The organism is Erwinia wuhanensis, from assembly GCF_030484085.1.
GTDB lineage: Bacteria > Pseudomonadota > Gammaproteobacteria > Enterobacterales > Enterobacteriaceae > Erwinia > Erwinia aeris.
In genome coordinates this window covers 1-56,584 of the sequence record NZ_JAUJUH010000011.1, presented here as the reverse complement: position 1 = coordinate 56,584, position 56,584 = coordinate 1, and the positions used below count along the sequence as shown (strand labels likewise).

Annotated in this window: 51 protein-coding genes, 7 tRNA genes, 1 rRNA gene and 1 other RNA gene (1 of these 60 cut by a window edge); 16 read left to right on the top strand and 44 right to left on the bottom strand. The window is 57.4% G+C overall.

Annotated elements, in window-relative coordinates; all coding sequences use genetic code 11:
* Together recQ and pldA are read right to left on the bottom strand one after the other, a co-directional pair.
* On the bottom strand, positions 1-255 hold the start of the coding sequence (gene recQ, locus QZH36_RS20790) for an ATP-dependent DNA helicase RecQ (protein WP_301731025.1). It extends 1,572 nt beyond the left edge of the window; only the first 255 of its 1,827 coding nucleotides appear in the window; the start codon lies at positions 253-255; its stop codon lies beyond the left edge, outside the window.
* A gap of 50 nt (positions 256-305) precedes the next feature.
* The gene (gene pldA / locus QZH36_RS20785) at positions 306-1,184 is read right to left on the bottom strand and encodes a phospholipase A (RefSeq protein WP_253457259.1); all 879 of its coding nucleotides are present in this window, start codon (positions 1,182-1,184) and stop codon (positions 306-308) included.
* 161 nt (positions 1,185-1,345) lie between these two features.
* Between pldA and QZH36_RS20780 the strand changes: the two genes are divergently transcribed.
* The 4 genes from QZH36_RS20780 (at position 1,346) to mdtI (ending at position 3,786) form a co-directional block, all read left to right on the top strand.
* Entirely contained in the window at positions 1,346-1,819 is a 474-nt protein-coding gene (locus tag QZH36_RS20780; RefSeq protein WP_125290702.1) for a thioesterase family protein, read from the top strand.
* A 28-nt stretch (positions 1,820-1,847) separates the two neighbouring features.
* A complete protein-coding gene (gene rarD / locus QZH36_RS20775) occupies positions 1,848-2,747 on the top strand; it encodes an EamA family transporter RarD (RefSeq protein ID WP_253457257.1) in 900 nt (299 codons plus the stop codon).
* A 372-nt stretch (positions 2,748-3,119) separates the two neighbouring features.
* Positions 3,120-3,470, top strand: a complete 351-nt coding sequence (gene mdtJ, locus QZH36_RS20770) for a multidrug/spermidine efflux SMR transporter subunit MdtJ (protein ID WP_253457255.1) — start codon at positions 3,120-3,122, stop codon at positions 3,468-3,470.
* Positions 3,457-3,786, top strand: a complete 330-nt coding sequence (gene mdtI / locus QZH36_RS20765) for a multidrug/spermidine efflux SMR transporter subunit MdtI (protein ID WP_301731022.1) — start codon at positions 3,457-3,459, stop codon at positions 3,784-3,786. The genes mdtJ and mdtI overlap by 14 nt, the downstream gene beginning before the upstream one ends.
* 37 nt (positions 3,787-3,823) lie before the next feature.
* Here mdtI and corA read toward each other — a convergent pair whose 3' ends face one another.
* From corA to QZH36_RS20725, 9 genes are all read right to left on the bottom strand, one after another.
* Positions 3,824-4,777 (bottom strand): magnesium/cobalt transporter CorA, encoded by a 954-nt coding sequence (gene corA, locus QZH36_RS20760; RefSeq protein ID WP_253457251.1) that lies wholly within the window; start codon positions 4,775-4,777, stop codon positions 3,824-3,826.
* A 119-nt stretch (positions 4,778-4,896) separates the two neighbouring features.
* Positions 4,897-4,953 carry a YsgD/CorL family protein gene (gene ysgD, locus QZH36_RS21440; protein WP_367317867.1) on the bottom strand — a complete coding sequence of 19 codons (57 nt, stop codon included), beginning with the start codon at positions 4,951-4,953 and terminating at the stop codon, positions 4,897-4,899.
* A gap of 194 nt (positions 4,954-5,147) precedes the next feature.
* Positions 5,148-7,310, bottom strand: coding sequence for a DNA helicase II (gene uvrD / locus QZH36_RS20755; RefSeq protein WP_253457248.1), 2,163 nt, complete (start codon positions 7,308-7,310; stop codon positions 5,148-5,150).
* A 54-nt stretch (positions 7,311-7,364) separates the two neighbouring features.
* A complete protein-coding gene (gene yigB / locus QZH36_RS20750) occupies positions 7,365-8,081 on the bottom strand; it encodes a 5-amino-6-(5-phospho-D-ribitylamino)uracil phosphatase YigB (protein ID WP_301731021.1) in 717 nt (238 codons plus the stop codon).
* The gene (xerC, locus tag QZH36_RS20745; protein ID WP_253457242.1) at positions 8,081-8,986 is read right to left on the bottom strand and encodes a tyrosine recombinase XerC; all 906 of its coding nucleotides are present in this window, start codon (positions 8,984-8,986) and stop codon (positions 8,081-8,083) included. Before xerC ends, yigB begins: the two co-directional genes overlap by 1 nt.
* On the bottom strand, positions 8,983-9,684 hold the full coding sequence (locus QZH36_RS20740) for a DUF484 domain-containing protein (protein WP_253457239.1): 702 nt from the start codon (positions 9,682-9,684) through the stop codon (positions 8,983-8,985). Before QZH36_RS20740 ends, xerC begins: the two co-directional genes overlap by 4 nt.
* Positions 9,681-10,505, bottom strand: a complete 825-nt coding sequence (gene dapF / locus QZH36_RS20735) for a diaminopimelate epimerase (RefSeq protein ID WP_253457236.1) — start codon at positions 10,503-10,505, stop codon at positions 9,681-9,683. Before dapF ends, QZH36_RS20740 begins: the two co-directional genes overlap by 4 nt.
* Positions 10,506-10,532: 27 nt before the next feature.
* The gene (gene lptM, locus QZH36_RS20730; protein ID WP_253461191.1) at positions 10,533-10,742 is read right to left on the bottom strand and encodes an LPS translocon maturation chaperone LptM; all 210 of its coding nucleotides are present in this window, start codon (positions 10,740-10,742) and stop codon (positions 10,533-10,535) included.
* 156 nt (positions 10,743-10,898) lie between these two features.
* Entirely contained in the window at positions 10,899-11,219 is a 321-nt protein-coding gene (locus QZH36_RS20725) for a cupin domain-containing protein (RefSeq protein ID WP_301253042.1), read from the bottom strand.
* Positions 11,220-11,483: 264 nt separating this feature from the next.
* On the opposite strand from QZH36_RS20725, the gene QZH36_RS20720 reads away from it, so the two are divergent.
* On the top strand, positions 11,484-12,296 hold the full coding sequence (locus tag QZH36_RS20720) for a helix-turn-helix domain-containing protein (protein ID WP_253457230.1): 813 nt from the start codon (positions 11,484-11,486) through the stop codon (positions 12,294-12,296).
* An 11-nt stretch (positions 12,297-12,307) separates the two neighbouring features.
* On the opposite strand, the gene QZH36_RS20715 is transcribed toward QZH36_RS20720, so the two are convergent.
* The 3 genes from QZH36_RS20715 to QZH36_RS20705 all read right to left on the bottom strand — a co-directional run bounded on the left by QZH36_RS20715 (position 12,308) and on the right by QZH36_RS20705 (position 17,590).
* On the bottom strand, positions 12,308-13,606 hold the full coding sequence (locus QZH36_RS20715) for a BNR repeat-containing protein (RefSeq protein WP_301731019.1): 1,299 nt from the start codon (positions 13,604-13,606) through the stop codon (positions 12,308-12,310).
* A gap of 3 nt (positions 13,607-13,609) precedes the next feature.
* The gene (locus tag QZH36_RS20710; protein WP_253457226.1) at positions 13,610-14,872 is read right to left on the bottom strand and encodes an MFS transporter; all 1,263 of its coding nucleotides are present in this window, start codon (positions 14,870-14,872) and stop codon (positions 13,610-13,612) included.
* 168 nt (positions 14,873-15,040) lie between these two features.
* Complete coding sequence (locus QZH36_RS20705; RefSeq protein WP_301731017.1) at positions 15,041-17,590, bottom strand: class I adenylate cyclase; 2,550 nt, start codon at positions 17,588-17,590, stop codon at positions 15,041-15,043.
* A gap of 287 nt (positions 17,591-17,877) precedes the next feature.
* Here QZH36_RS20705 and hemC point away from each other — a divergent pair, with 287 nt between their 5' ends.
* The 4 genes from hemC to hemY are packed head-to-tail and all read left to right on the top strand — an operon-like array spanning position 17,878 to position 21,900.
* The gene (gene hemC / locus QZH36_RS20700) at positions 17,878-18,819 is read left to right on the top strand and encodes a hydroxymethylbilane synthase (protein ID WP_125290718.1); all 942 of its coding nucleotides are present in this window, start codon (positions 17,878-17,880) and stop codon (positions 18,817-18,819) included.
* On the top strand, positions 18,816-19,556 hold the full coding sequence (gene hemD / locus QZH36_RS20695) for a uroporphyrinogen-III synthase (RefSeq protein WP_253457220.1): 741 nt from the start codon (positions 18,816-18,818) through the stop codon (positions 19,554-19,556). The genes hemC and hemD overlap by 4 nt, the downstream gene beginning before the upstream one ends.
* A 23-nt stretch (positions 19,557-19,579) precedes the next feature.
* Entirely contained in the window at positions 19,580-20,707 is a 1,128-nt protein-coding gene (hemX, locus tag QZH36_RS20690; RefSeq protein WP_253457216.1) for a uroporphyrinogen-III C-methyltransferase, read from the top strand.
* A 2-nt stretch (positions 20,708-20,709) separates the two neighbouring features.
* Positions 20,710-21,900, top strand: a complete 1,191-nt coding sequence (gene hemY / locus QZH36_RS20685) for a protoheme IX biogenesis protein HemY (protein WP_253457214.1) — start codon at positions 20,710-20,712, stop codon at positions 21,898-21,900.
* Between the two features lie 919 nt (positions 21,901-22,819).
* Here the strand turns inward: hemY and QZH36_RS20680 are convergent.
* The 18 genes from QZH36_RS20680 to trxA form a co-directional block, all read right to left on the bottom strand.
* A non-coding RNA gene (locus QZH36_RS20680) (RtT sRNA) lies at positions 22,820-22,933 on the bottom strand.
* A gap of 35 nt (positions 22,934-22,968) precedes the next feature.
* Positions 22,969-23,045: transfer RNA gene (locus QZH36_RS20675), tRNA-Pro, on the bottom strand.
* Between the two features lie 68 nt (positions 23,046-23,113).
* Positions 23,114-23,190: transfer RNA gene (locus tag QZH36_RS20670), tRNA-Pro, on the bottom strand.
* 26 nt (positions 23,191-23,216) lie between these two features.
* Positions 23,217-23,303, bottom strand: a tRNA-Leu gene (locus QZH36_RS20665).
* A gap of 10 nt (positions 23,304-23,313) precedes the next feature.
* A tRNA-His gene (locus QZH36_RS20660) sits at positions 23,314-23,389 on the bottom strand.
* Positions 23,390-23,463: 74 nt separating this feature from the next.
* Positions 23,464-23,540: transfer RNA gene (locus QZH36_RS20655), tRNA-Arg, on the bottom strand.
* A 168-nt stretch (positions 23,541-23,708) separates the two neighbouring features.
* A complete protein-coding gene (wecG, locus tag QZH36_RS20650) occupies positions 23,709-24,449 on the bottom strand; it encodes a lipopolysaccharide N-acetylmannosaminouronosyltransferase (protein ID WP_253457211.1) in 741 nt (246 codons plus the stop codon).
* Between the two features lie 15 nt (positions 24,450-24,464).
* Positions 24,465-25,823, bottom strand: coding sequence for an ECA oligosaccharide polymerase (gene wzyE / locus QZH36_RS20645; protein ID WP_301731016.1), 1,359 nt, complete (start codon positions 25,821-25,823; stop codon positions 24,465-24,467).
* Positions 25,820-26,884: a TDP-N-acetylfucosamine:lipid II N-acetylfucosaminyltransferase gene (locus QZH36_RS20640; protein ID WP_301731015.1), complete on the bottom strand. Its 1,065-nt coding sequence runs from the start codon at positions 26,882-26,884 to the stop codon at positions 25,820-25,822. Before QZH36_RS20640 ends, wzyE begins: the two co-directional genes overlap by 4 nt.
* Positions 26,881-28,131: a lipid III flippase WzxE gene (wzxE, locus tag QZH36_RS20635; RefSeq protein WP_301253410.1), complete on the bottom strand. Its 1,251-nt coding sequence runs from the start codon at positions 28,129-28,131 to the stop codon at positions 26,881-26,883. Before wzxE ends, QZH36_RS20640 begins: the two co-directional genes overlap by 4 nt.
* Before the next feature lies 1 nt (position 28,132).
* Complete coding sequence (gene rffA / locus QZH36_RS20630; protein ID WP_301731013.1) at positions 28,133-29,260, bottom strand: dTDP-4-amino-4,6-dideoxygalactose transaminase; 1,128 nt, start codon at positions 29,258-29,260, stop codon at positions 28,133-28,135.
* A gap of 4 nt (positions 29,261-29,264) precedes the next feature.
* On the bottom strand, positions 29,265-29,969 hold the full coding sequence (gene rffC, locus QZH36_RS20625; RefSeq protein ID WP_301731012.1) for a dTDP-4-amino-4,6-dideoxy-D-galactose acyltransferase: 705 nt from the start codon (positions 29,967-29,969) through the stop codon (positions 29,265-29,267).
* The gene (gene wecC / locus QZH36_RS20620) at positions 29,966-31,228 is read right to left on the bottom strand and encodes a UDP-N-acetyl-D-mannosamine dehydrogenase (protein ID WP_253461189.1); all 1,263 of its coding nucleotides are present in this window, start codon (positions 31,226-31,228) and stop codon (positions 29,966-29,968) included. The genes rffC and wecC overlap by 4 nt, the downstream gene beginning before the upstream one ends.
* On the bottom strand, positions 31,225-32,355 hold the full coding sequence (gene wecB / locus QZH36_RS20615) for a non-hydrolyzing UDP-N-acetylglucosamine 2-epimerase (protein ID WP_301731011.1): 1,131 nt from the start codon (positions 32,353-32,355) through the stop codon (positions 31,225-31,227). The genes wecC and wecB overlap by 4 nt, the downstream gene beginning before the upstream one ends.
* A 45-nt stretch (positions 32,356-32,400) precedes the next feature.
* Positions 32,401-33,429, bottom strand: coding sequence for an ECA polysaccharide chain length modulation protein (gene wzzE / locus QZH36_RS20610; protein ID WP_253457192.1), 1,029 nt, complete (start codon positions 33,427-33,429; stop codon positions 32,401-32,403).
* A 41-nt stretch (positions 33,430-33,470) separates the two neighbouring features.
* A complete protein-coding gene (wecA, locus tag QZH36_RS20605) occupies positions 33,471-34,550 on the bottom strand; it encodes a UDP-N-acetylglucosamine--undecaprenyl-phosphate N-acetylglucosaminephosphotransferase (protein ID WP_253457189.1) in 1,080 nt (359 codons plus the stop codon).
* Between the two features lie 312 nt (positions 34,551-34,862).
* Complete coding sequence (gene rho, locus QZH36_RS20600; RefSeq protein ID WP_125290732.1) at positions 34,863-36,122, bottom strand: transcription termination factor Rho; 1,260 nt, start codon at positions 36,120-36,122, stop codon at positions 34,863-34,865.
* 410 nt (positions 36,123-36,532) lie between these two features.
* Positions 36,533-36,865 (bottom strand): thioredoxin TrxA, encoded by a 333-nt coding sequence (trxA, locus tag QZH36_RS20595; RefSeq protein ID WP_125290733.1) that lies wholly within the window; start codon positions 36,863-36,865, stop codon positions 36,533-36,535.
* A gap of 117 nt (positions 36,866-36,982) precedes the next feature.
* On the opposite strand from trxA, the gene rhlB reads away from it, so the two are divergent.
* Together rhlB and gppA are read left to right on the top strand one after the other, a co-directional pair.
* The gene (rhlB, locus tag QZH36_RS20590; protein ID WP_253457186.1) at positions 36,983-38,272 is read left to right on the top strand and encodes an ATP-dependent RNA helicase RhlB; all 1,290 of its coding nucleotides are present in this window, start codon (positions 36,983-36,985) and stop codon (positions 38,270-38,272) included.
* A gap of 4 nt (positions 38,273-38,276) precedes the next feature.
* On the top strand, positions 38,277-39,761 hold the full coding sequence (gppA, locus tag QZH36_RS20585; RefSeq protein WP_301731010.1) for a guanosine-5'-triphosphate,3'-diphosphate diphosphatase: 1,485 nt from the start codon (positions 38,277-38,279) through the stop codon (positions 39,759-39,761).
* 46 nt (positions 39,762-39,807) lie between these two features.
* On the opposite strand, the gene rep is transcribed toward gppA, so the two are convergent.
* Positions 39,808-41,832, bottom strand: a complete 2,025-nt coding sequence (rep, locus tag QZH36_RS20580) for a DNA helicase Rep (protein ID WP_253457181.1) — start codon at positions 41,830-41,832, stop codon at positions 39,808-39,810.
* Between the two features lie 87 nt (positions 41,833-41,919).
* Here rep and ppiC point away from each other — a divergent pair, with 87 nt between their 5' ends.
* A complete protein-coding gene (gene ppiC / locus QZH36_RS20575; RefSeq protein ID WP_125290737.1) occupies positions 41,920-42,201 on the top strand; it encodes a peptidylprolyl isomerase PpiC in 282 nt (93 codons plus the stop codon).
* A gap of 212 nt (positions 42,202-42,413) precedes the next feature.
* Positions 42,414-43,574, top strand: coding sequence for a M20 aminoacylase family protein (locus QZH36_RS20570; protein WP_301731008.1), 1,161 nt, complete (start codon positions 42,414-42,416; stop codon positions 43,572-43,574).
* Between the two features lie 91 nt (positions 43,575-43,665).
* Here QZH36_RS20570 and ilvC read toward each other — a convergent pair whose 3' ends face one another.
* Positions 43,666-45,144 carry a ketol-acid reductoisomerase gene (gene ilvC, locus QZH36_RS20565; RefSeq protein WP_253457175.1) on the bottom strand — a complete coding sequence of 493 codons (1,479 nt, stop codon included), beginning with the start codon at positions 45,142-45,144 and terminating at the stop codon, positions 43,666-43,668.
* Between the two features lie 155 nt (positions 45,145-45,299).
* On the opposite strand from ilvC, the gene ilvY reads away from it, so the two are divergent.
* A complete protein-coding gene (ilvY, locus tag QZH36_RS20560) occupies positions 45,300-46,181 on the top strand; it encodes an HTH-type transcriptional activator IlvY (RefSeq protein WP_125290740.1) in 882 nt (293 codons plus the stop codon).
* Here the strand turns inward: ilvY and ilvA are convergent.
* The 6 genes from ilvA to QZH36_RS20530 form a co-directional block, all read right to left on the bottom strand.
* Positions 46,178-47,722 (bottom strand): threonine ammonia-lyase, biosynthetic, encoded by a 1,545-nt coding sequence (ilvA, locus tag QZH36_RS20555; RefSeq protein ID WP_253457172.1) that lies wholly within the window; start codon positions 47,720-47,722, stop codon positions 46,178-46,180. The two genes, ilvY and ilvA, sit on opposite strands and share 4 nt — an antisense overlap.
* A gap of 3 nt (positions 47,723-47,725) precedes the next feature.
* Positions 47,726-49,576: a dihydroxy-acid dehydratase gene (gene ilvD, locus QZH36_RS20550; RefSeq protein ID WP_253457170.1), complete on the bottom strand. Its 1,851-nt coding sequence runs from the start codon at positions 49,574-49,576 to the stop codon at positions 47,726-47,728.
* A gap of 54 nt (positions 49,577-49,630) precedes the next feature.
* Positions 49,631-50,563: a branched-chain amino acid transaminase gene (locus tag QZH36_RS20545; protein WP_253457167.1), complete on the bottom strand. Its 933-nt coding sequence runs from the start codon at positions 50,561-50,563 to the stop codon at positions 49,631-49,633.
* A gap of 19 nt (positions 50,564-50,582) precedes the next feature.
* Positions 50,583-50,840, bottom strand: coding sequence for an acetolactate synthase 2 small subunit (gene ilvM / locus QZH36_RS20540; protein WP_125290744.1), 258 nt, complete (start codon positions 50,838-50,840; stop codon positions 50,583-50,585).
* Positions 50,837-52,483, bottom strand: coding sequence for an acetolactate synthase 2 catalytic subunit (gene ilvG / locus QZH36_RS20535; RefSeq protein WP_301731006.1), 1,647 nt, complete (start codon positions 52,481-52,483; stop codon positions 50,837-50,839). The genes ilvM and ilvG overlap by 4 nt, the downstream gene beginning before the upstream one ends.
* Before the next feature lie 149 nt (positions 52,484-52,632).
* The gene (locus QZH36_RS20530; protein WP_125290746.1) at positions 52,633-52,731 is read right to left on the bottom strand and encodes an IlvGEDA operon leader peptide; all 99 of its coding nucleotides are present in this window, start codon (positions 52,729-52,731) and stop codon (positions 52,633-52,635) included.
* Positions 52,732-53,056: 325 nt separating this feature from the next.
* Here QZH36_RS20530 and QZH36_RS20525 point away from each other — a divergent pair, with 325 nt between their 5' ends.
* On the top strand, positions 53,057-54,574 hold the full coding sequence (locus tag QZH36_RS20525) for a YifB family Mg chelatase-like AAA ATPase (protein WP_301731005.1): 1,518 nt from the start codon (positions 53,057-53,059) through the stop codon (positions 54,572-54,574).
* Positions 54,575-54,635: 61 nt separating this feature from the next.
* Here QZH36_RS20525 and QZH36_RS20520 read toward each other — a convergent pair whose 3' ends face one another.
* Complete coding sequence (locus tag QZH36_RS20520) at positions 54,636-54,974, bottom strand: MaoP family protein (protein ID WP_125290748.1); 339 nt, start codon at positions 54,972-54,974, stop codon at positions 54,636-54,638.
* 121 nt (positions 54,975-55,095) lie between these two features.
* Here QZH36_RS20520 and hdfR point away from each other — a divergent pair, with 121 nt between their 5' ends.
* A complete protein-coding gene (hdfR, locus tag QZH36_RS20515; RefSeq protein ID WP_253457158.1) occupies positions 55,096-55,920 on the top strand; it encodes an HTH-type transcriptional regulator HdfR in 825 nt (274 codons plus the stop codon).
* 285 nt (positions 55,921-56,205) lie between these two features.
* On the opposite strand, the gene QZH36_RS20510 is transcribed toward hdfR, so the two are convergent.
* The 3 genes from QZH36_RS20510 to rrf form a co-directional block, all read right to left on the bottom strand.
* Positions 56,206-56,281 (bottom strand) — tRNA-Trp (locus QZH36_RS20510).
* Between the two features lie 7 nt (positions 56,282-56,288).
* Positions 56,289-56,365: transfer RNA gene (locus QZH36_RS20505), tRNA-Asp, on the bottom strand.
* A gap of 100 nt (positions 56,366-56,465) precedes the next feature.
* A 5S ribosomal RNA gene (gene rrf / locus QZH36_RS20500) occupies positions 56,466-56,581 on the bottom strand.
* Positions 56,582-56,584: the final 3 nt, after the last annotated feature.

Sequence of the window (56,584 nt, the reverse complement as noted above, 5' to 3'; positions counted from 1 at the left end):
CAGCTGGTCGACCTGATCCTTCATCAACGAGATCAGCGGCGACACCACCAGCGTCAGCCCTTCGCGCACCAGCGCTGGGATCTGATAGCAAAGCGATTTGCCGCCGCCGGTCGGCATGACCACCAGACAGTCGCGCCCTTTCAGCGACGCCTGAATAATAGTTTGCTGCCCCGGACGAAATTGCTGATAGCCGAAGGTTTCCTGCAAAACCTGTTGCGTCAGCATCTCCTGATTGATCACTGCAGCCGTAGACACGTGTACTCCAACTTGATGGCGGGCGACGCGTGATGGCCGCCCGGAAAGCATTAAAACAGGTCGTTCAGAATGACGCCGACGCCGACCCTGGTCTGACGATGGTTATAGTCAATCAATGATTCACCATAGCCGCTAAAGACTTGCGTATAGAAACGGACATGTTCGGTAATCGGGTAGCTCCAGCCTGCCTGCGCGCCGCCGAAACCGCTGTTCCAGTTGTAGTTGCCCTGGAGGCTGAAGACGCTTTCGCCCAGCTGATAGCCGACCGTCATGCGATAATACCCCATGTACTTAGTGATATCAGGGTTATCGTCATCATTTTCACCTTCCGGAAGGCGATACCAGGGTTTGGCTTCCACCATCCAGTTGCCGTTCTGCGCCATCAGGCGAGCGTAAACGCGGTTCCAGCTGCGGGAGGTCGGCTCCGAGCGGCCGTTGGACTGGTGGTTCAGGCCCAGCTCCACATCGCGCAACGTCCAGCCGGCGAAGCTGTAGTCGGTGGCCCAGCCCAGGAAAATCTGCGGCTGATAATCCGTTTCACGGAACGGCGACGAGGCGCCACGGTTAGAGAGCTGCCACCAGGAGGACTGAGTATAAGAGGCGGCAAGCACCGAGTTGTCACCTAAAATGCCCCGCCAGAGAGGAAAGGCCAGGCTCAGCTGGAATTTTACCTCATCGTGCTTCGCCTTATTCGACCAGTTATAGGAATCAATCGCCTCTTTGTTGATGTTGCTGGTATCGGTGTACAGCAGATAGTTGCTTTCATAAGGAAAAAGCACAAAAGGGTTGTCATGCTTTTCCAGAAGATTAGCAATAATACTGCCACGCACCGCGGGCTGGTCATGCACCTCTGTGACCTGAGCCTCTTGCGCCAGGGTCAGACAGGGAAAAAGGAGCGCTGCAGCCAGCGGGCCTTTCAGCATCGACATAAGATTCTCCAGAACTGATAAGGGTGATGGATAAAAAGCACGCCATTCTACACAGAATTGCTGGTCGGCATTAGTGCTGTTTTTGTAAAGTAAACGACCCGTTAACAACGGATAAAAATAGTCAATCTGATAAGCGACTTACGTTGTAAAGGAATTTTGCTATGACTTCATCTGCGCCGCTCGATCGGCAGGCCGCTCGCCGCCTGATTGGCGACATCTTTGTTTATGATATGCCGTTTAACCGCACGCTTGGCCTCACGCTGGATCGGCTGGAGCCGGATTATGCGGAGCTGAGCTTCGCAAACCAGCCGCAGCTGGTGGGCAACATCGCACAAAAGATTCTGCACGGCGGCGTGATTGCGGCCGTACTGGACGTGGCGGCCGGTCTGGTCTGCGTCAGCAGCTCGCTGACCCGCCAGGAAACCATTACGGAAGAAGAGCTGCGGCAGCGCCTGTCGCGCATGGGCACTATCGATCTGCGGGTCGACTACCTGCGGCCCGGCCGGGGCGAACGCTTTATCGCGACCAGTAGCCTGCTGCGCGGCGGCAATAAGGTCGCGGTGGCACGGGTTGAGCTGCATAATGACGCTGGTCTTTATATTGCCAGCACTACGGCAACCTATCTTGTAGGTTGATTTCCCAACATTAACGGAGTGATGTTACATGGATGCGCAGCAAACTCGTCAGGGCATTTTTTATGCCCTCGGCGCTTATTTTATCTGGGGCATAGCACCTGCCTATTTCAAGCTTCTTCAGCAGGTCGCACCGGGCGAAATCATCACCCATCGGGTGATCTGGTCGTTCTTTTTTATGCTGCTGTTGCTGAGCGTCAGCCGCAGCTGGGGCAACGTAAAAGCGATTTTTAAAACGCCGAAGAAGGTGCTGCTGCTGGCGGTTTCCGCCACGCTGGTGTGCAGCAACTGGCTGATCTTTATCTGGGCGGTGAATAACCAGCATATTCTCGAAGCCAGCCTGGGCTATTTTATCAACCCGCTGTTAAACGTGCTGGTAGGGATGCTGTTTCTGGGCGAACGCTTCCGGCGTCTGCAATGGCTGGCGGTGGCGCTGGCCGTCTGCGGCGTGATTATCCAACTCTGGAAATTTGGGTCGGTGCCGGTCATTGCGCTGGGTCTGGCGGTGACCTTTTCGCTGTACGGCCTGATGCGCAAAAAAATCGCCGTCGACGCGCAGACCGGTATGATGATTGAAACCAGCTGGCTGTTGCCCTTCGCCGCTATTTATCTTTTCGGCATTGCGGACAGCAGCACCAGCCATCTGACGCAGAATCCCTCGTCGTTAAACCTGCTGCTGATCGCTGCTGGCGTGATAACCACCGTGCCGCTGATGCTGTTTACCGCCGCCTGCACGCGCCTGCGCCTCTCTACCGTTGGGTTTTTCCAGTATCTTGGCCCAACGCTGATGTTCCTGCTGGCGGTGATCTTTTACGGTGAGAAAATGACGCCGGATAAAGTGGTGACGTTCAGCTTTATCTGGGCGGCGCTGGCCTTATTTATTTTCGATGCGCTTATAACGTTAAAACGCAGGCGGCCCGCCGAGGTCTGACCGTTAATTGCTTTCCCCGGTTTGCCTGGCCGGGGAAAGTAACACTTAAGTAAAAACTTTATAACCTGACGTACCCATCGTAAATCAGTGCAAATATTTTGGCACAGTACGTCAGGATAATGCCAGAATAGACGCGTGTTTAACTACTGAGGACAATATTCACTCCACCAGGATGAGAAGCAATAGCGTGGATGAGTTGTAAATCTATGGACAGTTTGTTCATTTCCCTGATACTTCCTGCATTTTCCCCCCTCCGGCTTGCCTGCCGTCCCGTCGCTGACCAGCACTGGCGTTTCGCGCTGTAGCGCACTCTCTACGGATTTTCTGCCGCGCATCGATTGCGCTAATTATTTCTGTTTCCGGAGAGAGAAAATGTTTTATTGGTTATTATTGGCGCTTGCCATCGTTTTTGAAATTGTTGGCACGCTGGCCATGAAATGGGCCAGCCTTAACGGCCACGCTGCCGGTTATTTTTTTATGCTGGCAATGATCGCCCTTTCTTATATTACTTTGTGTTTCGCCGTTAAAAAAATTGCGCTGGGCGTGGCCTATGCTATTTGGGAAGGCGTCGGCGTGCTGTGTATTACGCTGTTCAGCGTCATGCTGTTTGACGAGGCGCTGCCCCTGATGAAAGTGGCCGGACTGGCGACGCTGGTGACCGGTATTGCCCTGGTGAAGTCGGGGACGATAAGCCGCAAGGAGGCCAGCCATGCTGCCGCTTAACGGGACGCATATTGCCTGGCTGGCGCTCGCCGTGGTGCTGGAAATTTTAGCCAATATTTTTCTTAAATATTCGAACGGCTTTCGCCGCCCGCTGTATGGCCTGTCGTCGATTGTTGCCGTACTGGCGGCCTTTAGCGCGCTGGCGCAGGCGGTTAAAGGTATCGATCTGTCGGTAGCCTATGCGCTGTGGGGAGGCTTCGGCATCGTCGCCACGGCGACGGCGGGCTGGATACTGTTCGGTCAGCGTCTGAACCGTCGCGGCTGGTTCGGCCTGCTCGTACTGCTGGTCGGCATGGTGTTGATCAAGCTTGCCTGAGAGTGGAGAGCGTCCTCGAACGCTCTCTTATCGTCTGCTACAGCCAGTTTTTACGCTTGAAATAGGCGTAAGGCGCCAGGCCCGCCAGGATCATCAGGCAGATAGCGCCCGGATAGCCGAAGCTCCACTTCAGCTCCGGCATAAACTCAAAGTTCATGCCGTAGCTGGAAGCCACCAGCGTTGGCGGCAGAAACACGACCGATACCACCGAGAAGATTTTGATAATGCGGTTCTGCTCGATATTGATAAAGCCCATCGCCGCCTGCATCAGGAAGTTGACCTTCTGGAACAGCGATTCGTTATGCGGCAGCAGCGATTCGATATCGCGCAGGATCTCGCGCGCCTGCTCCAGCTGATTGCCCGGCAGACGCGCCTTGCGCACCAGGAAGTTTAACGCGCGCTGGGTATCCATCAGGCACAGGCGCACCTTCCAGCCAATATCTTCCAGCTCGGCCAGCGTGGAGAGCGCGGCATCGAACTCATCGCCCTGCTGGCCTTCCATAATCACGCGGCTGAGCTTTTCCAGATCGCTGTAAATGTTTTCGATTTCGTCCGCCAGCTGTTCGATTTTGGTTTCAAACAGATCCAGCAGCAGCTCATACGCGTTGCCGTCGGTCAGAACCTGGTTACGCGCGCGCATACGGTAAAGACGGAACGCGGGCAGTTCGCGCTCGCGCAGCGTATAGAGGCGGCCGTCGCGGATGGTAAAGGCTACGGTGGAGTTGCCCGCGTGATCTTCTGCATCTTCGTAGAAGAAAAAGGAGTGGATATGCAGACCGTCTTCATCTTCAAAAAAGCGTGCGGAGGCCTCGATATCTTCCAGCTCGGGACGGGTCGCCAGGCTTTGGCCCAGCTCGTTCTGCACGCGATCGCGCTCATTTTCTTCTGGTTCGATCAGATCGACCCAGACCGAACTGGACAGTTCGTCCGTGGTTTCTTCCAGCTCCAGGCGGGCAAGGCGGCTTTGATCAAGTTTAAATGCGCTCAGCATAGCTGTACTCCCAATTCGTCATAGCGTGGGACGCGCCTGAACACGGGGAATCTGACTCAGAGCGAAGCGGGATGCGGGTCGCCAACAACCACGAAGGCTATCGGCAGAGGAGGATAGCCTTAGGAGTTGTACCTGTTTTCCAGGTCAATGAGCCAGTATCTACTGGGTGTGTCCAAGGCGAATGTCCTCTGAGGGTGATAGTGCGCGCATGTTACGCTGTGCTGAAAATGGCGTCAACAGCCAGCCGGGAGAAACGAAGCGGCAGGCACGGGCATCCCCGCCGACTGCCTGAGAAAGCGCGCGGGCGACGTTGAAGCAGTGAAGGGGAAAACCGTAAAGGCGGCGCGGGGTTAGGCGCGCCGCAGCGGGATCAAACCGTTTCTAACTTCGCGTAGGCGGCCACCAGCCATTTGATGCCCTGGCCCTGGAAAGCAACCTGTAACCGGCTGTGATCGCCGCTGCCTTCCAGATTGACGATGGTCCCCTCGCCGAATTTAGCGTGGCGCACGCGCTGGCCGAGCGCAAAGCCGCTGTCGTTTTGCGTAACTGGCGTGCCCATTCGCTGATGGTTGACCGGACGGCTGACGCTGGCGCGCAGGCGCACTTCCTCCACGCACTCTTCCGGCAGCTCGCCGACAAAACGCGATGGCCGGTGATACACCTCTTTGCCATACAGCCGACGCGTTTCCGCATAGGTCAGCGTCAGCTTCTGCATGGCGCGCGTAACGCCCACATAGGCCAGGCGACGCTCTTCCTCCAGCCTGCCGCCCTCTTCCAGCGACATCTGGCTTGGGAACATGCCTTCTTCCATCCCCACGATAAAGACCTGACGGAACTCCAGGCCTTTGGCCGCGTGCATGGTCATCAGCTGCACCGCATCCTGCCATTTATCCGCCTGACCTTCGCCCGCTTCCAGCGCCGCGTGGGAAAGAAACGCTTGTAGCGGCATCAGGTCTTCGTCTTCATCCTGATAGCTGTACTGCCGCGTGGCGTTGACCAGTTCCTCAAGGTTTTCGATACGCGCCTGGCCCTTTTCGCCTTTTTCCTGCTCGTACATCAGCCACAGGCCGGAATCTTTGATCACCCGGTCGGTCTGCACGTGCAGCGGCATTTCGCTGGTTTCCTGCGCCAGCGAGTCCACCAGTTCGGTAAAGCGTTGCAGCGCCGAAGCGGCACGACCGGCCAGCGCTTTCTCCTGAAGCAGAACGCGGGCGGTCTGCCACAGCGTCAGCTGGCGCTCACGCGCCGTTTGCCGCACCACGTCCAGCGTGCGGTCGCCAATGCCGCGAGTCGGCGTATTGACCACGCGCTCGAAAGCGGCGTCGTCGTTACGGTTGGCGATCAGCCGTAGATAGGCCAGCGAGTCTTTGATTTCCTGACGCTCGAAGAAGCGCATTCCGCCGTAGATGCGGTAAGGCATACTGGTTTGCAGCAGCGCTTCTTCCAGCACGCGCGACTGGGCGTTGCTGCGATAGAGAATGGCGCAGTCGTTCAGCGCGCCGCCGTTTTCCATCCACACCTTGATGCGGTTCACCACGAAGCGGGCTTCATCCAGCTCGTTGAACGCACAGTAAATAGAGATCGGCTCGCCGTCGCTGCCGTCCGTCCACAGCTCTTTCCCCAGACGACCGTTATTGTTGGCGATCAGGGCGTTGGCCGCCTTCAGAATATTGTTGGTGGAGCGGTAGTTCTGCTCCAGACGGATGGTCTGCGCGCCGTGAAAATCGTTAAGGAAGCGCTGGATGTTCTCAACCTGCGCGCCGCGCCAGCCGTAAATCGACTGATCGTCGTCGCCTACGATGATCACTTTTCCGCTGTCGCCCGCCAGCATCCGGATCCAGGCATACTGGATATTGTTGGTATCCTGAAATTCGTCCACCAGGATATTGGTGAAGCGCTCGCGATAGTGGTTAAGGATATGCGGCTTGTTCAGCCACAGCTCGTGCGCGCGCAGCAGCAGCTCGGCGAAATCCACCAGCCCGGCGCGATCGCAGGCTTCCTGGTAGGCCTGATAGATGCGCAGCCACGTCTGCTCAACGGGATTGCCGTAGCTCTCAATATGCTTTGGCCGCAGCCCTTCATCTTTTTTGCCGTTGATGTACCACATGGCCTGGCGGGCGGGCCACTGCTTCTCATCCAGATTCATCGCTTTGATCAGGCGTTTTAATAAGCGCATCTGATCTTCGCTGTCGAGGATTTGAAAATCCTGCGGCAGGTTGGCGTCCAGGTGGTGCGCGCGCAGCAGGCGGTGCGCCAGGCCGTGGAAGGTGCCGATCCACATGCCGCCCTGGCTGGTGCCGATCAGCTGCTCAATGCGGTGGCGCATCTCGGCGGCGGCCTTGTTGGTAAAGGTCACGGCCATGATGGAGTAAGGCGAACAGTTTTCAACCCCCAGCAGCCAGGCGATGCGGTGAACCAGCACGCGAGTCTTGCCGCTGCCCGCCCCCGCAAGCACCAGCAAATTGCTGCGCGGCGCGGCTACGGCCTCGCGTTGTTTGTCATTCAAGCCGTCGAGAAGGTCAGAAACGTCCATAAGCACCGTCAGGTTAGGGGAAGCTGTTGCTCCACTGGATATTTAACCAGCGTATTATAACAACGCGGTCAGGGATGCCAACTGCGAAATTTCCAGCGTGGGCAGCAGGCGGCTGTCGCTGGCCTGCATCAGGTTATGATGATGCAGGTTGATCCAGCACGCCTGCATCCCGCAGCGCACCGCGCCAGCCACGTCCGTCGTGAGATCGTCGCCCACGTGCAGAATGCTGTGTAAAGGCAGGTTAAGCTTTTCTGCCGCCAGGTGATACATATCGTGATAAGGCTTGGCGCGGCCGTGCGGCCCGGCTCGCAGAATAAATTTAAAGTATTTATCCAGCCCGAACAGGTGCGGCTCGGCGTTGCCGTTGGTGATCGCCACCAGCGGGATTTTCGCCGCCAGTGCGGCCAGCGTGCTGTGCGTTTCGGCCGGCACCTCGATCTGGCTGCGCCAGTGGGCGAAATGCGCCATCACCGCGCGCGAGCCTTTTTCCGCTTCCGACGCGCTAAGGCCGCTATTCAGCATTGCCAGCTCCACCGCGCGGCGACGCCATTCGCTGACGTCGTGATAAATGTCCGGCTCCTGCTCAAGCAGGCTGTCGCGCAGCTGCTGATACTGTAAGGGGCTGAACTCGTTCAGCGCCGGATGATAGGCCTGCAAAAACGCGTGGGTTTCTTTAGCGGTGCGGCTGATTACCGGCCGATTGTCGTACAGCGTATCGTCCAGATCGAAGGTCATGGCCGCGATCGGCCGCAGCGAACGGTAAAAATGCATCAGGTTTTTCCTCGTTTGGCACGGGGATGCGCGGCATCGTAAACCGAGGCCAGATGTTGAAAATCAAGGTGGGTATAGATTTGGGTCGTGGTGAGATTGGCGTGGCCCAGCAGCTCCTGTACCGCGCGCAAATCGCCGCTCGACTCCAGCATATGCGTCGCAAAGGAGTGACGCAGCTTGTGCGGATGAATATGGCTGGACAGCCCCTGCTTCACGCCCCACTCCGCAAAACGCTTTTGCACATTGCGGGTGGAAATGCGCTTGCCCTGTTTTGACAGAAACAGCGCGTTATCGGATGGCGCGAACAGCTCGCGCAGCGCCAGCCAGCGCTCCGTCCATTCCACCGCCATGCGGCCAATCGGCAGACGGCGCTCTTTGCTGCCCTTGCCGGAAACCCATACTTCGCCGGAAGCCAGATCGAGATGGGAAATATCGATGCCGACCAGTTCAGAAAGGCGCAGCCCGGCGCCGTACATGACTTCCAGCATGGCACGATCGCGCACCGCCAGCGGATCGTTCAGATCGATATCCAGCAGGCGGTTAACCTCGTCCACATCGATATTTTTCGGCAGATGCCGGGAAGCGCGCGGCGTGGCGACGCCCTTGGCCGGGTTGGCTTTCAGCTTGCCCTGGCTGATTTGCCAGTCCAGAAAGCTGCGCAGCGCGGAAAGGCGTAGCGCCAGGCTCGCGGGCTTAAGGCCGCCACGGCGGCTGCGTGCGGCCAGCGCGCGTACCTGGGCGGCGTCCAGCTTCTCCCAGGCGGCAAGCTTCATCTCATCCAGCAGGATAATACAGGCGCTCAGCTGCCGCTCGTAGCTAATCTGCGTGAGCGGGCTGAGCTGGCGCTCGACTTTCAGGTAGCGCAGGAAGCCCTCTACGGCTGGCTGTAGAGGAGACGCGTTCATGCCCTTTCCACCCAGCGCTGCAGCAGTTCCGGCAGCATATGCGAGAGGTGCTGCAACAGCACCGTGCCCATGCCGGACTGATAGTGCTGGCTGTCGCGGCTGCTGAAGATCAGCACGCCCAGCTCGCCGCGCTCGCCCAGCAGCGACATCGCCACCGAGCCGACCGCTTTGGCCTGCGGCAGCAGCAGCAGCAGTTCCGGGCCGTTAAGGCTGCCCAGATAGTGCTGCTGCTTGCCCAGACGCTGAATGCGTACCGGCTCGAACGCCTGCCGCGACAGCGCCAGCTGCGTGAAGTCGGACGGTGCGCCAATCCGCCACTTTTCGCTGAACAGCCGCACGTTGGCGCCCGCCAGCCCCAGCTCGCGCGCCCAGCGATGCAGGCGGTTCAGCATCTCGTGCAGGCTGTCGGCCGCCGCCAGCCGCGTCTGCAAGGTCAGCAGCTGTTCGAACAGCCGATGATTGGCGCTGGCCTGCTCCATCAGCAGCGTTATTTCCTCTTCCAGCTGCGCAATCTGGTGACGCTGGCGGCTGAGCTGCCACTCCACCAGCGAAACCGTGCCGCGTACCGGATGCGGCACAATCATTTGCTCGACCTGGCGAGCGTTGCGGATAAAGAAATCCGGGTTTTGCAGCAGGTAATCGCTCACCGCGCGATCGTCCAACAGGATATCGCTGGCGGCCTCGCTGACATGTTTCATAGATGAATAAATCCGTCGTAAACGTGAGTGGCCGGGCCGGTCATATAGAGCGGATGTCCCGGCCCTTTCCAGGCGATATGCAGGCTGCCGCCGGGCAGATCGACGCGAACCTTTTCCGCCAGCAGGGTTTGCTGAATGCCGACCGCTACCGCCGCACAGGCGCCGCTGCCGCACGCCTGCGTTTCGCCCGCGCCGCGCTCGTAGACGCGCAGGCGGATATGCTCGCGGCTGACCACTTCCATAAAGCCGACGTTAACGCGTTCGGGAAAACGCTCGTGGCTTTCCAGCACCGGCCCTAAGCTTTCCACTCGCGCCGTTTTTACGCTGTCAACCTGTAATACGCAATGCGGATTGCCCATCGATACCACGCCGCACATCACCGTTTGCTCCGCCGCGCGCATCAGATAGAGGCTTTCCGCCTTGTTAGCGCGAAAAGGCACCTGCTGCGGCTCAAAATTGGGCTCGCCCATGTTAACGCACACCAGCTCATCCGGCGTGACGCTCAGCACCATGCGCCCGGTCTGCGTGCTGACGCGGATCTCGCTTTTATTGGTCAGCCCTTTCAGACGCACAAAGCGGGCGAAACAGCGCGCGCCGTTGCCGCACTGTGCCACTTCGCTGCCGTCGGCGTTGAAAATGCGGTAGTGAAAATCCAGGTCGGGATCGTAAGGCGGTTCCACGATCAGCAGCTGATCGAAGCCGATCCCCAGATGCCGATCCGCCAGTCGCCGGATCAGTTCAGGAGAAAAATAGACGTTTTGCGTCACGGCATCGACCACCATAAAGTCATTGCCCAGACCGTGCATTTTGGAGAACTGCATGTTTGGCTCCAGCGAGTGCGTCATGAGTTACTGAGCCGATTGCTGTTCCGCATCGGTAGTCGTTGACTGCTGCTGCGCGCCGGACGCCGTACCGCTGGCGGTTTTTGGCGGTGTCGTCGCACCGGCGTTTTTTGGCGGCTGCTCCTGCTTTGGAAAATAGAGAGGGCCTTTCAGTCCGCATCCCGCCAGGCTGACCACGGCCAGCGCCAGCGCCATCCGGCAAATCATCTTCTTCATGCTTGTTCTGCTCATCATTGCTGCCTGTTGGTAGACTATCATCGCAGGTGAAGTGCTAAAAGCAACAGGAAAAAGGCGAAGGTTGCAGAAAGGAAAGCGGTAAAAGGCACGGCATCCTGTTTGCCGTGCCGGGCAAAAAGCAGCGGCGGCGATGGGCTACAAAAAGTCTTCGCGCTGTGGCGTAAAGAGATCGATCAGCACGCCGCTTTCCAGGCAGACGCATCCATGCGGTATATTCGGCTGCTTATATAAGCTGTCGCCCGCTCTCACCTCGCGCTGTTCCTTACCGATAGTGAACAGAAAGACGCCGGAACGCACCCAGGTTAGCTGTTCATGAGGATGGCTGTGCATCGGGCCAATCGCGCCCTGCTCAAAACTGACCTCCACGCACATCAGCTTGCCGCCGTGCGCCAGCACGCGACGGGCGACGCCTTCACCCGCTCTTTCCTGCCGTGAATCTTTATAAAAGAAAAACATGCGTGTTCTCCTTACAATAAAATTGGCCGCTATTCTGCTCCGGCAGCGGCAATTTTCCAGGCAACGCAAAACCAACTGTGACGGCTATCATGCCGATTTGTACAAAAGCGCAAACGGATGAGTTGGGATGGCGTAATAGTTATTCCCGCCGCGAGGCGGGTTAATTTTTTACCATTTTGTGATGGGCGGCAATTACAGGGCGGGCAGCCTGGCTGAAGATGACCATTTATTTGCAAACGACGCCCGCGATAAGGATATAAAGCCATGACGATTACGCTTCCACGCGAGACGCATTTCCGCCATCCCGATGAAAAAGTTATTTTTCATTTCTGGCGGCCGGAAAAGAGCCTGTGTCAGGAGCACCGGCATGAGTATTGCGAACTGTTTCTGGTGGAAAAAGGCAGCGGCATCCACGTTATTAATGAAAAACCCTACTTATTAACCGCAGGCACATTGTGTTATCTCAACCGTCACGATTATCACCTTTTCGAAGAGATGAAAAATATCAGGCAGGTGAATTTACTTTATCTGGCGCCCGATCGTTTTAACGTCCTAAAAAATATTGAGCACTTATTGATTCAGCCGGGTGAAAGCCGCGTCTGGCAGATAAATATACGGGTAATAAAGCAGATCATGGCCAGATTAATGGCGCATTCGGCCACAAAGTACGAAAACAAGCTGCTTGGCGAAAGCCATAAGGAAGCTATTTTTCTGGAAACGCTGCATACGCTGAACCAGTGGCGCTATAAAACCCAGGATTTCGCCTCCAGCGACGATCGCATCAGCCAGATTATTATCTGGCTGAATAGTCATCTGGCCGAGCCGCTGGATATGGAGCGCCTCTGCCAGACGTTTGCGATTTCCCGCCGCACGCTGCAACGGGGGTTTGTCGACTATACGGGCGTCTCGCCGCAGCAATATCTGACCACCACCAGGCTGCTCCAGGCAAGATATCACCTGCAATACAGTGATATGACCATCTCCGAAGCGGGAAAGCGGGTCGGCTTTAACGAGGTCAGCTATTTTTCCCGCCTGTTTCGCAAGCAGTTTGGCCTGTCGCCCGGCCAGTGCCGTTAAGCCCAAAGCAGTTAGCCCTGCGCTTCGACCAGTTCCAGCCTGCCCGGCGCCACCGTCGCCGGATAAGGTTCGTCGCGGCAGATCGGCAGCGCCTCCCAGCGCAGCCAGTAGCGATGCTGCGGGCTATAGTCGCTGTTTTGCGCCGCCAGCAGCTGCACCTCGGCCTGCGGATGCAGCTGCTGGCGCGGCCGCAATAGCGTTTCCGGCAGCGTTACGCGGGCGGGGAGCGTTGCCGTCACGGTTAAGGATGCTTCATCAATCAGCCAGCGCCCTGCGCCGCTCCATAGCGAACGCCACGCCACTTCCAGCTGGCCTTCGGCGGTCACGCGCGGCGGCTGCAAAACAAGATCCGGCGGAATAGAACCAGGCCCGTTGAAATCCCAGCGGAAATGCCACTGGCTGAGCTGGCTTCTCTGCCAGTTTCCCGTGCCGTCCGGCCTGGCGAGATAAGCCTGAGAACAGCCGTTCTGGCCGTAGCGGTGATAAATCAGCAGCGGCCTTCCCTGACTGTCAAAACCGATTTCCTGCACCATATTAATCAGCCCTTCGCCAACCCCGGCGCTATCAACAATTTCGCCTCGTTCCCGCGAGATGGGCAGCGTCAGGTGCTGTCCGGCAGAGGTTTCCCAGCGTTGCAGGTCGCGGCTTCGCGCATAGGATAAATTGTTGTTGGTTTCACAGTACGGGGTTTCGCGCCACATCCAGACCAGATGCCACCAGCCATCCGGCCCGGCTACCGGCGGCCGCGCGTAGCCGTTGCGTAAGCCTTCGCCGTCCAGCAGCGGCGTGTCCAACAGGCGCGACCACTGCCGCCGCGCCGTATTATATACGTTATAGATATCGTCGCCGTTGCCGCTACAGCCGTCGCGATAGCGGAACAGTAAACGTCCCTGCGCGTCTTTAAAAAACAGCGGATAAGTCGTGCGCGCTTCACGTGCGCCGGTCATCGCTCTGACCACGCGCAGCGAATAAATATCCAGCGGGCGTTCAGAGCGAAAATAGATCAGCGGATCGACATGCATATTGCCGGAAAGGTGCAGGTAGCCTTCGCTGTCTATGGCCATCGTCAGGTAGTTATGTGAATCGTAATCGGTGACGTTGGCGTCACGGTTGCGCGACGCCAGCCAGAAGCCTTCCGGCTGAAAAGTTTCCCATGTCGCTACGCCTGCACGACGGCATCCCACGGTGATGCGATGCGCGGCGTCGTACCAGGCGGCAAACAGCGTCCCCTCATGATGCAGCAGGCAATAGAGCACGTTAAAATCTGCGCAGGCCTCACCCACGGCAGAGACATGAACCTCTGTACTCATCTTTCATTCTCCTTGATTATTTTTACGGCGCAGGAAATAAACGGCCAGCACGATGGCACCGGCGGGATGAAGCATCGCGCCGATATAGATCGGTACGGCATAGCCAAAGGCATCGATAATGGTGCCGACAAAGCCGTTGAAGAGAATGGCGCTGATGCCGCCGAGCGCGCTCATGATGCCGATAGCGGTAGCGATGGCCGCGCGCGGCACCAGCCCGCCCATCATGATGGTCACCATGCTCAGCCAGGCGGTGCACATAAAATTAATCACGGTCATAATGCCTACCGCCAGCCAGATGTTTTGTACCGTGGGCAGTAAAAAAATCAGCGGCGCCAGACAGGTTACCGTCCAGATCAGATTCAGCCGCGCCCGGGTTGGCTCGACGCCGCGCGCCACCAGCCGATCGGAGATCCGGCACACCAGCAGCACGCCAAACACCGCCGCCAGCGGCGGAAACCACATCAGCTCGCCGACGCGTGCCAGGCTCAGCCCCAGCTTTTCCTGCATAAAGCCGATCTGCCAGTATTGATAAAAGAACCAGAAAGGATCGGTCAGCAGCCGCGCGATAATCAGCGTCCAGACGGGCGCGGAAGCCAGCACCAATTTATAGCGTTGCAGCGTGGAGACGCGGTCGTCCTCTTTTTCCGGCAGCGGCTCCGCCGACGTCGGCTGGCGACGGCTGGCCAGAAACCACAGCAGGCCGACCACGATGCCCGCCGCGGCCGGAATAAAGAATGCCCAGCGCCAGCCGCCCGCCAGCGTGACCCAGGCAATAAAAGGCGGCGCAACGATCAGGCCCAGCGACTGAATAATATTGGTCAGCTGAAAAGCGAAAGCGCGCTGCTCCGCTCTAAACCAGGTAAATATCGCCAGCGTCAAGGCGGGCACGACGCCGGACTCCGCTATGCCAAGAATAAAGCGGCCAATCAGCATCCCGGTCAGCGAATGCGCCAGGCCGGTGATCAGCGTGGCTATCGACATTAGCAGCATTAAAAAGGTCAGCACGCAGCGGCTGCCGAATTTATCCACCAGCGCGCCCGAGAAAAAATACATCACGATATAGGGCAGCATAAAAGCGGTAATCAGCAGCGAATACTCTTTATTGCCCACGCCCATTTCATGCATCAGCGTGGTTTTAAGAATGGAAACGATTTGCCGATCGAAAGAGAAGAAAAACAGAATGCAGCCGAGCAAGAGCAGAAGCAGAGAAATAAAAAGGCCGAACTTATTTCCTTCCCTGGTGAGTAATGCCTGTCCTTTTTCCATATATCCCTCGCGGTAATGCCTTTAAATGAGAATACGGCGCGAGTATAAAATGGATGATATCGGGCAAGAGCGCGGGATGATTTACTCTGTGAATAGCATCATGGCGATTTGTACTTCAGCGCCAGAACGGCGGAAGAAATGGCATTTGCCCGCAGATGGCGGGCAGTATCAATGCATCTGATAACGCGGCGTATAGTCGCTGGGATCGTTGTCTGAATCGGTCGCGCACAGCTGCGTCAGCGTCTGGCTGCGGAAAGGGATAACCTGAAAACGATCGTCCACCTGCACAATCTGATAGAACTGCGGCAGGTTAAAGTTGATAAAGCTGGAGCCGTAGGTAAAGCGATCGTGCGAGGAGGAGTAGAAGCGGCTGACGTCGCGTACCAGCTCCTCTTTGCTGCCCTCGCAGTGATGATAAATCTCCACCCGATTGGTCTCATCCAGGATGTAGATATTAAAGCCGCGATCGTCTTTCGTATCCTCAAAGAAAAACTGGATGATGCCTTCGCTGGCGTAGCCGTTGACTACCGACGGCAGCCGCGTCTGATCGGTTTCCACCTTAATCGACAGGCCGTGCAGCTTGTTGTTGGAGATGGCGCCATAAAACTCCACGGCGTTTTCCAGCTTTTGCACCGAGACGCTCAGCCGCTCAAAGAACAGTCCCCAGGTTTGTCCGGCCACGCGCACGGCTTTAAACCGACCGGGTTCCTGGCGCGTGCTGGAGAGGCGCAGCTCGATACACTCCGACACCAGCTGCTGCACGCGAGTGCGGATCAGGCCGCGCAGATGCTGGCTGTAACAAAAGACCTCGACGTTATCCGGCGGCGCCGCATCCTGATGCATTTTACCCAGGATGGTTTTCAGCGCCTCGATCATCGCCTGCTCGCCGTTGAAATGCAGCGTACGGACTTCATTCCACGAGTTGCGGTAAAGCAGATCGATGCTGCCGATCAGGCATTGTTGCTGCTGCCCAAAGCTGAACACGTCCAGCTTGCGGAAGTCAAAATGCACCACCTGATTGCGGAAGGCCGCCGTAGGATCGTGTTCCAGGTTAACGATGATTGCCAGATGGCGGATCTCGCACGGGCTGTAAAGCGCCTTTGCCGTCGGCGCGGGCAGCCGCAGCGGGAAATGGTGCGACACGTCCGTCACCAGCTCCTGTAACCTGGCCAGATCGCAAATCTCATTGCCTTTAATATGCAGTCGCGTTTTGCTGGTCAGCAGGCCGTTGAACCACGCCCACGCCACCAGCTTGTTCAGGTAGCGGTTATATTCCAGCGGCTGATGGCTGATGATGGACTGCATATCCGGCGACTGATTATAAAGATACCAGCCGGCGCGGTTGGCGCGGCCGTGCGGCACGTGAATAAAGGTCAGATGCGGCTCGGAAAGATCGGGCGAAATCTGTGGATTGACCAGCGTCACCTTGCCCGGCAGCGCCTCGAAAGCGGCGTAGAGTTTGCGCGTCAGCACGCCGATATCCTGCGGGCTGGCGCTGACGCTCAGATTATTGCGGCGGGCAAAGCGGATCAGGTTGCGGTAGCTCTGCATCATCGCGTCCAGCAGCTCGTTGTGCGCTTCACGTACGCGGCCGATTTTCCACTCGGCGCGGCTGTCCAGCATTGTGAGCCGCTCTTTGTCCCAGCCCCATTCACTGACCAGCTGGCTGAGAATTTCGCGCCGCCAGCCCGGATCGCTGTCGACGGAAAGTTTTTCGCGCACCTTCAGATAGAAGCAGCGGCGTACCAAATCCAGACGCGCATGATCGTCAATGCTGGTGAGATAGTGCGTGACGCGTTCCAGCATCATGCAGTAGGGATCCAGACCATAAGAGACGATTTCGCCGTCGTGCAGGCGCTGTTTGATATCCATCGCCAGCAGCCGGGTGCCCGGATACTCCCAGGAGTAGGCTTCCAGCAGCAGCGTCTTCAGCACCGCCTTATAGGGCGAGTCGATGCTTTTATAGAGCTGCCACAGGCTCGCGCCGAAATACTCCTCGGCGGAAAGCGTGCTCAGACCGCCCAAATCAAGCCACTTGTTCGGGGTCAGCACGCCTTTTTGATACAGCGACATCACGTATTCGTCGTAATGCTCTTCTTCTTCGCCCGGCACCATATTCCACAGAATGCGTTTGCCGGCCATGCGTACCGCGGTGCGATAGAATTCGTCCAGCAGCAGGATATGCTGCGTGGAACCGCAGTCTTCGCCGCCCAGGCTGCCGCTTTCGTTATGACGGAAGCGGTTTTCGTCGATCAGAAAGAAGCTGGCATCGACGCCCATACCGGCGCACCATTTTTGCAGCAGCGTGCATTTCTTTTGCAGCGCCAGCCGCTCTTCGTTATCCAGCCAGGATTGATGGCAGACCCAGATATCCAGGTCGGAAGTGGCGTTCTGGCCGACGGAAGAAGTGCTGCCCATGGAGTAAACGCCGGTGATCGGCATCTCGCCCTGCGGCGTCAGCGCGGCGAGAGATCCAGATTTTCCTTCTAAATCATAAAGATAATTTTTTTGGCTTTCATCAGGCGTGTAGAAGCTGATGCCATGTGGAACGTTACCTGCAAGGTAACCCGGCATCAACGGATGATGATAATGTAATAAGGTCGGCAGCAGACTGTAAACCTGTTGAAAAGCAGGTCCCATGGCCGCCAGCGCGCGATCGACGCGTAGCTGGTTGATGGCATCCAGTCTCTGTTTCAGTGTCTCAATGTAGAGGTACAAGACGTCTCGCCTGATTATCCCAGTGCCTGCAAAAAACCCCGTTCCCGACATCCGCCGCTTGCTTTAAAAATAGTCGTGCGAATAATTGCTGGAAACGTGATCAATCTAACACCTGGTCGGTTGACCGTAAAGAAAGTTGCGCTACCAAACAGTTTAGCACGTTTTACCATCACCCCGACCGAAAAAGCCCGCATACCGCCCGCGCCTGCCGTTTCAGGCGGCGGAAACTGTCAGCCTTCCCGTATCAATGATAGGATAATCAGTGAACGATAAAAACGGTAACCAGCATGTCAGACAAAATTTTAAGAATAGCTACCCGCCAGAGTCCACTTGCGCTGTGGCAGGCGCACTATGTTCAGCAGCGCCTGATGGCCTGTCATCCGGGGCTGAGCGTTGAGCTGGTGCCCATGGTCACCAAAGGCGACATCATTTTAGATACGCCGCTGGCCAAGGTCGGCGGCAAGGGCCTGTTCGTGAAAGAGCTGGAACAGGCGCTGCTGGACGGCCGTGCGGATATCGCCGTTCACTCCATGAAGGATGTGCCGGTCGAGTTTCCCCAAGGCCTGGGGCTGGTCACGATTTGCGAGCGCGAAGATCCGCTGGACGCCTTTGTTTCTCATCGCTTTGATTCCGTGGACGCGCTGCCTCAGGGCGCGGTGGTCGGCACCAGCAGCCTGCGCCGCCAGTGTCAGCTGAGCGCGCGCCGTCCGGATCTGGTTATCCGCTCGCTGCGCGGTAACGTCGGCACCCGCTTAAGCAAGCTGGATGCGGGCGAATACGACGCCATTATCCTTGCCGTCGCCGGACTGAAGCGTCTGGGCATGGGCGATCGCATTCGCCATGCCATGCCTGCGGAAGAGTCGCTGCCTGCGGTCGGCCAGGGCGCGGTCGGGATCGAATGCCGTCTTGACGACGCGCAGACCATCACGCTGCTCGCCGCGCTGAATGATGAAGACACCGCGGTGCGCGTCAAGGCCGAGCGGGCGATGAATACCCGGCTGGAAGGCGGCTGTCAGGTGCCGATCGGCAGCTTTGCCGAGCTGGAAGGCGACGAGCTGTGGCTGCGCGGCCTGGTCGGCTCGCCGGACGGGCGCGCTATGATCCGTGGCGAGCGCCGTGGCCCGCGCGAAGACGCCGAAAAGATGGGCATCTCGCTGGCGGAAGAGCTGCTGAATAATGGCGCGCGCGAAATTCTGGCGGAAGTGTATAAAGGAAATCCGCCCAGATGAGCATCCTGGTAACCCGTCCGACACCGGCGGCCGAAGAGTTGGTCAGCCGTTTACGTACCGCTGGCCGGGTTGCCTGGGCGATGCCGCTGATTGAATTTACGCCGGGCACCGGTCTGGACGATCTCCCGAACCAGCTGACGTCGTTGCAAAGCGGCGATCTGGTTTTTCTTCTGTCGCAGCATGCGATCCATTACGCTCATCCCGCCTTAGTGCGAGCCGGCGTGTCGTGGCCCGCTTCACTGCACTACTATGCTATAGGCCGCACTACCGCGCTCGCCTTGCATACCGTCAGCGGACACGATGTCGTCTGGCCGCACGAGCGCGAAACCAGTGAGATCTTAATCCAGCTTCCTGCCTTACAGCAGGTAGCCGGCAAACGCGCGCTGATCCTGCGCGGCAACGGCGGGCGGGAATTACTGGCGGAAACCTTGCAACAGCGCGGCGCTGATGTACAGTTTGTTGAATGCTATCAACGCTGTGCGAAAATTTATCAGGGCGCCATTGAAGGCCGCCGCTGGCGTGACCGGCAGGTGGATACGCTGGTGGTTACCAGCGGCGAAATGCTACAGCAGCTTTATTCGCTGTTCCCGGAGATCGATCGCGAGGAATGGCTTCTGCACTGTCGGCTGATTGTCGTCAGTGAACGCCTGGCTACCCGTGCCGCAGAACTGGGCTGGCGCGATATCAGGGTGGCCGAGGGTGCCGATAACGACGCCTTACTGCGCGCGTTACAATAAACTTAAATATGGGATGTGCCACAATGACGGAACAAAAAGAGTCCTCTGCCATGGTTGAAGCAACCACCCCGGAGGAAGCGACCTTAACGCCAAAGCAACAGCCCGACCGTAAGCCGCGCAATGCCGCTACGGCGCTGGCCGTGCTGGCGATTGCGATTGCGCTGGCTACGGGCGCAGGCCTCTATTTCCACGCCCGCACTCAGGCTCAGCAGCAGGCCGCGACCAACCAGGCGCTGGCTGACCAGCTTGCCAGTTTGCAGCAGGACGCCGCTGGCGAAAAACAGAATCTGGTGCGTCAGCTGGCCACGCAGAGCAGCGCGCTGGATACCGCACGCGCTCAGCAGGCGGCCACGAGCAAGCAGCTGGAAGAGCTGAAAGAGAAAGTGGCGACTATCTCCGGCAATGACGCACACACCTGGCTGCTGGCGCAGGCGGATTACCTGGTCAAGCTGGCCGGGCGCAAACTGTGGAGCGATCAGGATGTGACCACGGCCGCCGCGCTGCTGAAAAGCGCCGATGCCAGCCTGGCCGATATGAACGATCCCAGCCTGATCGATGCGCGTCGCGCGTTAACCCAGGATATCAGTTCGCTCTCCGCCGTCAGTCAGGTCGACTACGACGGCATTATCCTCAAGCTGAACCAGCTCTCCAACGGCGTGGATAATCTGCGCCTGGCCGATAACGACAGCGACGACGCGCCGATGGACGCCGACAGCGGTGAGCTTTCCTCTTCGCTACGCGAGTGGCGACAGAACCTGGTGAAAAGCTGGCATAACTTTATGGATGATTTCATCACCATCCGCCGCCGCGACACCACCGCTGAGCCGCTGCTGGCCCCTAATCAGGATATTTACCTGCGGGAAAACATCCGTTCGCGCCTGCTGATTGCCGCTCAGGCCGTACCGCGTCATCAGGATCAGGTTTATAAGCAGTCTATTGATACGGTCTCTGCCTGGGTACGTGCCTGGTTCGACACTAACGATGCGGCCACCAAAGCCTTCCTGAGCCAGCTGGACGAGCTGAGCCAGCAGAGCGTGTCGATGGACGTGCCGGATACGCTGCAAAGCCAGCCGATGCTGGATAAGCTGATGCAAACGCGCGTGCGCAACCTGCTGGCCCAGCCGGGTGTCCAACAGCAGCAGGGAGAATGAGCATGCTTAAAGTACTGATTATTTTTGTCTTGCTGATGGTCGGCGTCGTGCTTGGCCCGATGCTGGCGGGCCATCAGGGTTACGTGCTGATCCAGACCGACAACTGGAATATTGAAACCAGCGTCACAGGGCTGGCGATCGTGCTGATCCTTTCGCTGTTGGTGATCCTGTTCGTCGAGTGGATCCTGCGCCGTTTATTCCGCACCGGCGCCAAAACCCGCGGCTGGTTTAAGGGACGCAAGCGCAGCCGGGCGCGTAAGCAGACTAACGCCGCGCTGATCAAACTGGCGGAAGGCGATCATCGTCAGGTTGAAAAGCTGCTGTCGCGCAATGCGGATCACGCTGAACAGCCGATGGTTAACTATTTGCTGGCGGCGGAAGCCGCTCAGCAGCGTAACGATGAGGCGCGCGCTAATCAGCATCTGGAACGCGCTACCGAGCTGGCCGGCAACGATCAGCTGCCGGTGGAGATTACGCGCGTGCGTTTACAGCTGGCGCGTAATGAAGATCATGCCGCGCGTAACGGCGTTGATCGCCTGCTGGAGGTCGCGCCTCGCCATCCGGAAGTGCTGCGTCTGGCCGAGCAGGCCTACGTTCGCACCGGCGCATGGAGCGCCTTGCTGGATATCCTGCCCGCTATGGAAAAAGCGCACGTTGCCGATGAAACGCACCGTCTGGCGCTACAGCAGCAGGCCTGGCTGGGCCTGATGAATCAGGCGATGGCCGATCAGGGCAGCGAAGGCCTGAAGCGCTGGTGGCATGACCAGAGTCGTAAAACGCGTCAGGAAACGGCATTGCAGGTGGCGATGGCGGATCATCTGATCGTTTGTGACGATCATGACAGCGCGCAGACCATCGTGCTGGACGGCCTGAAGCGCGGTTACGATGAGCGACTGGTGCTGCTGATGCCGCGCCTGAAAACCGGCAATCCTGAACAGCTTGAAAAAGCGCTCCGCCAGCAGATCAAGCAGCACGGCGCTACGCCGCTGCTGCACAGTACGCTGGGTCAGCTGTTGATGAAGCACGGCGAGTGGGAGCAGGCGAGCGAAGCTTTCCGTGAGGCGCTGAAGCAGCGTCCTGACGCGTTTGACTACGCCTGGCTGGCCGACACGCTGGATCGTCAGCACAAGCCGGAAGAAGCCGCGCAAATGCGTCGCGACGGTTTGCTGCTAACGCTGAAAAACAATCCCTGATCCAGGCTGGATTAACGAGCCGGGCGCCCTGCCCGGCTTTTTTTTACCTGTAGCCCGATAAAAAAACACCCGCCGATTTGGCGGGTGTAAATAAACAGGCCGAAAGACCGGCTGGTACCTGACTCAACGTTTTGCCCTGAACCTCCGTTAAGGCCTGACGGCGATAGCGGCAGATGGACAACAGGTACCCTAATGGCTCTGCATCATTCCCGGGTTTATGAAGCTTACGCGAACATAAGAGGTGGAATGAGCATTCTACAGGGGGATTGTAGCATATACCGTGCCAGGTCTTCAGCTACGCCTGTGAACAATGCTTATTTCTATTAAATTCAGTCTGTTATTATGAAAATATTCTTATATTACTTTTCAGGGGCCGTCGCTAAAAAGCACCAGAGGCCGTTTACAGCGTCGTCAGTCAGCGACAGCTTATGTACAGGCGGGTAAACCTTTTAAATAACAATGAGATGAATGTCGTCTTTCAGAGACAAAGCAAAGAAGCCCTCGCCGGAAGCGCTGTTTACTGTAGAACGCACGAAAGCCGGGACGTTATGAAGGCGGGAAGCAACGTTGTCTCGCTGCGCTCGGCGCAAACCTCCTTCGGAGCTTCCAGACCGCTGACAAAGTTGTAGAGAGTTCGTGTGAACAGGATTTTTTTGCAGCGAAACGGCAGCTTCGCAGCAGCAGAGGCTGAGCGGATAAACGGACCGTTTTCGCGCATGGACGCGCGAAACGAGCCTCCATGGACGGATCCACGGCGTGTCCGTGTTCCGATCTGCCTCTGCTGCTTTTCGCCAGCCCGAACGCGACTTGATGACAGAGGATGGGTTTGTCAGCAACCTCAAACCTCCTTCGGAGGTTCTCATCCTCTGGAAACTACAGAGACAAAAAGGCCAGCTCGAGAGCTGGCCTTTTCTTAAAGTGGTCGGCGAGAGAGGATTATTCCCCTGCGGGCCGTTGCTGAAGCAACGTTGTCTCGCTGCGCTCGGCGCAAACCTCCTTCGGAGGTTCTCATCCTCTGGAAGCTACAGAGACAAAAAAGCCAGCTCGAGAGCTGGCTTTTTCTTAAAGTGGTCGGCGAGAGAGGATTCGAACCTCCGACCCACTGGTCCCAAACCAGTTGCGCTACCAAGCTGCGCTACTCGCCGAATACTGCTTTTACTGCGGCTTAAATCGCTTTAAGCGAAAACCCTGCCTCGGCAAGGTTTCAGGAATATGGTCGGCGAGAGAGGATTCGAACCTCCGACCCACTGGTCCCAAACCAGTTGCGCTACCAAGCTGCGCTACTCGCCGAAAACTGCGTACTGCTAAAGATTTTGTGGTGCGAAGAGAGGGACTTGAACCCTCACGTCCGTAAGAACACTAACACCTGAAGCTAGCGCGTCTACCAATTCCGCCACCTTCGCATACAAAATCTGGGGTGGCTAATGGGACTCGAACCCACGACAACTGGAATCACAATCCAGGGCTCTACCAACTGAGCTATAGCCACCACACCTGTTACTCGTACTGCTTTACTACCTAACGCGGTAATACTACCACCGCAGCTCTTGCGCACAAACTTAATGGCGCGCCCGACAGGATTCGAACCTGAGACCTCTGCCTCCGGAGGGCAGCGCTCTATCCAGCTGAGCTACGGGCGCGTAGCGCCGTTGCGGATGGGCATACTACGGATTCGAGCCGATCCTGTCCAGTGCTTTTTGCACAAAAAATTCCGTTTGCTTACGCTTTGTGCGTTCTGTCTAAACTACAGGCGTTTTAGCGCGTTAATGCTTGTCTTTTAACCGATGAGGCCGTTTAAAAGCCGTTAATTAAAGATCGCCGCGCAGGTGATAACGCAGGTATTTTAGCAGGCTGAGCTGCCTTCCAATCCGCGAAGGCTGCACGATCAGCCGATAAAGCCACTCAAAGCCCGTTCTCTGCCATATTTTCGGCGCGCGCTTCACGTTGCCCGTGAAAACATCGTAGGTGCCGCCTACGCCCATATAGAGCGCATCAGGGTAGAGAGCCTTGCAGTCGCGCATCAGGATCTCCTGACGCGGCGATCCCATCGCCACGGTGACAATCTTTGCGCCGCTGGCGGCGATGCGGGCAAACAGCGCTTCCCGATCGGCAGGCGCGAAATAGCCGTCCTGCGAGCCAACGATATTGACGTTCCACTGGCGCTTCAGCTTCTCTTCGGTCTGGGACAAAATGCCCGGCTTGCCGCCGACCAGGAAAACCGGCGTGCCTTCGCGGCCGGCACGCTCCATCAGTCCTTCCCACAGATCGGCTCCGGCAATACGCGCAACCTTAGCCTGCGGATACTTTTTGCGGATGGAGCGGACGATACTGATGCCGTCGGCGTACTTATATTCCGCCTCGTCGATCAGACGATGAATTTCCGGGCGGCTTTCCGCCGTCAGCACCTTTTCCGCATTGATAGCCACCAGCGTGCCGCTTTTCAGGCGTTCCCCCAGCCAGAGATAATCAAGGAATTCGGCCATATCGCGAAAGCCCAACAGCGTAATGCCGCGGATCGGGTAGTGCGGCGGCGTAAAAGCGGAGTCCATGACAGGTCCTTAAAGTTACTGGCTAACAGGTTTTGTTTTTGCGCCCGGATGGCGCACCGGCCGCGCACGGATTACGCCCGCGCTGTCGAACAACCAGTAGAGCAGCTTGGCTGCCACCACCGCCGCCGCAAAAATCAGGCAGAAGAACACCACGCGGGAGGCGAAGGCGTCCAGCCCTTCTCTGGCGAGCACGATCATATTAAAAACCGCGCCGAAGCAGAAGCTTTGCAGAATGGCGGCCTTGTAGCGATTATCCTCATGACGTCCTTTGGCATACAGCCAGTCGAACCATTTGATAATCATGCCTACCGCCACCGCGCCCAGCGGAATAAACCAGACGCCGCCCATCACCACCAGCGAGCCTAACAGCGTCGGCGAGATCGCCAGCCCGGAATGGTTGTTCAGCACTTCCCAGGTAAAGTAGTTGGCGCTGTTCAGTACCACCGAAGGCCTGTCCGGCCACAGCCAGCCCGGAATAAAGACGTAGAAATCCCGGACGATGGGCGCCAGCCCCTGGAATTCGATTTTGTCGTAATTTTGCAGCAGAAGACCCAAATTTTCCCAGGGCGAAAAGGTATCGCGCGTCAGGTAAAGGAAGGTGTAAAACGCCTCGCTGCCGCTGACGTCGAGGTTATAACGGCGCAGCGCCAGCCAGAACATGCCAACGATGCCCGCGACGCCTGCGGCGGCCAGCATCCACAGCGTGATCCAGCCCTGGATAATGCCGATAAAAAGAAACAGTGCGAAAGCGATGATGATGTTGGCGCGCGTGCCGCCGACAATCGCATAGGTCAGCAGCCCAAAAGCGACGGTAGCCACCAGGAACAGCAGCCAGCTTTTCAGGCCGGGACGCAGGAAGTAGACCCCCAGCATCGCCGGGATAAAGAAGTAGAAGAAGCGCTTCAGCGCCACGCCCGACACTTCTGCCGAGAAAATCTGGCTGTAGCTGTGCAGCTTAAACAGCAGAAAACCGTTATGCAGAAAGAACACCAGCACCGTGCCCAGCGCAATCAGCGCCAGGATGCTCCACGTCAGGTGCGCCTCGACGCGGTTGATGGTGAACACCTGGCGAGCGGGTCTTTCCGTCGCCTGCCTGAGCCGGGTTTTATAGCTGACATAATAGATAGCGTAGAAGCAGGTTGCAGCAAGCATCGCCTGCAGCAAATACTCCGCAGGCACCACCTGCACATTGAAGCCAAACACCAGCACGCAGGTCAGCGGGAAGCCAAAGTAAAAGGTCAGCAGAAAAAGCAGCGAGAAGAAAACGTTGAAGTTAAACCGCACGCGCCGAAACTCTCGCCAGGTCAGCGTCAAAATTAGCCCCAGCGACAGCAGCCAGACCGACAGCAGGCCTGCAAACTGTGAAAAAATCATGCCGTTGCTCCTTCCGCCAGCGCCAGCGCCTGCTGCCAGCCCGCCACAAAGGCCGGGTCGAAAAAGGCGATGGCGGCTTTATCCATGCCGGCCATCTGCCGCTTTGTTTCGGCGATCAGCTCCGGTGTTAGTTTATCACCGGCAAAAAGCACCGGCACCTGCTGCCCGGTCAGATCCTGCCAGAAAGGATTTTTACGGTTGATAACAAACGGAATGTTGGCCTGGATCAGCAGACACAGCGTGCCAATGCCCTGCTGGCGCTCGAAGATAAAGTAGCCCAAATCGCAACGGGCAAGTAGCGCCAGGTAAGCCGTAAAATCAAGCTTTTCGGTCAGCACGTTCAGCCTGGCGCCAAACAGCGCCGCGCCGGCTTCCCGCACGCGCTGGATATAAGCGTCGTTATTTGCCGGGTAGCCCATGGGCACAATGACGTTCACCCGCTCGCCGAACTGCTGATGGATTTCCTGCAACGCCTGAAGGTGACGGTTGCTGGCATCGCCGGAGTTGCCGACCAGAATGGTCAGCTCGCTGTTTTTTGGCGCATCAGGCAATGCGACCTGCGCCATGCGCGTCGGGAAATAGAGCAGCGAAGCGGGCACGGCAGGCTGACGCTGCTGGAAAAAGGCGATATCGCCGCGCGTGGCGAAGACATGACCGATGCGCTTTTGCGCCAGACGACGCATGGCGTAAAACAGGCGGAACTTCAGGCCGCCAGCCTGCTCGTAGAGATCGGCGCCCCAGATATGCCAGTACGCCTGGTCAGGCCGGATTTTGCGCAGCAGCAGCGCCAGCCACAGCGTCGGATTGAACTGGCCATGAAAGAAAAAGCGCGTCTGTCGATCGGCCTGTGCGCGGGCAGTTACTGCCTCAGCAATGCTTTTTTTATCCTTAAACCAGCGAATAGCCAGTGAGGGAAACGCCGTCGCAGGTTCGCCCACGACCCAAAACTGGCGCTGTTCATTGCACGGCGCGGCCTGGGTCATGACGTCATTAAAAAACCGCAGAACGGTCTGGTTGTGGTGCTCAATCGGCGAGCCAAGAACGTGGATCAGTGTTGTCATACTTGTCTTTGATAAAGAAAAAATACGCCAGCGCAAAGCGCAAAATAGACGATGTAGGTTGCCATATAGGCCTGCGCCGCGCCGACAGCGCCGTGCAGTGGGATCAGCCACCAGGCAAACAGCGTCAGCAGCAGAAACTGGCTGACTTCCGTCAGCAGGTAAAAACGCAGCGAGGCTTTGGCAATCACCAGATAGCCGAACACATAAGCGCCTACCTTAAAAACGTCACCGGTCAGCTGCCAGATAAAGAGGTCGCGCATCCCGGTGAACCTGCTGGAAAACAGCAGCCAGATCGCCACGTCGCGCAGCAGCCAGACGGTAAGGCTGACCGCCATCACCGCAGGCAGCACAAAGCTCAGCGACCGCCGGATCTCGCGCGAGATCGCTTTTTTATCGGTCAGCTTTGCCAGCGTCGGCAGCAGATAGACGCTGAAAGAGGCGGTGATAAATTGCAGATAAGCGTCCGAGATGCTGGTTACGCCCTGCCACAGACCGACCTGCTCCCAGCCGTCGTGCGCCGCCAGCAGATTACGCATCATCACCCAGGCGACCGGCAGCGTTACGGCGGTCATCAGCGCCATCAGCGTGAATTTACCCAGATTACGCGCGATGTCGCCGTGCCACTGCGGCTTAAGGAAATGCAGCGGCAGATGGTCGCGCTTTGCCAGCAGCAGCGCCGCGGGCACCACTACCAGCGCCGGAACCAGCGCCATGCCGATCAGCGCGCCGCTGTAGCCGCCCAGCCAGTAACAGACAAACCACGCCGCCACGCCGATCAGGCTGCCTGCGATCAGCGACAGCGCGTTGCCCATCGCATCGCGAAAGCCTTTGATTACCGCCAGCGCCAGGTTGGCCCAGGCGATGCCGACCTGCACAAAAGCCAGCATCCGCACCACGTTCGCATAGCCGCCGTGACCAAACAGGCCGACGCTGACCGGTTCGGCAAACAGCAGGAAAACCACCGCCAGCAGCGTAGAGAAGCCCAGCACCATTGCCGACGCCGTGCCGGTTACGGCGCGCAGCCGGGCAGGCTGCTGCTGATATTCCGCCACGTATTTGGTGACGCCGTTGAAGATGCCTGCGCCAGCCAGCACGCCCAGCACGGTGATTAGCTGGCGAAAGTTGCCCGCCTGCCCCACGCCCGCCGGGCCAAAGGACACGGCCAGCATCTTGACCACCAGCAGACCGGCAGCGATTTTTACCAGCGTGGACGCTGCCGTCCACACCGAAGCTTTAGCCAGCGACATATCAGAACCAGCTCAGCAGCGAGTTGATAACCGTTTTCTGGTTATTGTCGGAAAGGTTGTAAAACAGCGGCAGCCGCAGCAGGCGTTCGCTTTCCGCCGTGGTGTAGCGGTCCGTCCCGTGAAAACGGCCAAAACGCTGCCCGGCCGGTGACGAATGCAGCGGGATATAGTGGAATACGGCCAGGATTTCCGCTTCTTTTAACCAGTTAATCAGCGCGTTGCGGTCGTCGTTATCGCGCAGCTTGATATAGAACATATGCGCGTTGTGCTGGCAATCTGCCGCAAGGGTCGGCAACGTAATTCGTCCGCTGGCGGCGACGGGCAGCAGCGCGTCGTAGTAGTTCTGCCACAGGCGCAGGCGCTGCTCGTTGATGCGTTTGGCCTCTTCCAGCTGCGCCCAGAGATAAGCGGCCTGCAAATCGGCCATCAGGTAGCTGGAGCCGATATCCCGCCAGGTGTATTTATCCACCTGGCCGCGAAAGAACTGGCTGCGGTTGGTGCCTTTTTCACGGATAATTTCTGCTCTTTCCACCAGCGCCGAATCGTTGATCAGCGTCGCGCCGCCCTCGCCGCCCGCTGTATAGTTCTTGGTTTCGTGAAAGCTGAAGCAGCCGATATGGCCAATCGTGCCCAGCGCTTTGCCTTTGTAGGTAGCCATTACGCCCTGCGCCGCGTCTTCAATCACGTAGAGTTTATGCTTTTCCGCCAGCGCCATGATCGTATCCATCTCACAGGCGACGCCCGCGTAATGCACAGGAACGATCGCGCGAGTTTTCTCGGTGATGGCCGCTTCGATCAGCTTTTCGTCGATGTTGAGCGTATCGGGACGGATATCGACAAACACGATAGTCGCGCCGCGCAGCACAAAGGCGTTGGCGGTAGAGACGAAGGTGTAGCTCGGCATAATCACTTCATCGCCGGGCTGAATGTCGATCAGGATGGCGGCCATCTCCAGCGAGGCGGTGCAGGACGGCGTCAGCAGCACTTTACGACTGCCGAACCGGTTTTCCATCCACTGCTGGCAGCGACGGGTAAAGCCGCCGTCGCCGCACAGCTTGCCGCTGCCCATCGCGGACTGCATATACTCAAGTTCGGTTCCCACCACCGGTGGGGCATTAAACGGGATCATAAAATTACCTGTAGAGCCACCAGGCGGTGCGTTCAATTACGCCGCCGCAGCGATGATAAAGTCGGAGTGCCGGCAGATTGCCAAGCTGAGTGGCAACATGCAGACGCGTCAGGCGTCGCGCGCGACACCAGTCAATGGCGGCCTCGATCATGCGCTGACCGACGCCCAGTCCCTGCGCCTCAGGCAGCGTCGCCAGCAGGCCGATCCTGCCGCTGCCGTCGGCCAGCTCGCGCAGTGAGACGAAACCCTGTAGTTCGCCCTGGTCGTTGACGGCAATCAGGCACTGATGGTCGAAAGTCCCCAGTACAGCGTTTTCCACCCACTGCGCATAGAATCGCCCGCTGTCTTCCGCTTTATACCAGGGCGCGCGAAAGCGGCTGAAGGCAAAAGCGCTGCTGGCTACCTCGCGCAGCGCCGGAATATGTTCCTTACGGGCAATGCGAATGCCTTCCGGCCTGCCGCCCACGCCGATACCCAGCACGAAATCCGCTTCGCCTTCCACAAAGCGAAACCCCAGCGCGCTTAACGCATCCAGCTCCGCCGTCTGCTGCGACAGGATTTTCGCCTGGACGAGGTCATATTGCCGAAGCGACGCTTCATCGATCGGCGCCTCGTGCAGATCGACGGTCAGCAGGGCGCTATTGATATCGAAGAACGCGTTTTCCCACGTCAGCGGTTCGACGCGTCCCGGCAAAGCGGTGGCGTTCATCGCCAGAGGCCTTTGGTATCCACCAGCCAGCGCGAGCGCAGGCCTTCGACGTCGATGGTTTTGAACTGCTGATGATCCACCAGCATAACCAGCACGTCCGCCTGGCGTAACGCCTCTTCCTGCGTAACCAGCACGCTTCTCTCCGGCATCCCCTTCGGCAGCTCGTGAATATTCGGCTCCACCAGCTGGGTGACGCCCTGATGCCAGTCGGCGATCATCTGCGCCACTTCCATTGCCGGACTTTCCCGCAGGTCGTCGATATTGGGCTTAAAGGCCAGGCCAAAGCAGGCGATGGTCAGCTCGCTGGGGCGTTTGTCGCTGGCGACCAGGCACTCGGCCAGCTTTTTCTTCACCTGCTCCAGCACCCAGTGCGGCTTGCTGTCGTTAACTTCGCGCGCGGTGCGGATCAGGCGAGCCTGTACCGGATTCTGCGCCACAATAAACCACGGATCCACGGCGATGCAGTGGCCGCCGACGCCAGGGCCGGGCTGTAAAATATTGACGCGGGGATGGCGGTTGGCCAGCGCGATCAGCTCCCAGACGCTGATGCCCTGATCGGCACAGATCAGCGACAGCTCGTTGGCGAAGGCGATATTGACGTCGCGGAAGCTGTTTTCCGTCAGCTTGCACATCTCAGCGGTGCGCGAGTTAGTGACCACACACTCGCCCTCAAGGAATATTTTGTAGAGATCGCACGCTCTCTGCGAGCAAAGCGACGTCATGCCGCCGATCACGCGGTCGTTTTTAATCAGCTCGACCATCACCTGGCCGGGCAGTACGCGCTCCGGGCAATAGGCGATCTGCACGTCGGCTTTTTCGCCCGCGTGCTGAGGAAAAGCCAGATCGCTGCGCGCCATCGCCAGCCACTCGGCCATCTGCTCCGTCGCGCCCACGGGCGAGGTCGATTCCAGGATAACCAGATCGCCTTTTTTCAGCACCGGCGCGATGGACTCGGCCGCCGCTTTGACCCAGGCGAGATCCGGCTGGTGTCCGTCTTTGAACGGCGTCGGCACCGCAATCAGAAAGGCGTCCGCCGGCTCTGGCCGGGTGGTCGCCCGCAGATAGCCCTGCTCCACGGCCGTTTTCACCACCACGTCCAGGTCCGGCTCCACGATATGAATGTCGCCGCGATTAATCGTCTCGACCGCCCGCGTGTTGATATCCACGCCGATCACTTTTTTCTGGCGGGAGGCGAAAGCCGCAGCGGTAGGCAGGCCAATATAGCCCAGCCCGATAACAGAAATGGTATTGAACATTATAAAGAAATCCGATTGTTTTTAAGGGCCTGCACAATACGTTCGCAGGCCAGGCCGTCGCCATAGGGATTATGGGCGCGGCTCATGGATTGGTAAGCCTCTTCGTCCGTCAGCAGGCGCGTCACCTCGCGAACGATTTTTTGTGTGTCAGTGCCTACCAGCCTGACGGTGCCTGCGTCTACCGCTTCCGGGCGTTCGGTGGTATCACGCATCACCAGCACCGGCTTGCCCAGCGAAGGCGCTTCTTCCTGGATGCCGCCGGAATCGGTCAGGATCAGCCAGGCACGATCCATCAGCCAGACAAACGGCAGGTATTCCTGCGGCTCGATCAGCACTACGTTGTCGATATCGCTGAGAATACGATTGACCGGCTCGCTGACGTTAGGATTCAGGTGCACCGGATAAACGATCTGCGCCTCGGGATGGCGGCGGGCGATATCGGCCAGCGCGCTGCAAATGCGCTCAAAGCCGTCGCCGAAGCTTTCCCGACGGTGTCCCGTTACCAGGATCAGCTTCTTATCAGCCTCAAGGAAGGGATAGCGAGTCGCCAGGCCGTTACGCAGCTGCTCGTCGCTTAACACGCGATCGCGTACCCAAAACAGCGCGTCGATCACCGTGTTGCCGGTAACAAACATACGCGCGGCGGGCAGATTTTCGCGCAGCAGATTTTGCCGCGCCGTTTCCGTCGGCGGGAAGTGCCAGGTCGCCAGATGCCCGGTCAGCGTGCGGTTGGCCTCTTCCGGCCACGGCGAATACAGATCGCCCGTACGCAGTCCGGCCTCCACATGCCCCACCGGAATGCGGTGATAAAAAGCCGCCAGGCTGGCTGCGAACGTCGTGGTGGTATCGCCGTGCACCAGCACGACATCCGGCCTGAACTCCGTAAACACGCCTTTCAGCCCTTCCAGAATACGGCTGGTGATCTCCGTCAGCCCCTGGCCTGGCCGCATAATATTCAAATCGTAATTGGGGACGATAGCAAACAGCTGCAGCACCTGATCCAGCATCTCACGATGCTGCGCGGTAACGCACAGACGCGCGTCTATCTCGCCATCCTGGGCAAGTGCATGAACCAGCGGAGCCATTTTTATCGCTTCCGGGCGCGTGCCAAAAACAGTTAATACTTTCACTGTTGTTCTCTTTCCTTCGTCTGTCAGGTAACTATAAATCGGCGCTTAACCGCGACGTCGGCGTAGCAAAGCGGTACCCGCGCCAACCAGCGCGCCTACGGCACCCCACATGATCATCATAAACAGGCGACGTGGGCTGTCGCGCTTCACCGGCTCTTCCGGCGTGCGCAGATAGCGCCAGGTCTGGAAAGCGTTATCCGGCTTCGGCCCGGCATTCAGCGTGCTCAGCATGGCTCTGTTTTGATCATAGTCCAGATCGTAGGTCGGCCCGCTGGCCTGCAGGTTTTCCAGGCGGGCCTGCAACAGCGAGCGGCCCAGCAGAAACAGCTCGGAATCGGGCAGCTGTTCTGAAGGCGTGCTGGTTTTCGCCTGCTCGAAGCCCTGCTGCTGCGCGATTTTCAGCGCCTGCTGCACGCTGTTGATCTGGCGGTCATAGATGGCTTTCGCTACCGCTTCCTGCCGCTGCACCTGCGCCTTCAGCTGCTGAGCGCGGGCGGCCCAGCCGCCTGCCAGCTCGGCGTTAAGATGCTGCGCGGCGCGCTGGCCGGCAAAAGCGACATACTGGCGCAGCAGCGTGTTGGCCGCCGGCGCGGTTTCCGCAATCAGCTTGACGCTGTCATTCAGGCTTTTTGCCGCATCGCCGGGCTGATACTGAATATTGGCGATCAGCTCGTCGAGCAGCGCGGCATCGTCGCGAGCCTGCCCGCTCTGCCGCTGTTTGTAGTAGTCGCTTTGCAGCCAGAACTCGCGGCGGGTGTCATAAGACGCCAGCTGCATCACGAACTCCTGATAGGCTTCGTCCGCAATGGCGGGCGCAACGATGGGCGTGCTGCTGCTGCGGCTGTCCAGATTGTTCAGAAACAGCTGCTGCGAGTAGTAATTGCCCAACATATTGACGGTGGGACGATCGGTGACCGCCGTGGTGCTCCATTTTGGCGTGATCAGCAGCGAGCAGAGCCAGGCCAGCAGGGCAAAAAGCAGCGCGCTGCCGATAATCCACCGCTTTCCTCGCCATAGCGCGCAGCACAGCCCGCGAATATCCAGCTCGTTCTCTGCAACGTCAGGATGCGTCATACATGATATTCCTTGTCCAGGGTAAAGAGGTCCGAAACGGTCTAGCGGGCTTTGCGCAGCCTTCTTTTGACTCTTTTCAGCATTCGCGCCACGCGCCAGGCGCGTTTAATACAGTAGCCGTAGAGCATAAAAGCCAGTAAAAACAGCACCAGCATCAGCCACTCCGGCACAAAGCTCAGCGATTCGCCCAGCACGCCGACGCCGGCCAGCAGCGCGGCCGCCAGCGTGATCAGAAAGCAGGCCTGCCGCGAGGTAAACCCGGCGCGCATAATCAAATGGTGAATGTGCTGGCGATCGGCGGAAAACGGGCTCATGCCCTTGCTGAGGCGGCGATACATAATGGCGATCATATCCATCAGCGGAATGGCGATCAGCCACAGCGCCGTGACGGGCGTGACGGGATGGCTTTGTCCTTGGGTCGCCTCCAGCAGGATCCAGATAATGGTAAAGCCAATCAGCGTGCTGCCCGCATCGCCCATAAAAACCTTGTAGCGACGGCCGAAAACGCCAAGATTAAGCAGGATATAGGGGATAATGGCGGCGATCATCGCAAAACACCACATCGCCAGGCTTTGCTGTCCGTCCACGAACAGAATAATGCCCATCGCCAGGAAGGTGACGCAGGACAGGCCGCCCAGCAGACCGTCGATACCGTCCACCATATTAAAAGCGTTGATGGCCGCCCAGACCGCAAACAGCGTCAGCACGTAGCCGAAAGGCCCGACGATCAGCTCCCAGGGGCCAAAAATAAAGCCCAGGCTGAGCAGATAGAGTTTGGCCATGGTCATCATCACCACGGCGATGCCTGCCTGAACGCAGGCGCGTATCTTTACGCTGATATCAAAGCGGTCATCAAGCGCTCCGACCAGCACCAGCACGCCAGCGCAGCTCAGGTAAAGCAGACTATGGGGAATGTAGTAATCGGTCACCGCGAAGCTAAAACAGATGCCGGCGAAAACAGAGATGCCGCCAACCAGAGGAATAACGCCCTGGTGACGTTTGCGATAGTTGGGCTTGTCCACAAGACCCACTTTCTTGGCTGCTTTACGGGCGAAAAAGAGAAACACCAGCGAAAACAAAAATATTAAAGCAAGCTCAGTACTCATATTGAGTAAATTCACATTAACCAGCTCTCTGCTAAGAATCCCAGTGTTATAGCAATTTCTGTGCCACAAACCGCTGTCTGATTCTGATGTCCATTGTGCCACGGGAAAAATCCAGCCTCACCGCCCGATTTCCTGCCCGCCGCACCTTTAATTTAATTCTCCAGTGGCAACATCGTATAGCCCATAAACGAAAAACGCCACGTCTGAGCGCGGCGTTCCCCGAGTTTTCTTCTTTTTCCGGCTTCTGCGGTGAATTCGCACAAAAACAGGCCAAAAAAAGAGAGGGTTGATCGCTCAACCCTCTTTTTTTCCAGCAGACCAGCCGACTTACGAACGCTTCATCATGTCGAAGAATTCGTCGTTGGTTTTGGTCATCGCCAGCTTGTTGATGAGGAATTCCATCGCATCGATCTCACCCATTGGATGGATGATTTTGCGCAGGATCCACATCTTCTGCAGCTCTTCAGAGCTGGTAAGCAGCTCTTCTTTACGCGTACCGGAACGGTTGTAGTCGATAGCAGGGAACACGCGCTTCTCGGCGATTTTACGCGCCAGATGCAGTTCCATGTTGCCCGTACCCTTAAATTCTTCGTAGATGACTTCATCCATCTTCGAACCGGTATCGACCAGCGCGGTAGCGATGATGGTCAGGCTGCCGCCCTCTTCCACGTTACGCGCGGCGCCGAAGAAGCGTTTTGGACGGTGCAGGGCGTTGGCATCCACACCACCGGTCAGCACTTTACCGGAAGCCGGCACCACGGTGTTGTAGGCGCGAGCCAGACGCGTGATGGAGTCGAGCAGGATGATAACGTCCTTTTTATGCTCGACCAGACGCTTGGCCTTCTCGATAACCATTTCAGCGACCTGCACGTGGCGGGAAGCTGGCTCATCGAAGGTAGAGGCGATCACTTCGCCCTTCACCAGACGCTGCATCTCGGTTACTTCTTCCGGACGTTCGTCAATCAGCAGCACCATCAGCACGCAGTCAGGATGGTTATAGGCGATGCTCTGCGCGATGTTCTGCAGCAGCATGGTTTTACCCGCTTTTGGCGGCGCCACGATCAGACCACGCTGGCCACGACCAATTGGCGAAGCCAAATCCAGTACGCGTGCGGTTAAGTCTTCGGTAGACCCGTTGCCGCGCTCCATGCGCAGACGCGAATTAGCGTGCAGCGGCGTTAAGTTTTCAAACAGGATTTTGTTACGGGCATTTTCCGGCTTGTCAAAGTTAACTTCATTAACCTTCAGCAGGGCAAAATAGCGCTCGCCTTCTTTCGGCGGACGGATCTTGCCGGAGATGGTGTCACCAGTGCGGAGGTTAAAGCGGCGAATTTGGCTGGGGGATACGTAGATGTCGTCAGGGCCGGCGAGGTAGGAGCTGTCTCCAGAGCGGAGGAAACCAAATCCATCCTGCAATATCTCCAGTACGCCGTCGCCGAAGATATCTTCGCCGCTTTTCGCGTGTTGTTTAAGGATGGCGAAGATAATGTCCTGTTTGCGCATGCGCGCCAGGTTTTCCAGCCCCATATTTTCGCCGAGTGTTATCAGGTCAGAAACCGGCGTATTTTTTAATTCGGTAAGATTCATAATGGTGGGTTCTTAAACTCGGGGTAAATCTCGAAATGTTTGTCGTCAATGGTATGGCGAAAAATCCATGCCTGTTAATGGCTGTCTTGTCAGACTCCCGATCATCGCGTGCAGGAATACGCGGATCCGATACGGGGAGACGGTAAGGACAAGGTGCCGGAAATTCTGGATACTAACCGTCAGATTGCTGAACATTTGTTACATTCAGAGGAAAACAGTGTTCAACAAGGAGTAAATATTAGATTCAAACTACAGGTAAGTGCGTAATGCAGTAAAAGTAAGTTAGCACGCTCTATGGCAAACGTCTAGCGATGAGCTAAAAATATGAACGAGGCAAAAAGAAAACCGAAGCGGGAAGCAGACTCGCGCCTGCGGTGAGCGCATATGGCCCACCGCAGCAGCAGAGCTGGTTAGCCCAGGTTCGCGTTCAGGAACTCTTTCAGCTGTCCTTTAGAAAGTGCGCCCACTTTCGTTGCCGCGACTTCGCCGTCTTTAAACAGCAGCAAAGTAGGAATACCGCGGATCCCGTATTTTGGCGCGGTGCCTGGGTTTTCGTCGATATTCAGTTTGGCGATAGTCAGTTTGCCGTCGTATTCTTCGGCGACTTCGTCAAGGATCGGGGCGATCATTTTGCACGGACCGCACCATTCTGCCCAGAAGTCGACCAGCGTCAAGCCTTCTGCTTTCAGGACGTCGGTTTCAAAGCTGTCATCGGTCAGGTGGACAATTTTATCGCTGCTCATGTCTTACTCCAAAAGATTATGCCTGGCTGCCTGGCGTAAAATCTGCCAACTTAGGTTGACTTTATTTCACCGGATACGCTTTCGTAAAGCAATAGTAAGCTGATATTCTACCACACTATGAGCAAAACACACTTAACCGAACAGAAGTTTTCCGACTTCGCCCTGCACCCTCAGGTCATTGAAGCCCTTGAAAATAAAGGCTTTCATAACTGCACGCCTATTCAGGCGCTGGCATTGCCTTTCACCCTTAACGGGCGTGATGTAGCGGGACAGGCGCAAACCGGTACCGGGAAAACGATGGCGTTTTTAACGTCAACGTTCCATCATCTTCTTTCTCACCCCGCGCCGGAAGGCCGTCAGGTCAATCAGCCGCGCGCGCTGATCCTGGCACCAACCCGCGAACTGGCCGTGCAAATCCACGCCGATGCGGAACCGCTGGCGCAGGTGACCGGCCTGAAGCTGGGGCTGGCCTACGGCGGCGACGGCTACGATAAGCAGCTGAAAGTGCTGGAGAGCGGCGTCGATATTCTGATCGGCACCACCGGCAGGCTGATCGATTACGCTAAACAGAACCACGTGAATCTGGGCGCGATCCAGGTCGTGGTGCTGGATGAAGCCGACCGGATGTTCGATCTGGGCTTTATCAAAGATATCCGCTGGCTGTTCCGTCGGATGCCTGCGGCGAACCAGCGTCTGAATATGCTCTTCTCCGCTACCCTTTCCTTCCGCGTGCGCGAGCTGGCGTTCGAAAACATGAACAATGCCGAATATGTGGAAGTCGAGCCGGAGCAAAAAACCGGGCATCGCATTAAAGAAGAACTTTTTTATCCTTCTAATGAAGAAAAAATGCGTCTTCTGCAAACCCTGCTGGAAGAAGAGTGGCCGGATCGCGCCATTATCTTTGCCAACACCAAACACCGCTGTGAAGATATCTGGGGCCATCTGGCCGCGGACGGCCATCGCGTTGGCCTGCTGACCGGCGACGTGGCGCAGAAAAAACGCCTGCGTATCCTGGACGACTTTACCAAAGGCGACGTGGATATCCTGGTGGCCACTGACGTGGCGGCGCGCGGCCTGCATATTCCTGCGGTGACGCACGTCTTTAACTACGATTTGCCTGACGATCGCGAAGACTACGTGCATCGCATCGGCCGTACCGGCCGCGCGGGCGCCAACGGGCACTCAATCAGCCTGGCCTGTGAAGAATATGCGCTGAACCTGCCGGCGATTGAAGAATATATCGGCCACAGCATCACCGTAAGCCGCTACAACAGCGATGCGCTGATGACCGATCTGCCGCCGCCGAAGCGCCTGACACGCAGCCGTTCCGGTACCGGCCCGCGTCGCAGTAGCGGCCCGCGCCGCAGCGGCCCGCCGCGCAATAATAACCGCAAACGTTCAGGTTAACGCCATGCCCAGCGCCTCATCGCTTTATGCTGCAATAGATTTAGGATCTAACAGCTTTCATATGCTGGTGGTGCGCGAGGTGGCGGGCAGTATCCAGACCGTTGCGCGTATCAAACGCAAAGTCCGCCTGGCGGCCGGTCTGGACAGCGACAGCCGCCTCTCTGACGAGGCAATGGCGCGCGGCTGGCAGTGCCTGGCGCTGTTTTCGGAACAGCTACAGGATATTCCCACGGACCAAATCCGCGTGGTCGCTACGGCGACGCTGCGGCTGGCCGCCAACGCAGAGGCTTTTCTTTCCAGGGCGCAGAACATTCTGGGCTGCGCCATCAATGTGATCAGCGGCGAGGAAGAAGCCTGTCTGATCTATCAGGGCGTGGCGCACACCACCGGCGGCTCCGATAAGCGGCTGGTGGTCGATATTGGCGGCGGCAGCACCGAGCTGGTTACCGGCAGCGGTGCACAGCCCGGCGCTCTGTTCAGCCTGTCGATGGGCTGCGTCACCTGGCTGGAGCGTTATTTCGGCGACCGCCACCTCGGTAAAGATAATTTTGCCGCGGCGGAACAGGCAGCAAGCGACATGATCCGACCGGTTGTCTCAAAACTGCGCGAGCAGGGCTGGGAAATTTGCGTCGGCGCCTCCGGCACCGTGCAGGCGCTACAGGAAATCATGATGGCGCAGGGCATGGACGAACGCATTACGCTTGCCAAGCTCCAGCAGCTGAAACAGCGCGCCATTCAGTGCGGCAAGCTGGAAGAGCTGGAAATCGAAGGACTGACGCTGGAGCGCGCGCTGGTTTTCCCCAGCGGCCTCTCTATTCTGATCGCCATCTTTACCGAGCTGAACATCAGCAGCATGACGCTGGCCGGTGGCGCGCTGCGTGAAGGGCTGGTATACGGAATGCTCGGGCTGCCGGTCGATCGGGATATCCGTAGCCGTACCCTGCATAACATTCAGCGTCGTTTCGTGATTGATGCCGAACAGGCGGAACGCGTGCGCGCCCTGGCGGAGAGCTTTGGCCGTCAGGTCAGCCACAGCTGGAAGCTGGATGAACGCTGTCGGGAGCTGCTCAACAGCGCCTGCCTGATCCATGAAATCGGCCTCAGCGTCGATTTTAAACAGGCGCCGCAGCACGCTGCCTATCTGGTTCGCCATCTCGATCTGCCGGGCTTTACTCCGGCGCAGAAAAAGCTGCTGGCCACGCTGCTGCAAAACCAGGTCAACGGAATCGACCTGGCGCTGCTCAGCCAGCAAAACGCCGTACCGCCGCGCATGGCGGAAAGAATGTGCCGGCTGCTGCGGCTGGCGATTATTTTCGCCAGCCGTCGCCGTGACGATACGCTGCCTGCCGTGCGGCTCCATGCCGATGACGACGCGCTACAGCTGACGTTGCCGAACGGCTGGCTGGAAGCGCATCCGCTGCGGGCAGAACTGCTGGAGCAGGAAAGCCGCTGGCAGAGCTATGTGCACTGGCCGCTGACCGTCAGTTAAAGAATAAGGGGACAGCTTGCGTCCCCTTGCTTCACCCGCCAAAAGCCTATCCGGTGTTTTTTGCCTTATCCAGCATCGCCCGCAGTCCCGCTACGCGGCTTTGCCCGGTCTGCATCCGCTGTTCCGGGCTGACCACCTTGCGTTCCGTTTCCCAGTTGAGATCGTCCTGCGGCAGCTCCAGCAGAAAGCGGCTTGGCTCCGGACGGATCACTTCGCCATACTGACGGCGCTCGCGACACAGCGTAAAGGTCAGCTCTTTTTGCGCACGCGTGATGCCGACGTAGGCCAGCCGACGCTCCTCTTCCACATTGTTTTCATCAATGCTGCTCTGATGGGGCAACAGCCCTTCCTCCATGCCGACCAGATAAACATAGGGAAACTCCAGCCCTTTGGAAGCGTGCAGCGTCATCAGCTGTACCTGGTCCGCCTCTTCTTCGCTTTCGCCGCGCTCCATCATGTCGCGTAACGTAAAGCGGGTCACCACCTGCGTCAGCGTCATCGGCTCGTCGATATCGCTGCCTTCCAGCATTTCGGTCATCCACTGGAACAGCGTATTGACGTTTTTCATGCGCATTTCGGCGGCTTTTGGACTGGCGGAGGTTTCAAACAGCCAGCTTTCATAATCAATGCCGCGGATCAAATCCCGCACGGCGGCCACCGGCTCCCGCTCCGCCAGCTGCGCGACTTCCTGCAGCCAGAAAGTGAAGCGCTGTAGCGATTCCAGCCCGCGCCCGGCCAGCGTCTGGCCCAGCCCCATATCAAAACTGGCGGTGAACAGGCTTTTATTACGCTGCATCGCCCATTCGCCCAGCTTGCGCAGCGTGGTGGGGCCAATTTCACGCCGTGGCGTATTAACGATGCGCATAAAGGCGCTGTCGTCGTCAGGATTGGTCAACACGCGCAGATAGGCGAGCAGATCTTTGATTTCCGGCCGCGAAAAGAACGAGGTGCCGCCGGAGATGCGATAAGGAATGCGGTTCTGCATCAGCATTTTTTCAAAGACGCGCGACTGATGATTGCCGCGATAGAGAATGGCGTAATCTTTGTACTGCGTCCTGTTGATAAAATGGTGCGCTATCAGCTCGCCCGTCACGCGCTCGGCCTCGTGATCCTCGTGATTGGCCGTCACCACTTTCAGCTCCGCGCCATAGCCCAGCTCTGAGAACAGGCGTTTTTCAAACACGTGCGGGTTATTGGCGATCAAAATATTGGCCGCTTTCAGGATACGTTCGGAAGAACGGTAGTTCTGCTCCAGCTTGATAACCTGTAACGCCGGAAAATCCTCTTTCAGCAGCACCAGGTTCTGCGGTCTTGCGCCTCGCCAGGAGTAGATTGACTGATCGTCGTCGCCTACCACCGTGAAACGCGCGCGCGCACCGACCAACAGCTTCACCAGCTCGTACTGGCTGGTGTTGGTATCCTGATACTCATCCACCAGCAGGTAGCGGATACGCTGCTGCCAGCGCTCGCGCACTTCCAGATTGCGCTGGAACAACAGCGTCGGCAGCAGGATCAGGTCATCAAAATCCAGCACGTTGCAGGCTTTCAGATGCCGATCGTAAAGGCTGTAACAGTGAGCGAAAATTTTGTCGCGCTCGGATTGCGCCGCCGCCGCCGCGCGCGCAGGATCCAGCAGATCGTTTTTCCAGTTCGAGATCGTAGAGATCAGCTGTTGCAGCAGATTTTTATCGTTTTCCAGCCACTCTTCGGTCAGCTCTTTCAGCAGCGCCAGCTGATCCTGATCGTCAAACAGCGAGAAGTTGGACTTCATGCCCAATGCGGCGTATTCGCGTTTGATAATTTCCAGACCCAGCGTATGGAAAGTGGAAATCATCAGGCCACGCGCCTCTTTGCGGCCCAGCGTTTGCGCCACGCGTTCTTTCATCTCGCGCGAGGCTTTATTGGTAAAGGTCACCGCCGCAATATGGCGAGCCTGATAGCCGCATTCGCGGATCAGATGGGCAATTTTGTTGGTGATCACGCGCGTTTTGCCCGAGCCGGCGCCGGCCAGCACCAGACAGGGCCCGGTGACGAATTCGACGGCGTGTTGCTGACCAGGATTAAGACGCATAGGGGTTTACTCGATGAAATGACAGAGGGAAAGAAATCACAGCGTGGTAGTATAGCCAGCAGCATCCATACGACTCAAGGTACGATCATGGCAAAAACCGCAGCAGCACTCCATATCCTTGTAAAGGAAGAGAAACTGGCTCAGGACCTTCTGGCACAGCTGGAACAGGGCGCAGATTTTGAAAAACTGGCGAAAAAGCACTCTATCTGCCCGTCTGGCAAAAAAGGCGGCCACTTAGGCGAGTTCAAACAGGGCGCGATGGTGCCGGCTTTCGATAAAGTGGTGTTCTCCTGCCCGCTTATCACGCCTTACGGCCCGCTGCACACGCAGTTCGGCTATCACATCATCAAGGTGCTGTACCGCAACTAAGCGGCCCTGCCTGTGCAACAGCTTCCGCTGGCCGTCGTGCTTGCGGAAGCTGTTTTTGCTTCCTCTTCCTTCCGCGTTCCCCTTCTTTCCCGCGCTTGCTTACCCTCGTGGCACTAATAGCGGCCAGCTCACGATAAACCAGGCCGGACTCACAGACTCCGTTGCGCCAGTCATGGCAGGATAAGCCGGATAATTAACTCATGGAGAGAGATATGCATTCGTTATTGCAGGCTTTAAAGACAAGGGAAGCTGTCTGGACGCAGTTTCGCCGCGATTTGCACCAGCATCCGGAAACGGGATTTGAAGAGCAGCGTACCAGCGAGCGAGTGGCGGCAAAGCTGCGGGAGTTTGGCTACAGCGTGCATCAGGGGATGGCGAAAACCGGCGTGGTTGCCACGTTAAAAGCAGGCAGCGGCACAAAAACGCTGGGGCTGCGCGCCGATATGGATGCTCTGCCGATGCAGGAAATCAGCGGCAAAAGCTGGTGCAGCAAAACCGCCGGAAAGTTTCACGGCTGCGGCCATGACGGCCATACCGCTATTCTGCTCTGCGCGGCGGAATATCTGGCCCGTCACCGAAACTTTAACGGTACGCTCCGGCTGATTTTTCAGCCTGCGGAGGAGTTGTCCGCCGGGGGAAAAGCGATGCTTCGCGACGGCCTGCTGGAAAAATCCCCCTGCGATGCGCTGTTTGGCCTGCATAATATGCCTGGTCTGCCCTGCGGATCCTTCTACTTTAAAAAACATGCCGTGATGGCTTCTTCCGACAGGCTGAATATTATCGTTTCTGGCGCAGGCGCCCATGCCGCTATGCCGGAAAAAGGCGTGGATGCCACTCTGGTCGCCTGCCATATCGCTATAGCCCTCCAGACAATAGTTTCCCGGAACGTGTCGCCTTTCGCCCAGGCGGTGGTCACTATCGGCAGTATCCAGTCCGGCGAAGCGTTCAATATCATCAATGAAAAGGCGGTGCTGAAGCTGAGCGTCAGAGCGCTCGATCCTCAGGTGCGCCAGCTATTGCTGCAACGTATTCAGGATATTGCCCGTTTGCAGGCGGAAAGTTTTAACGCCAGCGCGGAGGTGGTGCACGTCAGCGGCAGCCCGGTATTGATTAACAGCGAACAGGAAACCGATTTTGCTATCGGCGTGGCGCGTGAGCTGGTCGACGAGTCGCTGATTTGTACCGATATGCCGCCGCTAATGGGCAGCGAAGATTTTGCTTTTCTGCTGGAGGCCCATCCCCACGGCGCTTACCTGATGGTGGGCGCTGGCGATGGCCCGATGGTGCATAACCCCGGCTACGATTTTAATGACGACATTATCGTGACTGCCGCCGCGTTCTGGTGTTTGCTGACGCAGCGCTATCTGCAATAACGGCAGCAGCCACCGGCGGGAGGATAAGATAAGGCGGTAAAAACGCCAAAGGCGCGGCAAATTACCACGCCTTTGGTTATCAGCAGCGCGGTTAGCCCGCTACCGCGATACGTTTCATATCGGTCATATAGCCACGCAGCTTGCGGCCAACGGATTCGATAGGATGGTTGCGGATAGCTTCGTTAACGTCACGCAGCTGCGCGTTATCCACCGTAGTCGTGGTTGCCGTCGCCTTGCCCAGATCGCCCGTTTGTAACGTGCTCATAAACTCTTTCAGCAGCGGAACAGCCGCGTAAGAGAACAGATAGTTACCGTATTCGGCAGTGTCGGAGATCACCACGTTCATCTCGTACAGACGCTTACGAGCGATAGTGTTGGCGATCAGCGGCAGCTCGTGCAGCGATTCGTAGTAGGCAGACTCTTCGATAATGCCGGAAGCGACCATGGTTTCAAACGCCAGCTCAACGCCCGCTTTCACCATCGCAATCATCACCACGCCTTCGTCAAAATAATCCTGCTCGGCGATTTTACCTTCAAACTGCGGCGCGGTTTCAAAAGCGGTTTTACCGGTCTCTTCACGCCAGCCCAGCAGTTTTTTGTCGTCGTTGGCCCAGTCGGCCATCATGCCGGAAGAGAATTCGCCGGAGATGATGTCGTCCATATGCTTCTGGAACAGCGGGGCCATAATGGTTTTCAGCTGTTCAGACAGCTCGAAAGCGCGCAGCTTAGCCGGGTTAGAGAGGCGATCCATCATCAGCGTGATGCCGCCCTGCTTCAGCGCTTCGGTCACGGTTTCCCAGCCGAACTGGATTAATTTTTCCGCGTAGGCCGGATCGGTGCCTTCCGCCACCAGCTTGTCGAAGCACAGCAGCGAACCAGCCTGTAACATGCCGCACAGGATGGTCTGCTCGCCCATCAGGTCGGACTTCACTTCCGCCACGAAGGACGATTCCAGCACGCCCGCGCGATGGCCGCCGGTTGCGGCTGCCCAGGCTTTGGCAATCGCCATGCCTTCGCCTTTTGGATCGTTTTCCGGGTGAACGGCGATGAGCGTAGGCACGCCGAAGCCACGCTTATACTCTTCACGCACTTCCGTACCCGGACATTTTGGCGCAACCATCACGACGGTAATGTCTTTACGGATCTGCTCGCCGACTTCTACGATATTAAAACCGTGCGAGTAGCCCAGCGCCGCGCCGTCTTTCATCAGCGGCTGTACGGCACGCACTACCGAGGTATGCTGTTTGTCCGGCGTCAGGTTTACCACCAGATCCGCCTGTGGGATCAGCTCTTCATAGGTGCCGACTTTAAAACCGTTTTCCGTCGCTTTACGCCAGGAAGCGCGTTTCTCCGCGATGGCTTCCGCGCGCAGCGCATAGGCGATATCCAGCCCGGAATCACGCATATTCAGGCCCTGGTTCAGACCCTGAGCACCACAGCCAACAATCACGACCTTTTTGCCTTTCAGGTAGCTTGCTTCGTCCGCAAATTCATCGCGCGCCATAAAGCGGCATTTACCTAATTGCGCCAGCTGATTGCGCAGGTTCAACGTGTTGAAATAGTTAGCCATGGGAACTCCTGAGGTTGTGTTCGTCTTTTATTTTATCGGTGATGTCGTATCACCCTCTTAATCCCCATCATATGACAGGAAATGTATTGCTTAAATTGATATATTAACAACGTCATATTGCAAATACTGCAACGCTAAAATGAGGCCGCAAGCGCATGGATTTACGCGATCTGAAACTCTTCCTGCATCTGGCCGAAAGCCGTCATTTTGGCCGCAGCGCGCGGGCGATGCACGTCAGCCCTTCTACGCTTTCCCGCCAGATCCAGCGGCTGGAGGAAGACCTGGGCCAGACGCTGTTTCTGCGCGACAACCGCACCGTTACGCTGACCGACGCCGGAGAACAGCTGCGCCAGTTTGCCCAGCAAACGCTGTTGCAATATCAGCAGCTGCGTCACGCCATCGGCCAGCACGGCCCGTCGCTGAGCGGCGAGCTGCGTCTGTTTTGCTCGGTAACGGCGGCCTATAGCCATCTGCCGCCGATCCTCGATCGCTTTCGCGCCGAACATCCGCTGGTGGAGATCAAACTGACCACCGGCGATCCTGCCGACGCGGTGGATAAGGTGCAGAGCGCCGAAGCCGATATCGCCATCGCCGGACGGCCGGAAACGCTGCCCGCCAGCATTGGCTTTACGGCCTTAGGCCCGATCCCGCTGGTGCTGATCGCGCCCGCGCTGCCTTGTCCGGTTCGTAGCCAGGCCAGCCAGCCGGAACCGGACTGGCCGCAGATCCCGTTTATCCTGCCCGACCAGGGGCCAACCCGACAGCGTATCGATCTCTGGTTCCGTCGCCGCCGCATCGCCAGTCCGTTGATTTACGCCACCGTGGCGGGGCATGAGGCTATCGTCTCGATGGTGGCGCTGGGCTGCGGCGTGGCGCTGATCCCGGACGTGGTGCTGGAGAACAGCCCGGAGCCAATCCGTAACCGTATTCTGGAACTGGAAAATATTGATATTGTCGCGCCGCTGGAGCTGGGCGTCTGCGTACAGAAAAAGCGGCTCAACGAGCCGCTGATTGATGCGTTCTGGAGCCTGCTTTAGCCCGCCAGGAAGAAGCTGAAGGCCGGGTTATGGGTTTCGTCATGACAATCATAGCCCAGAGCCGCCAGATGTTCTTCAAACTGCGGTTCGTTCTCGCCCAGCTCGAATCCCGCCAGCACGCGTCCATAGTCCGTACCGTGGCTGCGATAGTGAAACAGCGAAATATTCCAGTGGGTGCCCAGCGTCTGCAAAAAGCGCAGCAGCGCGCCGGGCGCTTCCGGGAACTCAAAGCTGTAAAGCCGTTCTTTAAGCGGCTTTGACGGGCGACCGCCGACCATATAGCGCACGTGCAGCTTCGCCATTTCATCGTCGGAGAGATCCACCACCTTATAACCGCCTTCGTTCAGCAGCTGCAGGATTTCATGTCGCTCTTCCAGACCGCGCGTCAGCCGCACGCCGACAAAAATGCAGGCGTTGTCCGGGTCCGCGAAGCGGTAGTTAAACTCGGTAACGGCGCGTCCGCCCAGCAGCTGGCAGAACTTCAAAAAACTGCCCTTTTGCTCGGGGATCGTAACCGCCAGCAGCGCCTCACGCTGTTCCCCCAGCTCGCAGCGTTCGGAAACGTAGCGCAGGCCGTGAAAATTAACGTTGGCGCCGGAAAGAACATGCGCCAGCCGCTCGCCTTTGATCTGATGCTGCTGGATATATTTTTTCATGCCCGCCAGCGCCAGCGCGCCGGAAGGCTCCGCGACGGCACGCACGTCTTCAAACAGATCCTTCATCGCCGCGCAGATAGCATCGCTGTCCACGGTGATAATGTCGTCAAGATACTCCTGACACAGCCGGAAGGTTTCGCTGCCGATCCGCTTCACCGCCACGCCTTCGGCAAACAGCCCGACGCGCGGCAGATCGACCGGCTCGCCCGCTTCCAGCGCCGCTTTCAGACAGGCGGAGTCTTCCGCTTCCACCGCAATGACCTTGATCTGCGGCATCAGCTGTTTGATCAGCACCGCCACCCCAGCCGCCAGGCCGCCGCCGCCAACGGGCACAAAAATACGGTCGAGATGCGCATCCTGTTGCAGCAGCTCCATCGCCAGCGTGCCCTGTCCGGCAATCACCATCGGATGGTCGAACGGCGGCACAAAGGTGTAGCCCTTTTGTGCCGCCAGCTCCAGCGCCTTCGCTTTCGCTTCGTCAAAATTCGCGCCAAACAGGTAAGCCTCACCGCCAAACGCCCGCACGGCCTCTACTTTGATATCAGCCGTCGCTACCGGCATGACGATCAGAGATTTAATCCCCAACCGGGTCGCCGACAGCGCTACGCCCTGGGCATGATTGCCCGCCGAAGCGGTCACCACGCCGCTGGCCTTTTGCTCCTCGTTAAGCGAAGCGATCATCGCGTAGGCGCCGCGCACTTTGAAGCTGTGCACCGGCTGACGATCTTCGCGTTTAACCAGTACCGTATTACCAAGACGAGAGGAGATTTTCTCCATCTTTTGTAGGGGCGTGACCTGCGCAACTTCGTAAACCGGCGCACGGAGTACCGCTCGCAGATACTCCGCGCCGCAAGGCTCGGCGGATAACGGTTGAGACTCAGCCATGTTTTAGCCTCCCAGCTTGCTTTTGTCGCGTACTGCGCCTTTGTCCGCACTGGTCGCCAGTAAAGCGTAGGCGCGCAGAGCAAAGGAAACCTGACGTTCGCGGTTATGAGGCGTATAGGCCGCGTCGCCGCGCGCCTCTTCCTCTTCACGACGCGCGTGCAGTTCGTTGTCCGGCACATCCAGTTTGATGCCGCGATTCGGAATATCGATATCAATCATGTCGCCGTCTTTCACCAGCGCGATGGTGCCGCCGCTGGCTGCTTCCGGCGAAGCGTGACCGATAGAAAGCCCTGAGGTGCCGCCAGAGAAACGGCCATCGGTGATCAGCGCGCAGCTTTTGCCCAGCCCCATCGATTTCAGGTAGGTGGTCGGATAAAGCATTTCCTGCATTCCCGGCCCGCCTTTCGGCCCTTCGTAGCGGATCACCACCACGTCGCCCGCCACGACTTTGCCGCCGAGGATGGCCGCTACCGCATCGTCCTGACTTTCGTAGACTTTGGCCGGGCCGCGGAAGGTGTGGCTCTCTTTTTCTACGCCAGCGGTTTTCACGATACAGCCATCTTCTGCCAGATTGCCATACAGCACGGCAAGGCCGCCGTCCTGGCTGAAGGCATGTTCACGGGAGCGGATGCAGCCTTCCTGACGGTCATCGTCCAGCGTTTCCCAGCGCGTATCCTGTGAGAACGCCTGGGTGGTGCGGATCCCGGCCGGGCCGGCGCGGAACATTTTTTTCACCGCCTCGTCTTTGGTCAGCATGATGTCGTACTGTTGCAGCGTTTCCTGCAGGCTCAGGCCCAGCACGTTGCGCACGCTGTTATCCATCAGACCCGCCCGATCCAGCTCGCCCAGAATGCCGATGACGCCACCAGCGCGGTGTACGTCTTCCATATGGTATTTCGGGGTGCTTGGCGCAACCTTACAGAGATGCGGCACCTTGCGGGAAAGCCGATCGATATCGGAGATATTAAAATCGATTTCGCCTTCCTGCGCGGCGGCCAGCAGATGCAGAACGGTATTGGTCGAGCCGCCCATCGCGATATCCAGCGTCATCGCGTTTTCAAAGGCGGCCTTACTGGCGATATTACGCGGCAGCACGCTTTCGTCATCCTGCTCGTAGTAGCGTTTCGCCAGGCCAACGATGCGTTCGCCTGCCTTCAGGAACAGCGCCTTACGATCGGCATGGGTTGCCAGCAGCGAGCCGTTGCCCGGCTGCGACAGGCCCAGCGCCTCCGTCAGGCAGTTCATTGAGTTAGCGGTGAACATGCCGGAGCAGGAACCGCAGGTCGGACAGGCTGACCGTTCGATTTTGTCGCTGTCTTCGTCGCTGACGTTCGGGTTGGCGCCCTGGATCATCGCATCGACCAGATCCAGCTTGATGATCTTATCGGAAAGTTTGGTTTTCCCGGCTTCCATCGGGCCGCCGGAAACAAAGATCACCGGAATATTCAGGCGCAGGGAAGCCATCAGCATTCCCGGCGTGATTTTGTCGCAGTTAGAGATACAGACCATGGCGTCCGCGCAGTGGGCGTTGACCATGTATTCGACCGAGTCGGCGATCAGCTCGCGCGAAGGCAGAGAGTAAAGCATACCGCCGTGCCCCATCGCGATGCCATCATCGACAGCGATAGTGTTGAATTCTTTGGCGACGCCGCCGGAAGCTTCAATCTGTTCGGCAACCAGTTTGCCCAGGTCGCGTAAATGTACGTGCCCCGGTACGAACTGCGTAAAGGAGTTGACCACGGCAATGATAGGCTTGCCAAAATCGTCGTCGGTCATACCCGTGGCGCGCCACAGCGCGCGGGCACCGGCCATATTACGGCCATGAGTGGTGGTGGCGGAACGGTACTTAGGCATGCTCATACTCCAGAATCAGATGATACACGGGCGTCAAACGACGCCCGTAAAATGTCATTGTTGTGGGTTGACCGGATCCAGCCAGCCCCACTTGTCTTCGGTTTCGCCGGTAAACAGCCCAAAGAAAGCGGACTGGATGCGGGTCGTGATCGGGCCGCGTTTGCCTTCGCCAACCTGAATGCCGTCCACGCTGCGTACCGGGGTGATTTCCGCCGCCGTACCGGACATAAAGATTTCGTCGGCCAGATAGAGCGATTCGCGGGAAAGCACCTGCTCGCGTACCTCAATGCCCATCTCTTTCGCCAGTTTGATGATGGCGTCGCGCGTAATGCCCGGCAGCGCGGAGGAGGTAAACGGCGGCGTAAACAGGATGCCGTCTTTCACTTCAAACAGGTTCTCGCCGGCGCCTTCAGAGATATAGCCCTGGGTATCCAGCGCGATGCCTTCCTGATAGCCGTGACGGCGCGCTTCACTGCCCACCAGCAGAGAGGAAAGGTAGTTGCCGCCCGCTTTCGCTGCGGTTGGCAGCGTGTTTGGCGCCACGCGGTTCCAGGAGGAAACCATCGCATCAATACCCTGCTCCAGCGCTTCCGGGCCCAGGTAAGCGCCCCACGGGAAGGCGGCAATGATCACATCGGTGCTGTAGCCGTCCGGCGGGTTCACGCCCAGGCCCACGTCGCCGACGAAAACCAGCGGGCGAATATAAGCGCTGGTCAGCTTGTTGACGCGCAGCACTTCGCGGCAGGCTTCCATGAGCTCATCAACGCTCTGGCTGACCGGAAAGCGATAGATCTTTGCAGAGTCGTGCAGACGCTGCATATGTTCACGATGGCGGAAGACTACCGGGCCTTTGTGCGAGTCATAGCAGCGGACGCCTTCAAATACGGAGGTGCCGTAGTGCAGCGCGTGGGACATGACGCTAACTTTCGCCTCTTCCCACTTCACCATCTCGCCATTGAACCAGATAAAGTCAGCTTTCTTCGTCATTCTTCTTTCCTTTTCGCGCTCAGGCGCGGATTTGTTGTGTTGTCTGGTGTTGGATGTGAACGGTGGCAACATCCATCAACTTGCTTAACTGTGTTGACAGTAAATCGACCGGGCGCTGGCTGGCAACGGTCATGGCAATATTTATGCTGTCGCTATTTTCGCCGGAAGACATATTCATTGCGCAAACCTGAAAGCCGCGATGGCGAACAACGCGCAGGATGCGTTCCAGGATTTCAGGGCGCAGGCGCGCCTCTATGGATAACTGATGCTGCATCATGAGGTTTTCTCCATCATATTTTCGTTGCTGGCACCCGGCGGCACCAGCGGCCAGACGTTTTCAAGTTCATCAATGGCGACATGCAGCATGTAAGGCCCTTCGCTGTTCAGCAAAGCGTCTACCGCGGCAGCCACCTGGTCTTTACGGGTAATGCGCTGGCCGGGAATGTCGAAAGCGCGGGCCAGCATCAGGAAATCGGGGTTGTCGGAGAGATTGGTTTCGCTGTAGCGCTCCGAGAAAAACAGCTGCTGCCACTGGCGCACCATGCCCAGACGCTGGTTATCCAGCAAAACGATTTTTACCGGCAGCTGCTTGCGCTTGATGGTGCCCAGCTCCTGTACATTCATCATAAAAGAGCCGTCGCCCGACACGCAGATCACGGTATCTTCCGGTCGGGCGACCTGCGCGCCCACGGCGGCCGGCAGTCCGAAGCCCATCGTGCCGAGACCGCTGGAAGTAATAAAATCTTCCGGCTGGTTAAAGCTCATATGCTGCGCTGTCCACATCTGGTGCTGGCCGACATCGGTGGTAACAATCGCGCTTGCCGGTTTACGATCGGAGAGCTGTTTCAGAAACAGCGGCGCATAGATAGCCTGGCCCGGATGATCGTAACGCCAGCCGTGATCGGCCTTCAGCGCCTGCACGTGCTCGCGCCATGCGCTGATTTCCGTCGGATGATATAAGTCCGGCAGCAGCTTATTGAGGTCGCCTCGCAATCCCACATGCGCCTGGCGCAATTTGTTCAGCTCGGCGGGATCGATATCCATATGGATAACGCTGGCATGAGGAGCAAACGTATCCAGCTTGCCGGTTACGCGATCGTCAAAACGGGCGCCGACGGCAATCAGCAGGTCACATTGCTGGACGGCAAAGTTGGCGGCCTTGGTGCCGTGCATACCCAACATCCCCAGATAACAGGCATCCTGAGGATCCGGCGCGCCCAGACCTTTCAGCGTGGCGACGGTAGGAATGCCCGTTTCGTGAGCGAACGCACGCAGGGCCTCTACGGCACCGGCCATGCCAACACCGCCGCCCACGTACAAAACCGGTTTCTTAGCCTGAGCCAGCATGGCGCGCGCCTGCGCCAACGCCTGATGAGGATGCGCCGCTTCGTCTTCAACCGCCGCCAGATGGGCTGTCAGCTCGCCGCTGGCTAACTGGATATCTTTAGGGATATCGATCAGCACAGGGCCGGGGCGACCGGAGCGGGCGATGGCGAAAGCTTCGGCCATGATTTCCGGCAGCTCTTCCAGCGAGCCGACCAGGAAGCTGTGTTTGGTACAGGCCAACGACAGGCCGAGCACGTCAATTTCCTGAAAAGCGTCGGTGCCGATCAGGCCGCCGGCAACCTGGCCGGTAATCGCCACCACCGGCACGGAATCCATCATTGCATCAGCCAGCCCGGTGATAAGGTTGGTCGCGCCGGGGCCGGACGTGGCGATGCAAACGCCGACTTTTCCGGTAGAACGGGCATAACCGATGGCGGCCATGGCAGCACCCTGCTCATGTCGGCACAGTAGATGTTCGACGCCGCCATCATAGAGCGCATCATAGACGGGCATAATCGCACCACCCGGATAGCCGAAAACAGTCTCGACTCCCTGCCCACGCAACGCCTGAACCACCCACTGAGCACCATTCATAGTTATTTCCCCGCCTCTCGCTGGGAACAACAGCATTTTATTCTACTGTTCATCTTCTGTTCCTCTGTCATTGATAGCCTGTCAGCCCTGCCAAAAAAAAACCCCCGGACCTTTCGGTGCGGGGGTTCTTCTGAATTCAGGCTTGATTTTTAAGCCTTTCTTCCTCCGAGCGTAGCCCCGCACGGCGTGATAATAATCACGACGACGTTGATAATGACAAGGCTTAGGACTCGTAGAAGGGCTTTCATTTAGATTCGATAAATTCACTTGTTCGAAGTAATGCCTACAGAGTTATCACAGTTAGCGCGATGCATTCAACTTTTTTCATCACTTTATTTTATGATGGCCGCCGCGATTAATAAAAAACCAACCGTTAATCAAGGAATAAGCTAAATCCTGAAAATTATTCATTACGTACCAGACGCAATGGCTTTGCCCTGTTTTTATGGGTCGCGTCGAATTTTTATAAAGGCTCCGGGAAGCGATATTTTTTGCGAGCCGCTTCGATAAGCGGAATATCGGCTCTCGTCACCCGTCAGGAAGCAGGACAGAATACGACCATAAGGAGTTTTTATGTCGCTATCTGTTACCTATACGCGTGCGGCTATCGGCGTGGAAGCGCCTCTGGTAACCGTTGAAGTGCATTTAAGTAATGGCCTGCCTGCTCTGACGCTGGTCGGCCTGCCGGAAACCACGGTTAAGGAAGCGCGTGAACGTGTCCGGAGCGCGCTGATAAACTGCGGCTTCACCTTTCCCGCGCGACGCATTACCGTGAATCTTGCGCCAGCCGATCTGCCCAAAGAAGGCGGCCGATACGATCTCCCTATCGCCATAGCGATTTTGGCGGCCTCAGAGCAAATTTGCGGAGAAAAACTGGGGCAGTATGAGTTACTGGGAGAATTAGCATTGACGGGTGCTCTGCGAGGCGTACAGGCTGCTATTCCTGCTGCCATGGCGGCGGCAGAGGCGAAGCGGACGCTGATCCTCTCCACGGACAACGGTCATGAGGCCAGCCTTGTAAAACATGCGCATAGCCGTCTTGCGAATAGCCTGCTTGACGTATGCGCTTATTTAAATGGACAGGCGGATCTCCAGCAGGCCAGGTATGCTCCCACCGACATCATTATGCCCGCCGAGGATTTAAGCGAGGTCATCGGCCAGCAGCAGGCTAAAAGAGCGCTGGAGATCGCCGCTGCCGGTGGTCATAACCTGCTGCTGATTGGCCCGCCCGGCACGGGCAAGACGATGCTGGCGACCCGTCTTGCAGGTTTGCTGCCGCCGCTGAGCGATCGGGAAGCGCTGGAGAGCGCCGCTATCGCCAGCGTGGCGGGTTCGTCGCTGGCTGACCACCCATGGCGTCAGCGACCTTTCCGGGCGCCGCATCATACCTCTTCGCGCTATGCGCTGGTTGGCGGCGGCACCTTGCCTAAACCCGGTGAGATCTCCCTGGCGCATAACGGCGTACTGTTTCTTGATGAACTGCCGGAGTTTGAACGCAGGACGCTGGATGCCCTGCGAGAGCCTGTCGAGTCGGGAAGTATTTCCCTGTCGCGCGCTAAAGCAAAGGTCATCTATCCGGCACGATTTCAGCTGGTGGCTGCCATGAATCCCAGCCCTACCGGTCAGCATGGCGTAAAGCACAACCGCAGCACCCCTCAACAGACGCTGCGCTATCTCAGCCGTCTTTCCGGTCCGTTCCTCGATCGTTTCGACCTCTCGCTGGAAGTCCCCCTCCTGCCGCCCGGCACATTAAGCCAGGCTTCCGTCAGCGAATCCAGCGCAACGGTGCGTCAGCGGGTTCTCGCCGCCAGAAACGTTCAGCTAACGCGGGCCAGAGCGATTAACGGGAAGTTAACGCCAGGCGATATACGGCGATTTTGTGAAATAAGCAAAGAGGATGCGAGCTGGCTGGAAGAGGTGCTTAATCAGCTGGGACTTTCCGTTCGCGCCTGGCAGCGCATTTTGAAAGTAGCCCGAACCATTGCTGATTTAGCGGAAAAAGAGAGTATTAAACGGGAGCATTTACTTGAAGCATTAAGCTATCGGGCAATGGACAGATTGCTGGTTCATCTGCTTAACAGTCTGGAATAGGTTTTTATCTTGCAAAAAAGCGTTTATCGCTGACAATAAAGGGGCCGAAGCCCCTTTATCATTAATCATCGCTGTCCGAATAGTCTTCCACGCCTTCCATCTGCGGCTTGCCGCCGGAAAGCGTATGAAAACGCTTTGGACGTTTGATACGCGTCATATACTTTGACCATACCCGTTCTGCTTCGGACTGAGGTTCGCGTACACCACGGCATACCTCAATAAACAGACGCTCTTCTTCCGTTGCGGGTTCACGCTTTGCCAAATCCAGCTCGTTAAAAGCGTAACCATAACGCTCAAGAAGTTGAGCTTCTTTGATAGTGAAATCACCGTGGCGCGAGAAACCGCGTGGGTAATGTTTGTTATCGAAAAAACGATTCGTTGTTGCGAAGCTTTCCGCCATTTTACACGCTCCTAACTCTTTTATGGCCGTGCTATTTATGGCGCGGAGTATTAGATACGCTTGACAGAGTGTAAAACAAAACATTTAAATCATGACGACAAATGATTTTCAGGAGACGGATGTGGATACGGAATTATTAAAGACCTTTCTTGAAGTGAGCAGAACCCGCCACTTTGGACGTGCCGCTGAAGCGCTCTATCTCACGCAATCTGCCGTAAGTTTTCGCATCAGGCAGCTGGAAAATCAGCTGGGCGTTAACCTTTTTACGCGTCACCGTAACAATATCCGTCTGACGTCAGCGGGCGAAAGGCTGCTTCCTTATGCCGAAAGCCTGATGAGCACCTGGATGATGGCCAAAAAAGAGGTCGCGCATACCCAGCAGCATCATGAACTTTCTATCGGTGCCAGCGCTTCTCTTTGGGAAGCTTATCTGACGCCCTGGCTACAAACGCTGTATGAAAATCGGGAAGATTTGCACCTGGAGGCAAGAGTGGCTCAGCGTCATTTGCTGGTTAAACAGCTGCATGAGCGCCAGTTGGATCTGCTAATCACTACGGAAGCGCCTAAAATGGACGAACTGACCAGCCAGCAGATCGGTCATATTTCGCTAACGCTTTATCGATCGCGGCAATCGGAGAAGCGTGAAAAGTATGATTACATCAAGCTGGAATGGGGCGCTGATTTTCATCAGCATGAAAGCTATCTGGCGGGCGCGGACGATGTCCCCGTGCTGACAACAACGTCAGCCCATCTGACACGTCAGCTACTGCATACCACCGGTGCCTGTGCTTTCTTACCGGATATCTGGCACAGCGAGTATCCCGATTTATCCGTTATCCCGGATACGCCCGTCGCCGTACGCCCGCTTTACGCCGTCTGGCTGCAAAACAGCGATCAGCAGTCACACATCAGACAGTTGCTCAAGTTTCCGGTTAATACGCCTTAGTTTAAGTTTCCGGTCATACGCCCTGGTTTAAGTTTCCGGTCATATGCCCTTGTTTCAGGGCCTTCAGGACAGAATGGTCAGCTGCTGGCCATTTCCTGACTTTAATATCAAGAGGTAAGGTCGTTTGATATGCAGGGATAAAGGTTAGAATCCGGTGAGAAACAGTACAGACAAGCAGGACAGGCAGGACAGGCAGAACAGGCAGAACAGGCAGAACAGGCAGAACAGAATAGCCGTTTTTCAGACAAAAAAAATCCTTTGCCGGAGCAAAGGATTATTTTTAAATGGCAGGGGCGGAGAGACTCGAACTCCCAACACCCGGTTTTGGAGACCGGTGCTCTACCAATTGAACTACGCCCCTAAAAGGGTGGCGGAACGGACGGGGCTCGAACCCGCGACCCCCTGCGTGACAGGCAGGTATTCTAACCAACTGAACTACCGCTCCACCGATTCTGTACTGAACTCAGAATGTTGCCTCTGATATCAGGTATTTCGCCTTTTCCGCGTCACGGGAAAAGTCATGACCATAAATGGTCTAATTTGATGCCTGGCAGTTCCCTACTCTCGCATGGGGAGGCCCCACACTACCATCGGCGCTACGGCGTTTCACTTCTGAGTTCGGCATGGGGTCAGGTGGGACCACCGCGCTAAAGCCGCCAGGCAA

What these genes read in the sequence shown, in the direction of transcription:
- pldA (WP_253457259.1), bottom strand. Translation starts at nt 1,184, where the DNA reads ATGTCGATGCTGAAAGGCCCGCTGGCTGCAGCGCTCCTTTTTCCCTGT.
- QZH36_RS20780 (WP_125290702.1), top strand. Translation starts at nt 1,346, where the DNA reads ATGACTTCATCTGCGCCGCTCGATCGGCAGGCCGCTCGCCGCCTGATT.
- rarD (WP_253457257.1), top strand. Translation starts at nt 1,848, where the DNA reads ATGGATGCGCAGCAAACTCGTCAGGGCATTTTTTATGCCCTCGGCGCT.
- mdtJ (WP_253457255.1), top strand. Translation starts at nt 3,120, where the DNA reads ATGTTTTATTGGTTATTATTGGCGCTTGCCATCGTTTTTGAAATTGTT.
- mdtI (WP_301731022.1), top strand. Translation starts at nt 3,457, where the DNA reads ATGCTGCCGCTTAACGGGACGCATATTGCCTGGCTGGCGCTCGCCGTG.
- corA (WP_253457251.1), bottom strand. Translation starts at nt 4,777, where the DNA reads ATGCTGAGCGCATTTAAACTTGATCAAAGCCGCCTTGCCCGCCTGGAG.
- uvrD (WP_253457248.1), bottom strand. Translation starts at nt 7,310, where the DNA reads ATGGACGTTTCTGACCTTCTCGACGGCTTGAATGACAAACAACGCGAG.
- yigB (WP_301731021.1), bottom strand. Translation starts at nt 8,081, where the DNA reads ATGCATTTTTACCGTTCGCTGCGGCCGATCGCGGCCATGACCTTCGAT.
- xerC (WP_253457242.1), bottom strand. Translation starts at nt 8,986, where the DNA reads ATGAACGCGTCTCCTCTACAGCCAGCCGTAGAGGGCTTCCTGCGCTAC.
- QZH36_RS20740 (WP_253457239.1), bottom strand. Translation starts at nt 9,684, where the DNA reads ATGAAACATGTCAGCGAGGCCGCCAGCGATATCCTGTTGGACGATCGC.
- dapF (WP_253457236.1), bottom strand. Translation starts at nt 10,505, where the DNA reads ATGCAGTTCTCCAAAATGCACGGTCTGGGCAATGACTTTATGGTGGTC.
- lptM (WP_253461191.1), bottom strand. Translation starts at nt 10,742, where the DNA reads ATGAAGAAGATGATTTGCCGGATGGCGCTGGCGCTGGCCGTGGTCAGC.
- QZH36_RS20725 (WP_301253042.1), bottom strand. Translation starts at nt 11,219, where the DNA reads ATGTTTTTCTTTTATAAAGATTCACGGCAGGAAAGAGCGGGTGAAGGC.
- QZH36_RS20720 (WP_253457230.1), top strand. Translation starts at nt 11,484, where the DNA reads ATGACGATTACGCTTCCACGCGAGACGCATTTCCGCCATCCCGATGAA.
- QZH36_RS20715 (WP_301731019.1), bottom strand. Translation starts at nt 13,606, where the DNA reads ATGAGTACAGAGGTTCATGTCTCTGCCGTGGGTGAGGCCTGCGCAGAT.
- QZH36_RS20710 (WP_253457226.1), bottom strand. Translation starts at nt 14,872, where the DNA reads ATGGAAAAAGGACAGGCATTACTCACCAGGGAAGGAAATAAGTTCGGC.
- hemC (WP_125290718.1), top strand. Translation starts at nt 17,878, where the DNA reads ATGTCAGACAAAATTTTAAGAATAGCTACCCGCCAGAGTCCACTTGCG.
- hemD (WP_253457220.1), top strand. Translation starts at nt 18,816, where the DNA reads ATGAGCATCCTGGTAACCCGTCCGACACCGGCGGCCGAAGAGTTGGTC.
- hemX (WP_253457216.1), top strand. Translation starts at nt 19,580, where the DNA reads ATGACGGAACAAAAAGAGTCCTCTGCCATGGTTGAAGCAACCACCCCG.
- hemY (WP_253457214.1), top strand. Translation starts at nt 20,710, where the DNA reads ATGCTTAAAGTACTGATTATTTTTGTCTTGCTGATGGTCGGCGTCGTG.
- wecG (WP_253457211.1), bottom strand. Translation starts at nt 24,449, where the DNA reads ATGGACTCCGCTTTTACGCCGCCGCACTACCCGATCCGCGGCATTACG.
- wzyE (WP_301731016.1), bottom strand. Translation starts at nt 25,823, where the DNA reads ATGATTTTTTCACAGTTTGCAGGCCTGCTGTCGGTCTGGCTGCTGTCG.
- QZH36_RS20640 (WP_301731015.1), bottom strand. Translation starts at nt 26,884, where the DNA reads ATGACAACACTGATCCACGTTCTTGGCTCGCCGATTGAGCACCACAAC.
- wzxE (WP_301253410.1), bottom strand. Translation starts at nt 28,131, where the DNA reads ATGTCGCTGGCTAAAGCTTCGGTGTGGACGGCAGCGTCCACGCTGGTA.
- rffA (WP_301731013.1), bottom strand. Translation starts at nt 29,260, where the DNA reads ATGATCCCGTTTAATGCCCCACCGGTGGTGGGAACCGAACTTGAGTAT.
- rffC (WP_301731012.1), bottom strand. Translation starts at nt 29,969, where the DNA reads ATGAACGCCACCGCTTTGCCGGGACGCGTCGAACCGCTGACGTGGGAA.
- wzzE (WP_253457192.1), bottom strand. Translation starts at nt 33,429, where the DNA reads ATGACGCATCCTGACGTTGCAGAGAACGAGCTGGATATTCGCGGGCTG.
- rho (WP_125290732.1), bottom strand. Translation starts at nt 36,122, where the DNA reads ATGAATCTTACCGAATTAAAAAATACGCCGGTTTCTGACCTGATAACA.
- trxA (WP_125290733.1), bottom strand. Translation starts at nt 36,865, where the DNA reads ATGAGCAGCGATAAAATTGTCCACCTGACCGATGACAGCTTTGAAACC.
- rhlB (WP_253457186.1), top strand. Translation starts at nt 36,983, where the DNA reads ATGAGCAAAACACACTTAACCGAACAGAAGTTTTCCGACTTCGCCCTG.
- gppA (WP_301731010.1), top strand. Translation starts at nt 38,277, where the DNA reads ATGCCCAGCGCCTCATCGCTTTATGCTGCAATAGATTTAGGATCTAAC.
- rep (WP_253457181.1), bottom strand. Translation starts at nt 41,832, where the DNA reads ATGCGTCTTAATCCTGGTCAGCAACACGCCGTCGAATTCGTCACCGGG.
- ppiC (WP_125290737.1), top strand. Translation starts at nt 41,920, where the DNA reads ATGGCAAAAACCGCAGCAGCACTCCATATCCTTGTAAAGGAAGAGAAA.
- QZH36_RS20570 (WP_301731008.1), top strand. Translation starts at nt 42,414, where the DNA reads ATGCATTCGTTATTGCAGGCTTTAAAGACAAGGGAAGCTGTCTGGACG.
- ilvC (WP_253457175.1), bottom strand. Translation starts at nt 45,144, where the DNA reads ATGGCTAACTATTTCAACACGTTGAACCTGCGCAATCAGCTGGCGCAA.
- ilvY (WP_125290740.1), top strand. Translation starts at nt 45,300, where the DNA reads ATGGATTTACGCGATCTGAAACTCTTCCTGCATCTGGCCGAAAGCCGT.
- ilvA (WP_253457172.1), bottom strand. Translation starts at nt 47,722, where the DNA reads ATGGCTGAGTCTCAACCGTTATCCGCCGAGCCTTGCGGCGCGGAGTAT.
- ilvD (WP_253457170.1), bottom strand. Translation starts at nt 49,576, where the DNA reads ATGCCTAAGTACCGTTCCGCCACCACCACTCATGGCCGTAATATGGCC.
- QZH36_RS20545 (WP_253457167.1), bottom strand. Translation starts at nt 50,563, where the DNA reads ATGACGAAGAAAGCTGACTTTATCTGGTTCAATGGCGAGATGGTGAAG.
- ilvM (WP_125290744.1), bottom strand. Translation starts at nt 50,840, where the DNA reads ATGATGCAGCATCAGTTATCCATAGAGGCGCGCCTGCGCCCTGAAATC.
- ilvG (WP_301731006.1), bottom strand. Translation starts at nt 52,483, where the DNA reads ATGAATGGTGCTCAGTGGGTGGTTCAGGCGTTGCGTGGGCAGGGAGTC.
- QZH36_RS20530 (WP_125290746.1), bottom strand. Translation starts at nt 52,731, where the DNA reads ATGAAAGCCCTTCTACGAGTCCTAAGCCTTGTCATTATCAACGTCGTC.
- QZH36_RS20525 (WP_301731005.1), top strand. Translation starts at nt 53,057, where the DNA reads ATGTCGCTATCTGTTACCTATACGCGTGCGGCTATCGGCGTGGAAGCG.
- QZH36_RS20520 (WP_125290748.1), bottom strand. Translation starts at nt 54,974, where the DNA reads ATGGCGGAAAGCTTCGCAACAACGAATCGTTTTTTCGATAACAAACAT.